Consider the following 42,162-nt stretch of genomic DNA (forward strand, 5'->3'; position numbering starts at 1 on the left):
AGAGGACACCACCACATTCAGTATAGAGCCATTTAATATAATACCTATAGCATCAGCACTTTATCTCAAATACTAAAGCTATAGGCATCTGTTATATGAATCTACATTTTTTTAATTATTTTCATGACACCATTTACATCCTTAGCTGCTAATACTTCATCAATAACATGACGATCATCGACAAATCGAATTAAACTTTTATACATGGGTTCAAGTCCTTCCTTATTTTCGTCTGCAACGTGCAACAGACAAACAAATTGAACCGGGTACCCTTGCCAATCGATTGGCTCAGTTAGAGTTGCTAAAGTCCAAAACGTACGATCAGATTTTGCTTCTAAGGGATGTGGAATAGCAACCAAGTTACCATAACTGGTTGAAGCTGCTTTCTCCCTAGCCATAACTGATTCGGTAATTCCCGCTTTGGCATAACCCTTATTAATTAATTCTTGGCCTAAAAATTCAATCACTTGTTGTGGTGTTTTTAAATCGAGATTGAGATAAACAAGGTCTTGATCTAAATAACGCTCAATGATGGAGTGTGTATTAGAATCAAACATATCCTCAATTTTGGCCAATTCGCTATCTCCAAGCAGTGTACTAATGACAACATGCGGTATTTGGATGGTGTCAGGTAGTGGAACGGTACTGACAATAAAATCAATCGTATCTTCGTCATATTGCGACAAATTATGCAATTCTGTTGCACCAACAATCGTGAGCTGATTACCAAATTTAGCACGCATTTTATATAATAACAGTTGAGAACTACCTAGACCTGTTGTACAAACAATTAAACAACGTTTTGGTTTGGTTTGTAACTTAGCCCGTTCAATTGCAGCACCAAAGTGTAAAGCAATATAACCAATTTCATTCTCGTCCACTTCTATCTTAAAAACCTCTTCTATCACTTGACTAGCGATCACACCAGCTTCAAAAGCAACAGGATAATTGACTTTTATCGCCTCAAGCATTGGGTTTCGAATATTCATATGATGCTTGTAACGATGAATGGCTGGTTTTAAATGAATCGCAATCGCTGCATAAAGCTCTTGATCATCACTAATACCGAATTGCATTTGTTCCTCCACACGTTGGACCATTTGTTGTGCAGTCAGGAGAATTTCTTTGTCGAAATTATTTCTCATATCTGTTCCATTCTTATTCAAAAATAATTTCGTACCTAATAAGTGCATCGCTACGTATGAGATTTCTACAGTAGGAAATGCGATGTTCAAAGCTGTTTCAATATCTTCGATAATCATTTGAGCAACTTGATATTCTTTCTTATTACGAATATCAGCCTCATCTTGATTAACCAACTCAACATACTGCTCACTTCTAATCCTCCGACAAGCAATTGCGATATGGACAACTAAATTGTTCAAAGCGATATCAGATAAATTTAATTGGACAGCCTTTAAGCGTTTTAATACAATGTCATGAATAACTTCCATTTGTTCAGCAGGTAATAACCAGCCCTGTTGATTTGGTTCATCGGTTGTAACCGTTGTCCGCCTCAATAACAATTCAGAAATCGCATAACGAATTTTCTTTTCTTTTCCAGTTAATTTCAACCCATAATTTGGTCGCTTAGCTAACTGAAGTTGATATTTTTCAAGAATGACTTTCACATCTTTCAAGTCATTTTGTAATGTCGATCGACTGACATACAATTCATCAGCTAATTGCTCAATTTTTAAATATTCGGAACTAAGTAAAAACTTTTTTACAAGATATTGCACACGATCCTCTGGTTCCACGGGTACCGTTTCATCTATCTCCACAACGGTGCGGATAAAATATTTGAACTTGTCCTCATTAAGTACATCAAGTTGATAGCCTTGTCCACGAACAGAGTTAATGGATGCACCTGCATCTTCTGTTGTCAGCAATCGGTCTATTTCTTTCAAATCATTACGTATCGTACGAGAGGTGACTTGAATCATTTTAGCCAATTGATCACCTGTAATCGGTTTTTGTTCACTGATAAGTTCTTTCAATAGATGTTGCTGTCTTGTATTCATTCATCGTCACTCCCCTCTCTCTTAAATATTACTCTAACTGATTAAGCGGTTTCAAGTCATCATTTATTTATTTCTTTTCCTCTATTAGTGGAAAAAGCTTAATAAGCCTACTGTTAAACAAGGGTAAGCGTTGAAATGATTCACTCAAAGGCCTCTTTTGAGCAAACTAACTGTCGATAAAGGAAGAACAATAAGTTTGTTCGCTCTCTATAGATCGATTGTAACATAAGGTCAGATCTATTTACTGAAATTGAAGACGTTCTTGATCCACGCGTTTTACACCATCGAAAAACAAGAAAAGCCAGCCCTATAATAAGACCAGCTTAATTTGCTTCAATCGCTTTTAGCGCTTTTTCTAATACACTTGTACCATTCATTGTACTGTAATCTTTACTTGAAATAACCTTTATTGGCATTGGCATTGATAATGGCGTGCCGTACTTACTTTGCAATTGTGTTTCTACATAAGCAATTTGAGGGCCGATAAGTAATACATCAACTTCCTCAATGAATTTTTCAATATCAGCCATGCCACATGCATGAACAAGAATGTCTTCTTCTTTTTCTGATGCTGCTTTAATCATTCGATTGACTAGAATACTACTTGACATCCCAACAGCACAAACAAGCAAGATATTCTTCATAGATAGCCCTCCAATAAAAGTCATATCCTTCTATATATATTATGTCACTTTTTATTAAGAACTAAACCTTTTATCGCCGATAAGCGTCCGTAAAACACCTGTGTCAAAATAGAGCGTAGAGCAAATCTATGGGGACGGGGATAAGGGTCCTGATTCCCTCAGCTATCAATCAGTGGGCAAAAGACAAAACGGCCACTGATGGAAGGGTCTTTATATTAATCAATGATCACATCTAAATCCTGATGCTCCTCATTAAGTTCAGTTATGATTGCATTTGGCAATGGTGCATTAACGATTAAATAATCAGCCATGTTAAGTTCAGACAGTACCGAAAAGGCTTGTACCCCTACCTTACTATCATCTAGCAACATAAATGTTTGTTCACTCGTTTCTAACATTTTCTGTTTCACTAGAGCTTGTTGTTCGTTTGACTCAGTAAAACCACGTTCTAAGTGCATGCCTTTACATGAAATAAAAGCTTTGTTAACATAATATTTTTCCAATGCCTTGATCGCTAGCGGGCCTACAAAGGATGCTGATCGGGAAAGTAACGTCCCGCCTGTACAAATAACATCAATATTTTTTTTCTTACTTAATTCAGCTACTACTTTAAGTGAATTTGTTATCACCGTCAAAGGTACATCTGGAATGATTTGAGCCATATACCAGGCTGTCGAGCTTGCATCTAAAATAATTGTATCCGCTGGCTTAACATAGCGTAGAGCTATTCGTGCCAACCTTTTTTTGGCGTCTATATTCGTAATTTCCCGTTGTTCGAAAGGAATGTCATCTTGCTCTTTTTTTTCATTCAAGACGGCTCCACCATGACTTCTCGTTAAATATCCCTGTTTTTCTAATTTCTCAAGATCACGTCGGATCGTCTCTTCTGTTACAGAGAAAAGCTGGCTTAATTCGGCTACTTTAACGATTCGCTTATCCACTATTTGCTCAATAATCTTTTGATGGCGCTCAGCCACTAGCATTAACATCAACCTCTTTTCTTTTCAAACCGATCTCTTTTTCCATTGTATAGCTTTCTTCATAGCATCGCAATCTCTATTGCTGATCGATCATGTAATGAACGGCTCAATGACAAAAACACCAGTAAAATTAACCTTGAAATTTATAACAGATAACCGGCTGCACAACCACAACACCTAAATAGAGAGCAATGCTCATCTATTTAAACAGGAGATAACACGTGCAAATATCCTGATTCACGCAACGATAAGGCAGTGTGATCGGGTAAGATCGCCACGTCCTGTGGCAACGTCTGCATGACCTACATCCTGTAGCCTTCGTCAATTGGTTGAAGGTTCGTTCATAAAGGCGTTATGGGATATCCCATAACGCCTTATGACCTAAATATAGTTAGGATTTGGTGTGACATGAAATGCTTCTGCTAAATCAATCAACTCTTGGTCTGTAATCGTTTGCTTGATTCCACCTTGATGTGAAGCAACTAACATATAAACTTGAGCCGCTTTTTCAGCTGTTTCAATTAAACCAAACGCATCATCAATTGACTCCCCAGCACCAAAAATACCATGATGTGGCCAAACGACAAGTCGATGTGTTTCCATGGATTGTGCTGTTTCCATTCCAATTTTGTCTGTACCTGGAACCATCCACGGTAATAAAGCAACGCCTTCAGGAAAGACAACGACACATTCGGTACACATTTGCCATAACGTTTTTGTAAAGGCTTTAGCTGATAAATCGTGTACGAATGTCATCGCAATGACATTTGTTGTGTGCGTATGAATAATGACACGATGATTATCATCAGCTTCAAGGCGTGCGATATGACTCATAAAGTGGGAAGGTAATTCACTGGTCGGGTTGCCGCCATTTGAAAGCCCCCACAACAAATCGACCGATTGTCCATCCGAAGCCACTTTTACTATCGCTAATGTATCTTCTGGGTCTTTCGCTACATTTTTAAAATATTTACCTGACCCAGTTACAATAAAATAACGATTAGCCAATGTCTTGACTGGAAAAGCTAGTGGAATTGAGCGTTTGACATGATTCAAATCTAAATAGTTTTGGAGTTGTTGTTCTTCTATTAGATAACTAACATTACCACCATTGCGCTCATCCCATCCATTACGCCACATATTTTGTGTCACTTCAATCATGTCTTGCACAAATGGTGCCTGAATAATTTGTTTTGTTTGTTTCCCCATAGTGTTTAAACCTCATTTCTTTTTATATGTGTTTATTTTAACCTAAAAAAACAACATTTACAACACAAACAAAAACAAAACAAGCTTATAAACTTGTTTTGTTTTTGTTTGTTTAGCTGTTTAATCTGACATTGGATGGTTACACTATAAAATATGTTTAAACATTTCGATTACTTCTTGTTTCGTCGGTGTAAAAGGGTTTCCTGGTGCACAAGCATCTTTCATTGCATTCTCTGCTAACTTATCCAAATCAACTTCATCTACCCCTAATTCAGACAGCTTAGTTGGGATGCCAACTTGAATAGATAATTGTGTAATCGCATCAATGACCGCATCCGCACATTGTTTTTCTGATTTATCCTCTATATCTAAACCAATCGCTCGAGCAATGGCAGGGAACTTTTTCGGGTCACGTAATGCATTTTCACGTTCAACAATCGGCAATAACATTGCATTACAGACACCATGTGGTAAGTCGTAAACACCACCCAATTGATGAGCCATTGCATGGACATAGCCTAACCCTGCATTATTAAAAGCTACACCTGCCAAGAACATCACATAGGCCATTTGTTCGCGTGCTTCAATATCATAACCATTTTCAACCGCTCGAGGTAAATATGCAAAAATAGTCTCTACTGCTGCCAAAGCAGTTGCATCAGTAATCTTGTAAGCGCCCGGTGTCACAATCGCTTCAATCGCATGTGTTAAAGCATCCATCCCCGTTGCAGCTGTTAACGCCTTAGGCTTATCAACCATTAACTCTGGATCATTAACAGATATCTCAACTAAACTATTCTTGTCGACCATTACCATCTTCACTTCACGTTCTTCATCAGTAATCACATAGTTAATCGTATATTCAGCTGATGTACCCGCCGTTGTATTAATGGCAACAGTTGGGATCGCCTTTTTCACTGTTTTATTGACACCTTCAAACGCTCGGACATCTCCACCATTCGTGACTACTAAACCAATACCTTTGGCTGCGTCTTGGGGCGATCCGCCACCAACCGAGACAATAAAATCACAATCTTCACTTTTAAATACATTTACTCCATTGTGCACATTAGTTGTCGTTGGATTTGGTTTAACTTGATCATAAATAACAAAATCCGCATTAGCTTTTTCCAATTGTTCCGTTACCTTTGCAACAATTCCAGTTTGATTCAGAAATTGATCGGTTACAACAAGTGCTTTGTTAAAACCTAAATCCTTAATAAACGGGGCAAGCTCTTGCAAACAGCCTCTTCCTACTAAATTCGTGCTCGGCACATACAATACAGCCATGTATAATTCCTCCTTAATATTGTTCATTTATTCACATACTTTTTTAAAAATATATCTGTACGTGATGACAGATATATAGTTATTCAATTACTAACGGTTTAATAATTCTTGTTTCTCATATTCGCGAACGTTTTCCATCCAATCCATTTCAACTGGAACACCCATCAGTTGACAATAATAGTCCCAAATCGCTCCAAACGGATAAGTTTTAAACGATTCTAAAACAGCTAGACGATCAGTAAAATTACCTTCTTCTTGATAAGCTTTCAATTGTTCATTAGGCATTAATAAACCATACAGCAATGCTTTCAACATATTACGCGTACCAATTGTCCATGCAGCAATTCGATTAATACTAGCATCAAAGAAATCAAGACCTATCATAACTTGGTCGATTGCATCATTTCGAACAATTTCAAGTCCAATTTCTTTTAGTTCATCGTCAAATGTCACGACATGGTCACTATCCCAACGAACAGGTCTGGATACATGAAGCGCAACCTTATCACTAAATAATAAGAAAGATGAAATCTTATTAGACACCATTTCTGTCGGATGGTAGTGGCCAGTATCAAGTAAGCATAATTTATTATTTTTTAAAGCATAGCCAAGATAAAATTCATGAGAGCCTACAACATAAGCTTCTGACCCGATTCCAAATAACTTGCTTTCCACCGCATCAATATTGTAACGCTCATCTATCTCTTCACTAAAAATGTGATCAAGTGAATCTTTCAATCGTTTTCTAGGTGTCAAACGATCAGCAGGCATATCTTTATAACCATCTGGTATCCAAATATTCGTTAACGTTTGCGATTCAAGTTCTTTACCGATATGCTCAGCAATTCTCCGACTCGCTTGGCAATGACGAATCCAAAAATCACGTATCTCCTTATTTGGATGTGATAAAGTTAAACCGTCACCCGCTTTTGGATGTGAAAACAATGTTGGGTTAAAATCAAGTCCTAACTGATGTTCTTTTGCCCAATCAATCCAATTTTGAAAATGTTTCGGTTCTAGCTGATCACGTTCAACTTTCTCCCCGTTTGTCTCTGCATAGATCGCATGTAAATTAATGCGATGTTTTCCAGGAATAAGTTGTAATGCTTGTTCAATATCTTTGCGCAACTGCTCTGGTGTGGTTGCTTTACCAGGATAATTACCAGTCACATCAATCCCACCAGACAGTTCTTGCTGGTCAATTTCAAAACCACTGACATCATCACCTTGCCAACAATGAATTGAAATCGGTATTTGCTTTAATGTGTTTAGTGCAGCTTCTACATCTATTCCCCACTTTTGATAGCGTTGTTTTGCTAAATGATAATTTTGTTCAATTGACATTGCTCAAGTCCCCCTTGGTTGAAATGTTTTGATAGGAAAAGATTGTTTAATTAATTGACGTGCTTCTGTTAATGAACGAAGTTGTTTTACTTCAAGGAGTTGAACAACTATATTTCCTATTGCTGTTGCTTCAATTGGACCAGCATAGACTGTTTTTTCACTAAAATCGGCTAATAGCTGATTTAATAATTCATTCTGAGAGCCGCCACCAATGATATTGATATGATCATATGAGCGTGTTGTCAATGTTTCGATTTCTTCAATCGTTTGTTGATAGCTTTGAGCTAAACTAATAAAAATGGTTCGTGCTATTTCACCAGCTGTAGTAGGCTCCGGTTGTCCTGTGTCGCGACAATAACTATTAATCGCTTCGATCATATCTTCTGGACTTAAAAAGCGCTGATCATTGACATCAACGATACTATTAAATGACGAAGCCTGTTCTGCTAACCTTACAAAATCGCTAAAACTATAATGGTCATCATATAAACGCTTAACTTCTTGAATCATCCACAATCCCATAATATTTTTCAGAAATCGATAACGATAATCAACGCCACCTTCATTGGTAAAGTTATAAAATAACGCATCAGCTGTTGTAATCGGTTCTGATGTTTCAATTCCCATTAATGACCATGTTCCAGAGCTAAGATAAATCGTTTCTTGTTGCTCAGGAACTGCAATGACAGCAGAACCGGTATCATGTGTGGCAGATAAAACCACTTTGAAATCAACATCCAATTCTTCAGCAAGACTGTGTGTTATTGAGCCTAATGATGTTTTTGGCAACTTAATCGGCTGAAACATCTGCTTCGGTAAGCCTAATTTATCGATTATGGCATAATCCCAATCCTTTGTGTCGAGATTGACCAACTGTGTTGATGTTGCATTGGTATATTCATTGACCTTTTTCCCTGTTAACAGATAGTTCAAATAATCAGGAATCATTAAAAATGTCTGTGCACGCGCTAAAAGATCAGGTTGGCTATTTTGCAATGCTTTTAATTGATAAATGGTATTAAACGATTGGAATTGAATTCCTGTACGTTGATAAATATCGGATTGGGCAATTTGTTGGAAAACTTGTTCCATTACGTCATCGGTGCGATGATCACGATAAGCAATCGCATCGGTCAGTAATACACCATCTTGATCAAGCAAAACAAAATCGACTGCCCATGTATCAATCGCCAAGCTAACCGGTTTAAACTGTTTCCGAACAGCTTCTTTAACTCCAGTCTTAATCGACTGATATAAATGATCAATATCCCAACATAGATGGCCGTCTTTTGAGATCATCTGATTCTCAAAACGATAAACTTCTTCAAGCTGCAATTTTTCTTGATGAATAAAGCCTGCCATTATTCGCCCACTTGAGGCTCCAATGTCGACAGCTAAGTGACATTTTTGCATCTACAATCCCCCTATCATTGAAACCGTTATCTATATATAAATATATTGGAATAAACCAAAAAAGATAATGACGTGATTTGTGATAAAACTGTCCTTATTTGCCAACATCAAGTATGCTCTTGGATCAGTTGCCATGATTATAAAGCTAATTAAAAATGGGCAGACCAAAAACCGAATAACATCTTAAAGTTATCCGGCTTCGCTTATTCCTTATGCAAGTACGTGCAAATCATTTTCACTTCATCAATTGATTTGTTTTAGAGCACTTTCTAACTCGTCTAGCTTAACATCAGATATAAATTGACAAATAATCGGCTGGTCAAGCAATTCACAAATTGGTGTTTCAAGGTTGCGTTCACGAGCGATTTCATTATTCGCAATCTGTGGTAAGACTTGATAAAAGATCTCTCTAGCTTGTTTTGTCGTTAACAGTTCACGTATCGTGCTATCGCGGTTAAACCGCCGCTTTAACGAACGTGTGACTGGATAGACAATAGTATAGTGCCCTGCATATAAAGTGAGTTGAACTTTGTCAGCAAGTTCTACTACGGTACTGTCACTTTCATTGATTGATGTTTGATTGATCGTCATATGCTGTAAATCAACATTAGGCAAGATAACGTCAGCCTCACTATCAAACGGAATAGTCAAATCAAACGATAACGTCATGCCGTCATCTAGGATTTCCCAACCGCTTTCAATCATTCCTTTCGGTGACTGAAAACGAGCCTTTGCATAGTCTAGTCGTATATCTGGCATTGGCTCTATTCTGAACTTCTGGTAGCCTGCTCCATCAGCCACTGGGTTTATACCACACATATAGCGATACATCCAATCGACAATCGAACCATAAGCATAGTGATTGAGTGAATTCATGCCCGTTCCGCTTATTGTACCATCTGCTTTTAATGAATTCCATCGTTCCCAAATCGTCGTCGCCCCTAAATTTACTGCAAACAACCAACTCGGATAATTTTCATTTAATAATAGTGTATAGGCCAGTTCATTATAGCCGTGTTCTGAGAGAACTGCACACAAGTATGGCGTACCGACAAATCCGGTTGTTAAATGGACATCTTCCTTTAAAATCCGCTCCTTTAAGTCGTTAGCAACTCTAGCTTTTTTGTTCTCAGGTATTAAATTCATATACAATGCTACCACATAAGCAGTCTGCGTTGGAATCGTTGAGCGTCCTTCCACTGAGAAATACTCTCGATAAATCGCTTGTTTGATTTGATCAGTTAGTTGTTGATAATGATCAGCTAGTTCTTTTTTATCCAAGGCTCTAGCAGCAAAAACTAATAATTGAGCTGAATAGCAATAATAGGCTGATGCAATATAATAAGGGTCTGTTCCTCCCATCATCCCCATTGGGTCAGTACCATCTAACGCAAGCCAATCACCAAAATGAAAACCTTCACGCCATAAGCGATCACCACCGTTTTGATCATCTATTTCAGTGATATAATCAACCCATCCTTGCATAATTGGAAAATGCTCAGCTAAAAGGGTTCGATCTCCATAATGTAAATACAAGGTCCAAGGTATGATGGTAGCCGCATCTCCCCACGCTGAAGAGCCATGTCCTGTCACAAATCCAGGGTCATTAGGTGGCTTAATCGTTGGCACAATAAATGGGACAGAGCCATTTAGACTTTTCTGCTCTTCATGTAAATCTGTTAAAAATTTATGATAAAAAGCAGGTGAATACATGTTAAAACAAGCTGTTGAGGCAAAGATTTGGGCATCACCTGTCCATCCCATCCGTTCATCACGTTGCGGACAATCAGTTGGTACATCTAAGAAATTTCCTTTTTGACCCCAAAGTGCGTTACTAAACAACTGATTGACTTTTGAATCGGACGTTTCAATATAACCGGTTTGATTCATTTCACTATATAGTACACAAGCTGTGAAATCATTTGGATCAATTGCTTTATCGATTCCCTCAACTTTAACGTAACGAAAACCATAAAAAGTAAAATGAGGTTGGATAACGCGCTTGTCCCCAGCTGAAATATAGTGATACTCAGCTTTTGCAGTTCTTAAATTCCCCTGATAAAAGTTTCCATTTTGTAGGACTTCACCATGTTTTAACTGGAGTTTCGTTCCTGCTGGAAGATCAACATCAACTTGTACCCAACCTGTCATATTTTGTCCGAAATCAAGTACTATTTCACCTTTTGGTGTATCAATGACCTCAATAGGTTTCAACATTTTCATCACTTTAACAGGCAAACTTAATCTGGCTTGTAATTTACTCATATCTGCTTTGATTTCTTTCATTTCAAACCAATTTGTGTCATCAAACGAGGGCTTTGACCAGTTTGAGATTTCCTTTCTCGCATCATAAACTTCTCCGTCATAAATACCACTAAAGCTAATCGGTGACGTATGACATGTCCACGACTGATCTGATTTAATGATTATCTCCTCACCGTTTGCCAATGTGACAATAAGCTCTGCAATTAGCATTAATTGATCACCATACAAATCATGATAGCCACCATCAAAACCGAACCGTCCCTTGTACCATCCATCACCTAACATAACACCAATACCATTTTCACCAGAACTTAATAGATCGGTCACATCATACGTTTGATACTGTATCCAATGATCATAAGCGTGAAAACCTGGTGCTAAATATTCAGAATGATCAATCACACCATTTATCTCAAATTGATAAACACCTAAGCCCGTTATATACAGTCGCGCACTAGAAATATCAGCATCTGAAGGTAATGTAAAGGACTTTCTAATATAGGGCTGAATATTTTTATCAAGGGAAGGGGTTATCCAGCTAGCTTGCCATGGTTCACACATTTTTGCTGTCTCAAACCATGCTGTGTCACTCATTAGATATTCATTCGTATCTGTCCAGACATGAACACGCCAATAATAGCGCGTCCTTGGCTCTAATTCTAAGTTAACTTGATGGCCTACACTTGAAATATTTTGATCACGCCCACTATCATAAACAATCGATTGAAAAGTTGTGTCAACAGCGATCTCAATTTGAGCTGACTCTTGTTTGCGAGCGTAATCAGCTCGATCACGATCGATCACCCACGATAACCTGACCGTCTCTAATTGAAAACCTAATGGATTTTCAAGATGATTCGTTCTCAATTTTGTTATCTTCACGATTATCCCCCTTTTATTTGAGCTAAGTATCCTCAAGTCATTTAGCGATTTGATGCTAACTCTTTGACAATTTGCTCGTGTTCTTTATCTAATTTATAAAATAATAATAAAAGAACTGCAATGATTCCCGCTACAATCGGCACGAATATAAAAACAGATTTAATGGACTGAAGTGCTGCCTCTGCTTGGATCGCTTGACCCCCAACATAGCCCCCAATTCCCATCATCACACCTAACAGCATACCACCTAAACCAGTTCCTACTTTTTCACCAAACGTAGCTGCACTAAATGTTAATCCTTCACTTCTAACACCTGTTTTCCATTCACCATAATCTACTGTATCCCCAAGCATGGCAAATGTTGCCGCTAACATCGGTGCACTTCCAACCCCACGCAAAACTAAACCAATCATAACAATCGTTAAAGAATCTGGATTAATTAGTACGATAAAAGAAGCAACAATCAAGGTAATCGCACCAGTAATACAGAGTGCTTTGTTAGTAAACCTTTTCATTAATGGTCCCATTATTAACATCATAATAATGACTGGCAAAAATTGCGCCATCCCCATTGCCCCAACTAAATTCGGATTACCAAGGATATATTCGGCATAGTAAACATTGACACCACTTAAGCCAGAATTAATAAAGGTAACGAGCATCACAGAAATAACAATTAGCCAATATTTGTTCTTGACCAGTGCTTTAATTCCCTGTTTTATTGGTGTTTTCTTTAGCTTTTCGTCATCTTTTGTTAAGATAACTCTTTCTTTTGTATTTTTAAAATTTAGTATTAATAGAATACTAGCAAAAACTCCATATGTTAGCGCCATCAAAAACCAGCCTAATTGTCCACCACCATAGGCACTAACAACAGGTAATGTAACCAAATTAACGAGTAACGCACCACCAAAACCAAACGCCGTTCTTGATACAGATAGTTGTCCACGCTCCACTTGATCATTGGTTAGCGTTCCAATCATGGCATTATAAGGTACAGTTGCAGCCGTATAAATAAAGCTAAGCGCTAACATATACGTAATAAAAGCATAAACGATTGTTCCAGTCGGCCCAAAATTTGGAGCAGAAAAAAGTAAAATAATCGCTAAGCCATACGGTATTGCCATCCAAAGTAACCATGGACGTGCCTTACCATGTTTAGACGTAGTTTTATCTACCACTATTCCCATTCCTAGGTCGGTAAGTCCATCAAAAATACGCGCTAGTAACAACATAGTTCCCACTGTTGCCACCGCAATGCCTGCAATTTCAGTATAAAAATAAACAATAAACGTATTCGCAGTTGTAATAAGTAAATTAGCTGCAAGATTTCCAAATCCATAAGAGAATTTTTCTCTTACTTTTAACTTGTTAATGCTTTCATTATTGACATCATCTATAGCTTTCATTAATAAAACTCCCTTCTCCATATATTTTTATAGTAAACGTTTTCTTAATTGCATTATAATCTTTAAATAACGTCTTTTTTTGTATTCAAATAATCTTTTTTGTAATAAACACGCCTTTTATTTTGTTTTTTTATTGATATTGTTTAATTTTATTGTTTTAATATAAATAAATCTTTATTTTGAGGTGGCATTGATGTTAACGCCTGATAACATTAAGTATTTAATTGAGCTTTTTTACAAGTCTAGTCAAATCCCAATACAATTTATCACCTTAAACAACAACGGTGATCACATTCTTCAACCATTTAATTCTATTGAATCACAGCCGCCCCTTATACAAGAGCTGCTTTCAATATATACGGACTCCGATCAGCCGGCTTTCTATCAAAATAAAAATGAATATTTTTTCACGATTAATTATATTAACAACCAAAAAACAATTGGTTTTTTCATGGTTGGACCCGTGTTATTTGGTGATTCGCTTTCCATCGATAAACAAGACCGATTAGTTAAGCAAGCATATCTTATTCCGGTTACAACCAAACAAACATTTATCAATCATGCACGTCTATTACATTTTTCAATTTATCAAGTACAGCTCGATATGGATAATATTCAGATCAACCCACTCGAACAAAGGGGGCATTTATTAGAAGCTCATTCTATTTTAGAAATCGCTAATCGTCGTCAAAACCTTAGCATGCACCATGATTATCATTTCGAACAAAAAATATTACACTTTATTAAAATGGGGGATAAAGAAAAAGTGATATCTCACTGGCGAAATTTAAGTGAAAGTGGAGAATTAGGGGTCTTATCAACAAAAAGTGAAATTAGGGATAAAAAGAATTTAGCGATCACAACGGTTACCCTAGCCACGCGTATGGCTATTGAAGGAGGTGTTCAAGCTGAAACAGCTTATACATTAAGTGATTATTTCATTCAAAATGTTGAGGAATTAAGAACACTTTCAGCGATTGAAGATTACATAGAAGACATCATGATTTCATTTGCCGATCTTGTTAAAAAGAACCAAAAAAGAATATTTTCGCAACCGATCAATCAAGTGATCGACTTTATTTTCAAGCACTTATACGATCCTTTTTCATTAAATGATCTTGCCCAATACATCAAGCTTCATCCCCATTATCTATCAAAACTATTCAAAAAGGAGGTAGGGATGACAATAAAAAAATATCGTCTGTTAGCAAAAATTGAAGAAGCTAAATCCCTCCTCACTTACAGTAACCTTAGTCTGTTGGAAATATCAACATTACTTAACTTCAATGATCAAAGTCACTTCACTCACGCATTTAAAAAAGAAGTTAATATCACACCGTTAAAATACAGACAACATAAAGGGCGCTTAAATGATAATCATTAAGTGCCCTTTTTAGTCCAGAAAGACAACAAATTAACCCGTATAATCACTAGTTACCAAACTTTTTTCGATAACCACATTTTCTACAGAGCTCTTCAACAGCGACCCTTCGTGAAAATCCTTCAACTAATGCGACAGCTCGTTCACTCACAATAATCTCTGAGAAGTTTTGCTCGTTAATATTACCGAGATTGATTACGCCTTCGCCATCCAAACAACATGGGACCACCGTTCCATCCGATAATATCGCTGCTTGATTGCGAAGACCATAACAAAACCCTTTACCATCATCCTCTACTTCAGCTAGCGATGGCCAATTAAACAGATAATCTTGATTGATATAAATACGATCCGCTATCTTTATCCCGCTTCCAGGCTTGCTTTTTTCTTCAATTTTATAGGTTAAACCAAATTCGGATTCAATCATTTCCAATATATCACGATTCTTAGCTACTTCTAAATTTAGCATATTTGCTTGGGAAAGGTTCCATAATCTTAATGATATAATCAAATCTGACTGACAAGTTGCCTCTTTAATAAAAGCGAAAACATTTTTTAGATAGTGCTCGTTATTTAGGGGTTCTGCTTGCCCTTGGTAACTATGCAAAGAAAAATTAATTTGCCTTAATGCAGGTTTGTTCAATAACTGTTGTTTCTTTTTCGCAATTAACGTTCCATTTGTTGTTATATTCACGTAAAATCCCTTTTCAGCACTAATATCCAATAACTGACCAAGCTTTGGATGAAGAAGCGGCTCACCCTTAACGTGTAAATTAATATAGTCTGTATGGGGCTTGATTTGGTCAAGCCGCTTAGCAAAATCTTCAAGAGAAATAAACTGTTTATCCCGAAGCGTGGGAGGACAAAAACTACAAGCAAGATTGCAAACACTCGTTATTTCCAAATAAAACTTTTTAAATTTTTTCATCGTGTCTCCTCATTTCCAAACTAACTCTATAGCCATTAGAGCACAAAAAGAAAAAAAATAAAATAGAGTCTTTTCATTTATTGCAGATAACCTCCCTCGAAATAGAGCTTAGTGCCCATCCAGTTAGATGGACGCAGGCATCGGTAACATACAGAACTTTGCTTTTTAAACTACCTTTCTTTTTAGAAATCTAGTAAAATAGAGAAGAATCGCATAAAAAGGAGTTAAACATCAATGTCTTATAAAATGATTGTTTTAGATTTAGATGATACGTTACTAAGAGATGACCATACCATTTCACCTCGCACCAAACAAGCCTTACTAACCGCTCAAGAAAAAGGAATAAAAGTAGTCTTAGCTTCTGGCCGACCTACGTATGCCATGAAGGCCATTGCCGACGAACTGCGTTTATCCCAATATGGTAGCTTTATCCTCTCATTCAATGGTGGGAAAATTATCGATTACAAATCCGGTAAAGACATATTTAGTAGTACCCTATCTCTAGCTGAAGTAGAAAGCCTTTACCAGCTTAGCCAGCGTGAAAATGTTTACATCCATACTTACGTAGGGGATGAAATTGTAACTGAGCAGACTAATCCTTATACCGATATTGAATCGGAAATTACTGGACTGCCAATTAAGTTAGTCGACCATTTCACAAAACACGTGACGGTTCCCCCTGTAAAAGTACTTATGGTTGAGCAACCTGATCATTTAAAAGTTGTCGAAGCAAAGCTTCAAGCTGAACTAGCTGAGCAATTTAGTGTGATGCGTTCAAAACCTTACTTCCTTGAATTTACTGAAAAAGGGGTGACCAAAGGAACCAGTTTAAATCATTTAATTCAAGTTTGTCAGATAGCTCGTGAAGAAGTGATTGCAATTGGTGATAGTTATAATGACCAAGAGATGATTGAATTTGCTGGTCTCGGTGTGGCTATGGGAAATGCCCCTGATGATATTAAACAAGGCGCCGATCTCGTTACAGATAGCAATATGAATGATGGCGTGGCAAAAATAGTAGAAGAGTATTTGTTGAATACGACTACTGTTAAGCGTTAAATACGGTTGGTGCAATGATTTTCATCTGACACTTATTGGTTTTTGTTGTTAAGTAAATAATCAAATAGAGGGTTGAGCGATGCTACTACCTATGCTCAACCCTCTATTTGATTTTGGATTATTAATCTCTTGGCACAGCTCTCACTTTCGTTTTATACCCCCAAAAGTAAGTCAGTACAAAAGCTACAATAAACCCTATTGGCATTTGGCCTACATAACCCCAAAATCCCGTATCGATACCAGCTGGATTGATCGCACCTGGTATAGCAAAAAATCCTGAAGCAGTAAATGCGTATACTCTCGCTTGCAAGAGACCACCAAATACACCTCCAATACTTCCGGCAATTATAGCCATAATTAAGGGCTTTTTCCGTGGTAATAATATACCATATAGTGCTGGTTCGCTTATACCTAATAAACAGGTTAATCCAGTAGAATAGGCTAAGCTCTTTTCCTTCTTGGAAGTCATTCTTACACCTATCGCAAAAGCTGCAGCTGCCATCGCAAACTGATTTGCTGCTAATAACCCTATGACATCATCATACCCACCAGTTACCATATTGTTAATAAATAACGGGATGAATGCCCAATGGAGACCGAACATAACCATAACAATCCATGGCCCACCTAAGATTAAACCAGCAATTGCCGGACTAAAATTATATATTGTAAATGTAAGGTCAGCTAACATACTACTTAATGTTTGGATAACTGGTCCAACTATGAATAATGTAGTCGGTATAACAACCATAAATAACACAAATGGCAACAAGAAATACTTAAAAGCTTGTGGAATGAGTTTCTGTAATTGCCTCTCAATGAGTGAAGCAAGCCACACTGCGACTATAATCGGAAACACAGTCTGGGTATAATTCATTAAATTCATTGGAATTCCTAAAAAAGCAAACGATTCTCCTGCTTCTGCTGCGCTTACTATATCCGGATAAATAATAACAGTTGCTATTAAAACACCATAAAAGTGATTCATTCCAAAATATTTAGCGGCTGACGAGCCTAGAAAGATAGGGAAAAAGTAAAACAAAGCATCACCAAGAGCATTAAGGACAATATAAGTATCTGAACCTTCAGTTAAAAGATTAGTAACACTCAAGATAGCCACAAGTCCTTTCATTAAACCTGAGGCGACTAAAATACCTAACATAGGTGTAAATACACCCGAAATCATCGTTGAAAATCGATCAAACAATTTCTGATTTTTGTTTTCTTCATTATCTGACTTAACCGTTTGATCGCCTACTAATCTCTCTACTTCCTTAAAAACAGGTTCAACCTCATTCCCAATAACAACTTGGTATTGACCACCTTGTTCAATAACAGATATAACACCTTCAATAGCCTCAACTTTTGCTTTCTCTGGTTTGGTATTGTCTTTTAATTTAAAGCGCAGCCGTGTAATACAATGAAAAACACTATTAACATTTGCTTGGCCACCAATTGTCTCTACAATTTCTTTGGCAACTTTTTTATGATCCATCTAAATCACTCCTACTAAATTTATTTAAAATAAAGCGCTTTATTTTTTACCGATGGACAAACTGCTTAAAAGCAGTTTGAAACTTATTTTGTTACTATAGTTATCTTCCCTGTAATGCCTGTCCCTTCAAGCAATAAATACTGAGATAGAAAATCTTTTTGCTGATTAACTAATGTATTGGTTACTTCAATGACTAACTTATTCCTTCCGGTTTTCAAGGCATTAGTAGTATCAAATTGGTACGGTGGAGCAATTGCAACACCTAAATTGTTATCATTAAGCCATACTTGGCCTACTTCATATAATTCTTCAATTATTAATTGTGTCGCACCATTCATCTCTCTATCATAATTAAATGTCGTTTCATATCGTATCGTTCCAGAGAAATTAGGCATTTGATCCGGTTGAGCAAAGTCTATTAATTCCGAGACATTCCTTGCATCCGTGAAACGCGGATATGTTTCAGCTGTAGCAAATGAAACCGTCCACTCTCCATTAATTTCAAACGTATTGAAACGACTATATTCATGTTTTGTTTTTACTTCTCCTAAATAGTTGTCAGTAAAAACGTAGATCATCGATTGATAAGGTGATAGTGTTAAATTAATTATTTGTTGATTATTTTCTAGTTGTTTAGTTAAACCATAAATTGTATTCTTATACGCATTGTACATATAAGGTTGCTCTAACTGATTAAGGACTACTTTTGTCTCAATTGTTTTAGTAGGATCTTCATTAAAGAACATATAAATATCAGAACCTTTATGTTGATAATGATAGTAACGTAGATAAGGTTGTCTTTCGCTAACCCGAATATCATAAATAGTGTGTTCAAATAAATCGGTAACAAGTTGATTTAGCTTAACACATACGGTTAAAGTTGACTTCACTAATAGATCAATCAAACCCCTAACATCTTCGCCCTCGCTTGAACGTATAGGGAAACCATCAATAAAATATATTCGAAATCCACCCTTAACAGCATTTGCTAATTTTTCTAATAGAGCTTTTGGCAAGGCCTCAGAATAAGGAACAACAAGTGCCTTAAAAGTTTCTCCATTAATACTTAGATTACCCCGGTCCAATTGACTGTCAATAATAAAATCACTTGACACGATATCAAAATCGATTTGACCCTGCATCAGCTCTCGCGCCACTTTCTGAAATAGCATGTATTGCCCTGACCATTCAGCTTCACCGTGATAAAGAATTGCTACTGGAGCTATGTGCTGACCGCCAGTTAATAAATGACTCATCTTATTCATATATTGAATTAAATAACTCATATAACGGTATTGTGGATTATGACCACGTCCATAGAAATGTGGTGGACAGTCATCATCAGGAAATGCCTTTGGCGAGAACGCATGGGGAACAAAGTGATTAACTCCTCTAACAAACATATGGTCTGTAAGCCACTTCATTAACTTTAATCCTTCTCCCCAGCCATATGCCCCATACATTTCACACATTGTTCGCCCTTGTTTTTTAGGGTCAAGGTGACCTAGCGAAGCCCCTAACTTAGCTAAACCATAATGAAAAAATTCACCATCCCAACCTGTTGAAGTAAATGATTTGTTATAACCTTTGTCCATACCGGGTAATATTTGATGCAAAACGACATCTATACCGGCCATATCTTGGCCAGCCATACTCCTGAAAAAATGACCTGGTCCATAACCTAGTCGTGCATGAGCATTATTATCTTCAATAATATGACCAATATATTTCACACCATGATCATTGCACCATTTCCCAATTCGACCTGAGAAGTTTTCATTATATAATTTCGTTATCATATTCATATATTGATAACGAACCTCATGAGCACGAGTTCCCCCATTAACCCATAATAAAGGTAATTCTTGAATGTTAATGTTTGCTTCTGTTTCAAGTGAATTTAACATACCATCCTTCCATGGCAATACCATTTCTACGCGTCCTATTGAAGCTTCCGGACCTTTTATATTACCGAAGCGAGGTTCATCTGAAAAAAAGCCTTCAATTGTTTTACCAAATTCAGTTTTATATCGTTCGAAATGTGCTTGATAAACTTTGTTAATAAGAATATCTGTTGCTTCTGATATCATTGGATTCAAGTAACCTTCAGTTGCTTTCTCACCGCCATTAATGGATTGAACAATGGTGAAGATTCTCCATTCACCCTCTGGAAAATCCCAATACACAACACCATCAGTTAATCGATCAGTGATATCAATTAAAGAATCTGGATCAATTGTTTTAAAGTCTATTTTTTTTGCAGCAACAACTGCGATGACTCGATCTAAATTGGCGCTACTGGAAGCTCGCTGATTTGTTGTTCTATCTACCCCCACTTGCATCACGTCTTCTCTACTCTGCCCGGATATAGCCCATGAAATCATAACGCGACCATTATTTTTCGGTCCCACAAAATCTTGTTGATGTACTTTTATAAATTTTTTTCTAAAGTGCGGGTAATGCTTTTCAATTTCACCAACTGCATATCCTGTTGGAAAGTGCGAATCGTCTAATATCCAAATTTTCATATTAACTTTTTTTGCTTCGTTAATAATAATATCGAGATCACGCCACCAACTCTCTCCAATAAAATCCGGATGTGGTCTTGACTCAATACAGATCGCTTTAATTCCAGTTTGATAAATTTTCCGTACGTAATCACGAAGAATACCTTCTTCTTCTCCATGTTGCCAAAAAAACGGAAGAACGTAGTTGGCTTCTTCATTATTTAGCACTTCAATAATTCTACTCATAAACTCACCCCAATAACAAAATATCATTCAAAAAAACAAATATAAAACAATCGAAATTTAAATAATATTATTGTTTACTATGTTTTTTGTTGTTTTATACTATAAATAACGCTTACAATTTAATATTAACGTGATTTAACGTTTATCGAAATATCAAAACTATTGATTATCACTAACAAAATATTAGATGGAGAGGATTATATGAACCCTAATCAGTTAGAAGATTATATAAGACCACTAAATGAAAAAGAGATCTATTACAAACAAAATCCAACTCTGTCAAAAAAATATCAGGAACTTGATCAGATTGATCATAATGGAGAGATGGTCTATCTATTTAATACTGAACTAATGCCGGATAAGAATATATTAATCTTCAAGCAGAATCGCTTTGCTCCTGTTCCCACGCATATACATAGTTACCTTGAATTAATCTATGTTTATTCTGGGAAATGTGATCAGATCATTAACGGGAGAAACGTTAGGTTGAAAAAAGGACAAATATGTATTATTGATACCGAGGTTCCACACTCTATTCAATTTACAGATGAGAATGATACCCTAATAAATTTTCTAATCAGACAAGATTTCTTTACCAGCTCTTTTTTAAGTAAATTGAACAACAAAGGTATCATTACTAACTTTCTAATTAATGCCATTTCAAATTCAAAAGACCATGATCAATATATAATTTTCCATTCTGAACAGAATGAAAATATTCAGTTGTTAACTCGACAAGTCATGTGTGAGTTCTTTGATCAATCAATTTGTTCAGATGAAATGATTGATGCTTACATGCTGTTAATTTTCTCTGAATTAATCCGTGTTTTCCATTACGATAGCAATCAAACAAGCACACCGTTAAAGGATCAAATAAACATTATTGATATTCTTCAGTTTATTGAAGAAAATTATCAATATTGCACACTAAATGATGTTGCCAAAAGGTTCAATTACAACCCTAATTACTTGAGTACACTTATAAAAAAGCAGACCGGAAAGTCTTTCAAAGAATTAATTCAACTTCAACGACTAAGCTATTCTTCCTTTCTATTAATCAATACAGAGAAACCAATCTATCAAATTGCTGAGGAAACAGGACATAGTAATCTAAGTTATTTTTACAGTAAATTTAAAAATTTTTTTGGCATGACACCGCAACAATATCGTGACAATCGATAAAAAATGTCGTGAATTTTTGTAAAATATAACAATTACTCAAATACCTCATGAAGCTGACCTCGATATAGATGCCAATATGAATGAAGATAAGCGAAGATTTTTTAAAAAATAGAGATAGATTAGTATAATATAAACAAAAGAGACGCATCTAATAAAAGACCGTCTCTTAAAAATAGTTTTGAAAAATAAATTGTATGTTTGATAATTAATAAAAGATTTTATTTGCATTATGTTGCTCCACAACCCTTTAATTTAATATTACAAGCTATCAACCTAACCTTTTGAAAACTTTTGTTTAGCCAAGAGTATTCCTGAATATATACCAATAATTACAATAAATATTTCCAACCTCCCTAATATCATTCCAATAATTAATATTATTAAACCCATAACACTTAGTGATGGGTCAGTAATTCCTATTGATAATCCAACTGTTCCAAGTGCTGATGCAAATTCAAATAAAGCATCTGATAAACTACTCCCTTCTGCCCATGCCAATGAAAATGAACCTACAAAAAACACAAATAAGTATATTGATATAAAACCTATAATATCTGTTATTATATTATTTCCAATGGTCATTTTACCTTCTGGTCTATAATAATTTAAAGAAGATATTTTACGAGATGAACTCATTCGCTTCCTTAAATTTTCAATTGTTACACGATACAATAAATAGATTCGGTTAAGCTTAATCCCTCCCGCTGTCGAACCTAACCCACCTCCAATAATCATAAGTAATATAAGTAAACCTATAAGATGGGAGGGCCAATTTACGTATGACACCGTAGAATAACCTGTTGTCGATACTGCTGACAAAATATTAAATAGAGCAATTCTGAAGCTCTCCCCCACTTTAAAGTATAATTCATTGATTAAAGCTAATGAGGTCAAAATTGTTGATACAATAATTAAGATTGACATTAATTTCAATTCACCAATACGACTTACGAGTTTGAACTTTCGCTTACACAATAACATGAGAATAGCAAAATTCGTCGTTCCTAGCACCATTAAAGCTAATGTTATAATTTCAATCCCAAGATTGTTATAGTAACCAATACTTTCTGTTTGAGTCGAGAATCCTCCAGTAGAAAGTGCCGACATAGCGTGCATCAAACTGTCAAATAACGGCATTCCCACCAACGCATATAATGTCGTACCTATAATTAATAGTGACAAATACATAATTAAGATTGCTCTTGCTGATTTTTTCAAATTAGGCATCAACATGTCTTGATGTCCTTCGGTAGTATATAGATTCATCGATTGTTTACCATACACGAAAATGGTCATTACCATTACAAAACCTAACCCACCACAAAACTGCATGAAACTACGATGAAACAAAAAAATTTTTGGAGAAACTTCAACATCTATTAATGAGAGACCGGTAGTTGTCCAGCCACTCACAGATTCAAAAAAGGCATGGGAAAAACTTAATTGATTAGCAAGCACAAAAGGTACTGCCCCCACTACAAAAGCATAAACCCAAGCTAAAAAAACCGTTAAGTAACCATGTTGCATCGTCATTTTCCAATGATTATCTCTATCATTATCTCTTTTTAACCCAAAGCATAAGGAAGCTCCTAATATTATACTGAAAAGTGAAGAAAGTAAAAACGCTAAAGCATATTCTAATTCTTCCGGAAAAAAAACAAGTACTGATAGGGGCATTAATATTAATACCCCCACAAGAATAATCAATTTACCTAAACTGTTACTTTTTAATAAAAAATTTTTAAATTTCATCTATTACCTGTCAACTCCCTAATCGCAGTTAGTTCTTGCTTATTTGAAGAAATCAAAATAAGTATGTCGCCAGCTTGTATTAACGTATCACCTTGTGGAACAATGCTTTTTTCCCCTCGAAGAATGCAAGCAATTATAACTTCTTTTGGTAAACTTATCTCCCAAAGTCTCTTATTTATAGCCTTAGACGAGCTAGATATCGGTATTTCAGCAATATTAATCCTTGCCTCAGTCATTGGTAAAAGATTTGCTATGCCATCAAATAATGTTTTTTGTTCGATAATATTGGTAATCGCATTAACTGCGCAAACAACAGAATCGACACCAGCCTTGTAGAAAAAATCTATTTTTTTCGCATCATTTACTAAAGCCACTGTTTTACTTACTTTATATCTCTTTTTACTAAGTTCACATATAACAAGGTTGTCATAGTCATGTTGCGTTAGAGCAATAACAACATCCATTTCCTTTACATTTGCTTCTTCTAGAACATAGGCCTTACTCCCATCTCCCAAAATAACCGTTAACCTTTCAATTTCAGATAGAACTTTACAATTAGTTAAATCTTTATTAATTACTGTAACAGCGTAATCCCTATTAATTAATGATTGTGCCAAAGATCTTGCTTTGTTAAATCCACCTATTAAAAGTATTCTTTTCTTCATAGAATCACTCCTGTTAACCTCTATTTTTAAAATAACGATTTAATTCTTGGATTGATAAATCAACTGGACAAATTGTTTTAATCCCTAGCTCTTCATATACGTAATCTTTCTCGGAGTCATATAACCTGGCAATAATAAATTCTTTATTAAAAATTATTTTTAGCATTTGAGAAATTAAAATATTAATATTATCATTATCTGTTGTCAAAATAACAGTTGAAGCCTTTTTTACATTTGCTTCCTTTAATAAAGCTAAGTCTGTTCCATCTCCAACCAAAGTTAAGCCGCCATATGACTTTGATAACTTTCGAAAAGCTTCTTCATCGCGATCAATAATTAGTACATCTTCATCATTCGCAGAAAGTTCATTCGCTATCCGCGATCCAAGACGTCCACAGCCGATAATAATCGAATATTTGTTTTGTTTTACACGAGATATTAATGTTGTTTTCAAGATTCATCACTCCTCACCATACGTCCAATACCATTAGCATCATACTCAATTTTATACTTAACCTCATCCTCGCAAGATGCGCAATCTCTTTCATCAAAGGCATACCTTCCCTTTGAATAGAAAGTACCAAAATGTTGTAAATTATGTTTTACCGGTTTATAGGTAGGATCTAATGCCCAAGACGCCCGAAAATGTTTCATCGCTTTCGAATGATCATTTTGCAATTCAAGAAAGATACCCATAAAATTATGCGGTTCAGGTGAGTGTGGCCACTTCTTCATCAAATCACAAATTTTTTCTTCTGCTCTTTTGAAATCTCTTTGCTCAATCAAATGACGAATTCCATCACAAATTATTTTATATTGTATTGATGAAGACTCTTTATCATGACTCATAAGTGCTCCCCCTTCAATTGACCTTTATGTTAGTCTAGCAAACAATTGGTGAGAGTAGTGTTAGAATTCATGAGTCCGTGTTAAGATATTGTGAGCTTTTATTTTTTAAAAAAATAACAATTAATTAAAGGTGTAGATTAAAAGGAAAAGCTTGTTCTCGTAGGTTTTAGAGGTGATTTTAAGTTATCAATGCGTAGTTTTATTTTCTTATTTAGCTTTCTTCTTTTTACACAATACAAAAAATGTAGTGTAAAATCACATCAGGATCCTACACTACTGTCTTAATCACTTGTACACTATTCATCTCTAAGCCTATAACCAATACCTATTTCAGTTATAATATATTGAGGCTTAGCAGCATTTTCTTCAACCTTTCTCCTCAAACCAGCCATAAGTGTTCTTAATGCTTGTGTATCATTACCATAACCAGGTCCCCATATTTGCCGGATTATATTTTGGGTAGTCAGGACTTTCCCAGCATTCTTAAACAATATTTCTAATAATTTAAATTCCATGGGTGTTAAATGTAACCGCTCACCTTCTCGGTAGAAATTATGATTTTCTACATCTAACTTTAAGTTACCTATAGTAAAGATAGGTTTAAGGTTATCCGTACTCAATTTGTTGATATGTCGAATAGCGACTCTTATCCTAGCAAGCAACTCAATAATTGAAAAGGGTTTTGTTAAATAATCATCAGCCCCTTGGTCGAGTGCCTTGACTTTATCTTCATCTTGATCACGCGATGAGATAATAATAACTGGAATATCAGCCCATTCTCTTACTTTTTCCAATACTTCCATCCCATCAAAATCAGGTAAACCTAGATCAAGTAATATTAACTGGATATCTTCTGTAACTAAAATTTCTAAAGCATCTTGAGCATTATCAGCCCCAGAATATATGTAGCCTTCCTTTTCAAGAGCGTATCTAATGAACTTTTTTATTTGCTTGTCATCCTCGACTACAAGAATTTTTTCTTCACCCATCTTCATTCACCTCTAACGGTAATTTAAATACAAAAAGAGCACCTCTACAATCTATTCTGTTACGCGCTTCAATAACGCCTCCGTGCGCCTCCACAATCGTCTGACAGATTGAAAGTCCCAAACCGATCCCCTTGTCATCTATGCCTTTATTGGTATTAACCGTATAAAACATTTGAAAAATATATGGCAAGTCATCTGGAGAGATCCCTTCTCCCTGATCCATAATGATGAATAAAGCATAGGTATCATTAACTTCGACTGAAACCGTAATCTCTTTTTTCACAGATGTATGCTTTATTGCATTCATAAGCAAATTAAAAATAACTTGTTCAATTAACTTAGCATCCATTGGAACAAACAGGATTTGCTCGGGTATATTTACTTTGATTAATCTGTTTTCTTTCATATTAACAACACGATTAATTGCACTTCCAATTACTTCCTCAACAGCTTCTGGCTGTTTTTTTATATTAAGTTTACCCTCTTGGATTTTTGTCAGATGGAGTATATTCTCCACTAATGCATGCAACCAATTAGAACGCTCATAGATATTCTCAAGAAAAGTAAAACGATCATCTTCTTTATCAGTCATTGATTTTAGCATTTCGGCTGTACCTATAATACTTGCTAGTGGCGTCCGCAAATCATGTGAAATGGATCGTAATAGTGTTGAACGATAACGCTCTTGTGTGGCCTCTTCTCGATCTTTAAATCGCTGCTCAAAGTAATTAAAGCGATCCATTGCTAAAGCAGTACTTTCAATCATTGACAACAAAAGTTTTAATTTATTTTGATCTTTGTTTATAGAAATATGTTTAGGTAATCTAATAGCCCCTAGTGTTCTTTCCTGACCACGGATCGGAAAATCAAAAAAATCCTTTCCTTCTATATAAAGTGTTTGTAGATTCTTCAGGCGCTCTGCTAATTTTTCAATATCATCTACTTTTCTTCGAGTTTGATGTTCAACATTAACATATTGAACATAGTTAAGCTCTGTATGATTACTATCGAAATAGAGGATAGCAGCCTGACAATCAAAAAAAACACTAATTGCTTTTATACTTAAACTAGCAATTTGATCCACCCCTTTTGCCTCAGTTACATCATTCGTTAACTCATATAAGGCCCGTGTTTCAGCCTCTTTTTCTTTTGCAGAAAAGGCACTTTGTCTAGCATGAGAAGTAAGCATACTTGTGATTACTGCTATAATTGTCATTATAATAAAAGTTATTATATAGCTTGGGTCGTTGACAGTAAAAGTGTAATAAGGATCAGTAAAAAAAAAGTTAAAGGTGAAAGTAGCTATAAGAGACCCCGTTATTCCATATAGTAACCCATGAAACAACCAAGCAATAATTTGTACTGCTAATAAATATACAATAACTATATTAGTTTCCGGAAAGCCTAAGAATCTGAACAAGTAACCAATCAAAGATGCAAAAAACATAATGATCGCTATTAATAACACATTAATTATTAAATTATCTTTCTTTAAAAACAAATTCTTTATCAAATACTTCTCCTCCTCTACCTTCCTATTTAACCATACCAATAATTATACGCTAATCTTTTACGGAAATGGGTATTAACCTTAGTAGGAATATTTTATAGTATACTACAAAGAATCTTTATCAAAAATTACTTTAATTAAATCTTTATAAAGATCAATGCTTATCCAAAATAATAATAAGTTGTCGTAAACCTTTACTTTTTATAGTGAATTTCTTCCAAGCAAACTAGTTACTACAATAAAAACAATTAAAAATTAAATAGATTTCAATACAATTTTCAATCAAAAACAGAAGTAAATGTAATACAATATTGTGACAATCGTTAAAAAATGTCGTGAATTGTCGTAAAAATATAACAATAGAACTATTTATTTTCACTTTTACCATTTGTATACTAAATGTATGTAATCTATTGGCCAATAGAAGACAAACACCTGGGGCTTTTCATACATCTTGCTTGTTTATGTACTTTACTAAGTTAAATAGCTATAACACTCAGATGATGATGACAAGATTAAGCATTCTATTACCGCAACAAGGCGATCTGACAAAGAAAATCAGGTCGCTTTCTCTATTAATCTATCAAGCTACTCGGGAGGAGTCTGAAATGAAAAAAGGTCAAATGAAAAAGCGTTTTCTTCTATCGATTATTTTCACTTTACTGCTATTACCTTTTACCTCAGCTCATTTTGCTGTAACAGCAACAGAATCAAATGAGAAACAATTAGAAGTACCTGATAAAATAACTGAATCTTTAGAAGATTTTGTAACCGAAGAAACCGAGGACGATTATTACAAGCCGACGGATAAAGTTAGAATTATTGTTGAACTTGAAGAAGAACCGGCGATTTCTTATGCGACTGAACAAGGCGTGCTTTATAAAGAATTAGATGATCAAGTCCAAGAACAACTCCAAGATGAACTATTATCTGCCCAAGACGCGATTATGTCTGATATCTCAAGAATGGGTATCACATTTGATGTCGAACATCAGTTTACGACAGTTGTCAATGGTTTCAGTACAGAAGTTACCTATAAAGAATATGATGTGATTCAAAGTATAGATGGCGTTGAACACGTCTATATCTCAAATGTTTATCATCTTCCAGAAGAACAAGAACCAGATATGAATTACAGCATCGATATCATTCAAGCAGGACAAGTCTGGGAGGATTACGGTCTTGATGGTGAAGGCATGATTATCGGAATTATCGATACAGGTATTGATCCCACCCATCAAGATATGGCGCTCGATAATCCGGAAACAATTGCTTTAAATGAAGAGACCATTAGCCAAATGAAAGATGATCATGAATTAGACGGTATTTATTTCACCGATAAAGTTCCTTATGGTTACAACTATATGGATAAGAACACACAAATTATCGAACAAGGTCCAGGTGTCAGCAACCATGGTATCCATGTCGCTGGTACGGCTGGCGCGAACGGAGAAATTAAAGGTGTCGCACCGAATGCACAATTATTGGCATTGCGTGTCTTTGGTGATGATCCACAATATGGTTCTACTTATGGTGATATTTATGTTAAAGCAATTGATGATGCCATTCTATTAGGTGCAGACGTTATTAACTTAAGCTTAGGCTCAATAGCCGGATTCGTTCGACCGACAGATCCTGAGCAAGAAGCGATTAGTCGTGCCGTTGATAATGGTATTATTGCGTCAATTTCGGCTGGTAACTCCGCCCATTATGCCAATGCCATTACTGCTAATTATCCATTAGCAACAAATCCCGATATTGGTTTAACAGGCTCACCAAGTGTATCTTATGATTCTATTGGTGTTGCTTCTATTGAAAATACATTTATTGAAATGGAAGGGTTTAGCTGGTCTTCAGAACAGCAAGAGGGTACAGCTGCTTTCCTCGCCTCAAACCGCTACCATGAAGATGTTGATCAACCACTAGAATTGATTCACATCGTCCATAACAACAGTTTAGATCAGCTTGTTGATGCACTAGCTGAAAAAGATGTGGAAGGTAAAGTTGTCTTATTGCAACGCGGTTTAAATTTTATTGATAAGGCGATTGCCGTTCAAGAAGCTGGCGGGGCTGGTGTTATGGTTTACAATCATTCTGCTGGTTATACAAGTATGGCAACCAATTCATCAATTGTGATCCCACAACTGTTTATTTCGAAAACAGATGGTGAACACCTTGCTCAACTATTAGACAATGACGAAGCCGTCTCCGTGGTATTTAGTGATGGTGAACCTATTGTGACACCCAACCCTGAAGCAGGACGATTATCTTCCTTTACATCTTGGGGCGTTGCACCTAACCTTGATTTCAAGCCTGAACTGACGGCTCCTGGAGGTAACATTTTATCTACATTACAAGGTAACGAATATGGCTTGAAGAGCGGGACATCAATGGCTGCACCTCACGTTTCAGGCGGATCAGCACTCGTATTGCAACATGTAGATGAACATTTTGATTTATCTGGTTATGATCGCTCAATTGCCGTTAAAAATCTCTTACTCAATACATCTACAATTATTGAAGATAAAAATTTATACAACGATCACTATGCATTAGGTAATCCTTATTCACCACGACGTCAAGGCTCAGGCGTTATGGATTTACATGCCGCATTAGCTACCCCTGTTGTCGTGACCGAAGTAACTACAGGCGAGGCAAAAGTGAGCTTGCAAGAAGTTGGTGATTCCTTCACCTTTACATTGGCTGCAGAAAACTTCTCAAATCAAGATGTGACTTACGAACTTGATGGCAATGTTCAAACCGACCTTGTTGTCTCTGGGCAAAACTTAATTGAAGCTCAAGGTGTGTTTGAAGCCGGAACAATTGCACCTACCTCACCGTGGTTAGGTGAATACCCGATTGCTTTTTCAGACGATACCCTTACCATTCCAGCAGGTGAAACGGTCCAATTTACGGTAACAGTAGACTTGACCAATGCAATCGACTGGTTCTATGAACAACCGTTAGAAAATCAGTTCCCGAACGGTACGTTTATTGAAGGTTTTGTCACATTAACTAATGAAAGTTTTCCAGCATTAGCGATTCCGTATGTAGGTTTCTATGGTAATTGGGATGATGCACCTATTCTCGATGGCAAGCGCTACGCAGAAGATTACTTCCTGCCTCATACTGGCCTCGTTAATGAAAATGGTAGCTATTTAGCCCCAATTGAAGAAATAGACGGCTTTGATGAAGCGAATATTATTGCATTTTCGCCTAACAAAAATGATATTCACAATAGAGTAACACCTGTACTAACCTTTTTAAGAAATGCTGAATCGGTGCAATATAATATCCTTGATCAAACAGGCGAACGTTTAAGAACAATCAAGCGTGAACGGGATATCCGAAAAACACATGATTTGCCTGGTTATTCATATTTAACCGATCGGACATGGGATGGGACAGTGAATCGTAAGCAAGTCGATGATGGTCTCTATTATTACGAAGTTAAAGCTAAGATTGATTTCGATGATGCCAAATGGCAAAGCTTTACCTTCCCAGTCCTCGTCGATACAACAGACCCTGAGCTATCGCTTCGTTACAACACGAAGAAAGATAAAGTTGAATGGCAGGCAACGGATCAAGGATCTGGTCTCCAACAGCTACAAATCATTTTAGCAGATGAAGTTGTTGAAACGATAACGATCTCAGAAGATCATCAAGAACAAACTGGCACGATTGATGCGAGTCAGTGGGAAGATGGCACAGTGGTCGAAGTTGTTGCCTTTGACCGTGCAGGCAATTCGATAAGTGAAACAACTGAAGTTAATCATGATACGGTCGTACCCTACATTTACATCACGACACCAGAAGTGTTAAGCGTCCATGACACCCATGATATTTCAGTAAAAGGATATATTGAAGAGGATAGTGGATTAGCATCCTTTACCATCAATGAGCAAGCAATTGAATTTGAATATAACGAATCAGAAGACCACTACACATTTGATGCTGTTGTCAGTTTTGAATCAGATGGTGCACCCGATTTATTCTTTGATGCAGTAGATTCAAGAGGCAACCAAAGCTCAATTAAACGACAAATCCTTATTGATACGACACCACCAGAATTAACGATTGAAGTGCCTGATCAAATCGATCAAGATGCAACTGAAGTCACACTAAATGTGTCAGTCGCTGATAACTTCAATGCTTTAAAACTATATGTGAACGACAGTCATGAGTATGAACAGCCGCTTAGAGCTCCTTATCAAGAGTCATTTTTCGAAGATGAATTTGAATTAACGGTCAAATTAGATGATGGCGATACAGACTTATACTTCGAACTGGTCGACGTCGCTGGCAATACAACAGAAGAAGAAATCACAATTACTCGGCAAAAAGATGATGAGGCTGAAGATGGTGATAACGACGGAGATAAGCGAGGGAAACGATTATCATTAGGTTCTATTCTTAAAAAATTATTTACTCGGTTACTATCGTTTATACGCATTTAAATTATGTGATAATACGACCGAATTAACAGATCAATCAGTGGGGGGGGATTCTTCTTCCACTGATTGGTCGTTTAGTGAATCAGGAGATTAACTCTCGGTACTCCGTTCTAAGACCGAATATTTACGGGACAGTAATTTATAACAAAAAAACGAGCAGGAAGTGGCATTAAACATGCAACTTCCTGCTTCTTTAAGACTTATACAATGTTTTACGATAAACGCTTGGGGTACAGCCAAACTTCGATTTGAATAAGCGATAGAAGTAACTTAGATTATCATAACCTATTTCAGTAGCAATGTGTTCTATGGACAGATCAGTATAATTTAACAATGACTTAGCCTCTTCTAGCCGTCTTTCTTGTAAGATATCTTTAAACGTCTTTCCTGTCGTCTTTTTTATATACTTACTCAAATTATAGCCATTCATATTAAATCTCTCTGCGATTGTTTCTAACTTAGCTATCTTAAAATGCTGATCAATATAGCGTATCACCGTTAACGCCAATTGATGATCATAAATGCGATTAGATGGTGTATATGCCTTATCTGCATGTTTCATCAATTGAACCATTAACAATCCCATTTGAAATTTAACCGTAACTTCTGACCATACCGTTGGATTCATCATTTCTTCAATCATACTAGCAATAATCGATTGAATCCTTTCAATGGCAGAAACTTGATAATATAAATAGCTACCAGCTTTATTTTGATTAAATAGACCACTGATCAAAAAATTGACAATCGACTGCTCTGCTCCATCAATATCAAGGTTATCAAACATATGCTCAAAAAAATAAGGATCAATAATGAAATTAATCACCAAATCTTCTTCTCCGCAAGGCTCAAGTGCATGTTCAATATGCTGATTCAGAAAAAGTAATTCCCCCTGCTTTAGTTCAATACGCTGACGATCGATCGTTTGGATCAATGATCCGTGATAAACATAGTTAATCTCAATATAGTCATGGCGATGAGCAGGAAATGCTATAAACCGTGGGTGCTTACGTGTGACAATTAGTTTTTTGTCAGAAAGAAATTTGGCCCGCTCAATAATAAAATCACGTTGATTCGTGTAAACATCTTTCTCAATTTTTTTTGACTTTTGCTTTAAGATTATTTCTTCTTCTTCTGTTAACATCAGCAGGTTTTGATAAAGAGATGACTTCAATTAAACGCCCCATTCCCTAATTCTAATGCGCAGTGACCTATTAAGTAGACCATCAAGGTTAATCACGAACTGAACATACTCACACCATTAGTCATTTGACCTTCACCTCTATAATGCGTTTATACATTAGATAAACTTAACAATTGGACATCTTGTACTTTACATTCTTTAGTAAATGATCGACGTTTCCATGGCTAGTCTCTTAAGTTTAGCCGACCTAAACTAAACTGTCTAATTTAGTGTAACCTATCCAGAACAAATAAATTATAAATATTTACAATTTAACTTTTCTCATTGAAATCCCTTTTAGATAAAATTAAACTAGAAAAAAACTGTTCAACTAAATTTTATCAAGATAATTTTGACTCCCATAATCTCTTATAATCAATACGGCACTCACTGTTTAGAATAAAAGTAACAGTCCAACCTTGTAAAGTGAAAAGTAGATATTATGAATGTTTCTGTTTTAAAAACGCAAAAAAGAAGCGAGTTGTTCTCGCCTCTTAGATTTCTTCTCTAAATTAGAAACACTATTTTTTCTTTTTCTCTGCTTTATATAGCCTTGCCACTCTTGTATATAACAAGGATAAAGTAATAACTATTACCACTAATGAAAGTAGTATAAATTTTTCTATTATAGTATCAAACATTGATGATCTCCCTCTCTCTAATTAGCCACAAACCGCCTGATCAGCTTGAATACAACTCCCGCCACCAAATATTACTCCACAAGCTACAGAACACCCGACTGCACCTAGTACGTTAACTGCTCAGCCCTCCTTATGTATATTGCCTTGAAAACAACCATATATTTGGCTGTTTTTGTTAAAATGTTGGTCTAATTAAATCGAATACTTTCGTTGTGTATATTTTCCAATGTCTTATCTACTTAAATTCTAACATAATCAATTTTTTGAAAATACCGCTATTTTTAAAATAGTAATTTTTACCTATAAAATAATTTCCGAGAGAAAAACTGTCCACTCGCGAATTAAGAAATTATAATTAGGTGCGCTGAAAATCGTCTCCTCTTCACTTCCCACCTAAAGCTGTTGTTCTATGAGATTTCCTCGCTGGATCATCATTAAGCGTTGGCCGCTGGAAATGACTTCTTTATCGTGTGTAACTAGGATGATGCTTTTCCCTTCTGCATTCAATTCACTTAAAATACCGATGATGTGATCTCTATTTTGCTCGTCTAAATTACCTGTCGGTTCATCACAAATCAGCAGTTCTGGCTCGTTGATTAACGCTCTAGCAATTGCTACCCTTTGTTTTTCCCCACCTGATAACTGCTGGGGCACATGATGGATCCGATCAGAAAGGTGTACCTTTTCTAGCAGTTCTTTACCCTTTTTATCCAAAGCGCCTTTGTCTTCATACGGAACTAAGGGGAGAATAACATTTGTTAAGGCGTCAAATTGATCAAATAACTTGTAATCTTGATAAATAAAGCCGATCCGCTTCCGACGAAAGGCGAGAACTTCTTCGCTGGAAGCGTGCTGAAGGTCAAGTTCATCTAAACGAATAGAACTTCCTGGATCAGCAGAGGTAATGCCAACAATACATTGTAAAAGAGAGGATTTTCCAGATCCAGATGGACCGATGATGGTTAGCCATTCACCTTGCTCCATCGAAAAATTGACATTTTTAAGTATATTTAATTGCTCAGCTGCTGTTTGATACGTCTTATCCAAATTTTCTATGCTAATCTTCATGACGTCACCTTCCGATCTCGATAGTTTGTAAATTGCTTCATAATATAACTCAAAACAAAGGCAGATACAATAACCACCATCAAAAACAAGATGATCATTATAACCGCAACGGTTAACCATTCAGTCAACATGCTTTCCATTAGGACACGATAAGCGATAACGCTCATACCGGCACCACTGAAAATAGCCACAGTTGACCAAACACAGACTTCGCGAAGATAAAACATGTAGAGTTTGCTTCTTCCCCAACCAACATGATAAAACAACGTCATTTCCTCGCCCCGCTCCCGCCATAACGATACAAGTGCTTCTGCAATCGTAAGAAACGAGAGGAGATAGAGGAAGGCGATTAGTAAATAATAAAATACTTCCATTTGCCCATGAATGTATATCCCCAGATTCGTTTGAACCGTTCGTTGTTCTTCTTGTTGCAGTAAAAAGGTGAGAAAAATCGAGATAAAGGTTAATAGAAATAATTGAATGGCAGCAGCGATAATCCGTTTATGATGATACCACGTATTTTGTAATGTGATCGATCCATGACTTTGCTGCACTTTCTTCGTTTTATTCGTTTGTTTAGAAAATGTAAAAGAGACAAGTACGAGCGTGCAAATCAAGACAAAAACAAGCACCTGTGCAAAGACAATCATCATGGAATCAGCATAGTAGGCGTAACCCACAGCAACAGGAAACGCTACAACTAAAGGATATCCTACAAGCCTTGCCCATTCCATATAACGTAACTTTTTAATATGTTTGTCAGACCAACCAAAAAGCCGCAGCTTCGCTTCACTTTGTCTCCGTTCATTCATTAAATTAATAAAACTAAATAAAATATACACAAAACTGGTGAACGAAAATAACAGTACAAGCACAATCTTCACTAAATCCCAGCTTTCAACGATCGTATCGGCCGCCTCTAATGTTGTCCACGGTTGCATAACCGTCCCGAGACCTTCTACCTCTATATCCAACCATTGATGGGAGGCGCCAGCTACAATATCCACCGTAAAACCTAGTTCTGAAAACTGTCGAGCAATATCTTTTATCTTTGCCGCACTCGCTTCATCATAGCCATCAATGCCGGCAACCTTAACTCGGATAGCATCGATCGGGGCATCCCCTTTCAAACGTTCTGCCCATTCCAATGAAATAATACCATGTGCCGGTGTCGAGATAAAACTCCCGGGGACAGCCGTCGGGTACACTTGTTTTTCTTCATCATTCTTGAGATGGGTTTCTTGTAAACTATAAATACCTAAAGGTGAGGCAGCAAGCGCTTCTCGATCTTCCCACAATTTAAAATCACCTGCATGATGAAAATAAATCCCTTCCCCAGCAATAACTTCTCCGACGTCGTTGCTCATAAAGTGGTCAATTTTTTCTAATGACCGGTAGATCGGAACACCCGTTTGCTCATCTGTCGTTACTTGGTGCACAGTAACGTTGTCTCCCTCGATCTGATACTCGACTGGTGATAAATAGTATGAGGATTCCTGACTGTGATAACTAATTCCACCAAATAAATCAAAGTCAAAATCATCTCTATCTTCATATGTATGGAGGCGATACGCTTCATCGGTAAATAAAAAATTATCATAGAAAGGAGAAATTAATTCAGAAAAGTCCAGCTCATAATGTTCAGACCCCTCGACTTCGATTGTCGCCAATTCCTGCTCGACTTGGGCATGGAGATCAAGATCTCGATATGAGAGACTTCCCAACTGGGCTAAATCGGTCGTATTAAAGGGCGCAAGCAAACGGCGTAACTCTGCTTCATTAATACGCAACTGGTCGATTGAAATGGATGCTGTAAGTGGAATGGTTTGATCGAGCAGACTTAAAATCGGAACTGATGTGAATTCTTCCGGTCCAATACCAGATCCTCCCCCCTCTAATGCTTGGAAATCAATTGCTGTCAATGCCGCTTCTTGAGCAGTATCAACCGCTACCACTTGATGATAAGATGGAGGCAATGGAAAGGACGGAAATTCACCTTGAAACGTATTAACCAAGGAGTCTTCTAAAAAGAGTGCATAACCAGCGAACGTCCCTTCGACTGGAAAAAAACTATAGGCATATTCGTGGTCACTCATGACATACTCATCAACACCATCGGTGGTTGTCACCGTGTTCTCATAACGGAGCGATTCCATCCTTTCAGGTAGCTGATAGGTAATCTCTGATGCGGTAAATAGACCAATCGATGCCACTGGTGCTGCCACTTCGATATCTTCGCGTGCCAACACGGTTTGCCACTCCGCGATTGAAATGCCCCCATCGCCAAGCCCTAAATAATTTTCTTCCACTAACCCGAGGCTCTCCTCGACTTCAGTACGACTGTCTGCAGGACGGAGTAAAATATCATAGCTCCCCCGTGCAAAATCATAGATTTCCTGGGTAATCGTTTCCGATGCGTCTGACAAGGAAACAGCAGAAAGAGGGAGCAATAAAAGTAAACAGAAGAAGATTACCATTAGCTGACGCTTTAACTTTTTTTTCATTAGTGGGTAATAAAACATTTGCTAACCTCCTTTACTTTAAAAATGAAGTATGACTCACATGGTTTTCCCATTAGAGTCATACTTAATAAATGCCTTAAAAATCGGCTATTTCTATTGATTTCAAATTAAAAAGCTCTCACAGTAACTCGTCGTGTTCTCATTGGAGAAATATTAAGTTGGTTTGCAGTCCTGTAGCTTTGGGTATAGGTCCGCACATAGCTATATCCTGAATAACTATAATTAAATGTTCTGTTAACCTCTTGACCTCGACCATCAAGTCTCCGTTCAATGGTACCGTCCCCAGGAGTAAAATAAAATGTGTGTGGGCCATGGCTTGAATTAGTGCCTACAGTCCAGCCATACGACTGTCCTGCATTAACGGTCGTAGGCCCAGTAATCGTTGCAGTCGAAACAGACTGTCATCACTCGTCTCTACCATAGAAGCTTCTGCAACAACACTTGATGAAAAAAGATACATGACAATACTTAGTGACAATGAAACTATTTTTTTCATTCGTTCCCCGCCTTTTTCCATAGATTTGCATTACCATTTAACACTATAATAATATCAAATAAATGTAAATGGAATTTAAGTGAATTTTCAAAAAAAACGAATATTAAGTTTTATTTGACAACAAGTTAAAACATTCGACAAAACAACCTTAAATCAATGGACTTTACGGACGGTTATCTCTTAAAACAAAGGACTGTCTTTTTTATTAAATAGGGGAAGGCCATTCAAATCCATATTCCTTTGACAATTCTCGTATTTTAATGTATATTACGTATTGGTCGAACAATTATTATTAAATTTAACGAAAATATTCGTATTTAGAGGTGTTATAAATGGAAAATGTATTCGATTATGAAGATATTCAGTTAATTCCCGCAAAATGTATCGTTAATAGCCGATCAGAATGTGATACATCGATCACGCTTGGTGATCATACATTCAAGTTACCGGTCGTTCCTGCAAATATGCAAACAATTATTGACGAAAAAATAGCCATCTATTTAGCAGAACACCAATACTTTTATATTATGCACCGCTTCAATCCAGAAACAAGGATCCAGTTTATCAAAGATATGCACCAACGCGGTTTAATCGCTTCAATTAGTGTAGGGGTTAAAGCAGAAGAGTATGACTTTATTTCGGAACTGGCTCAACAAAACTTAGTACCAGAATTTATTACCATTGATATCGCTCATGGGCATTCTAATGCAGTGATTGAAGTGATCCAATATATTAAGAAAAAATTACCGAAAAGCTTTGTTATCGCAGGTAATGTCGGGACACCTGAAGCTGTGCGAGAACTCGAAAATGCCGGAGCAGATGCGACAAAAGTAGGGATTGGCCCAGGAAAAGTCTGTATAACAAAAATCAAAACAGGATTTGGCACGGGAGGTTGGCAGTTGGCTGCCCTAAGGTGGTGTGCTAAAGCCGCTAGTAAACCGATTATTGCTGATGGCGGGATTCGCACCCATGGTGATATTGCTAAATCGATTCGTTTTGGCGCCTCAATGGTGATGATTGGTTCATTATTCGCGGGTCATGAAGAATCACCAGGGGAGACGATTGAGCGAGATGGGCAATTATTCAAAGAATATTTTGGTTCAGCCTCTGAGTTTCAAAAAGGGGAAAAACGAAATGTTGAAGGTAAAAAAATGCATGTCGCTTATCGTGGGAATTTGCAAGACACCTTAACCGAAATGGAACAAGATTTACAGTCTTCGATCTCTTACGCTGGTGGAAATAACCTAATGTCGATTCGCAATGTTGATTATGTAGTCGTTAAAAATTCAATTTTTAACGGTGATAAAGTTTATTAAACGTTAACCCATTAGAGCCTAAAGTTAGATGGTATTATCTAACTTTAGGCTCTATGATTTCATACTAAAATTTATTAGCCATTGCTTCCCCAAAACTTATAGGCGGTTATGAAACAAAATATTTTAATATACACCATTACCCGGGAAATATTTGGTGCGTTTTAATTTCAACAGATGGTCAAAAGATGGCTCGTTCTCGCCGTGCTTAACACGCTTTTTATTGTCTGCATTAGGGAGTGTAAATTATACGATTGCTTCCTTAAGTATAGCTTTATTTCTCTTACTAATATTATTAACTCTTAATCCTACATGTTTATGGCATTTAATAAATGTAGCTTTTGGCAATTAAGTGTATGCAGTATATAATGCATAACCACAGCTTTACACGGAGAGGTGGTCGTGATAGGCTTCTTGTGCCAGGCAAGCCGTACGCTTGCCGCATTGCCTTATTTCATGACCATAGAGGCTTCGTGTCAAGCTCATGATGTATGAATAAAAATACGAACCTATGTATCACCTTAATTGCCATTTCATACAAAAGTTAAATGCCAAATACAAATCCTACAAGTGATTTGTTCCCATCTAAATAGAAATAAACATTATCATTTTGTAAGCAATCGTTAATTTTATTATCCGAAAATATAATACGTACACTTTGGCTTTCTATATACACTTTTAATGTCCCCTTTTCATCTGTATAAATTTCATCATTAATATTTTCTAATATGGGACTTCCTTTAAATTTTCATTCAAAAAAATTTCAACTCAACCAATCCTTGTTCTTGTCAGCTATCCCAAGTATTAAAACGATACTCCATGATGGTACAACCATCATGAGCTCTCGATTCTCAAGCAAATCATTTTATTTTTGTCCCGCTCTTATAAACTCTAAAAACCTTGAAAGGCATATAGCCAGTCAAGGTATGATAACAATAATATTATATTTAGAAGTATCAACTACTTCACCTACTGATTTATCTGAGAGAATATCATAATTGTTTTATATTTCTTTCTACTACAATAAGGATATTTTAAAGTAACTCCACTCCAACTTGTTTATAAAATTTTACTTTTAGCCTCTCTTCTTTACCCACATGCATTACCATAGCTTTGTCATCTTTTTTTGTAATGTTCAACACTCTAACATTAGCCCATACAGGAAATTGACAATTTTGAACCATAATAAACCATTTTTTCCTTTAGAAAATCTAAAGAACTTTCACACCAATATATATAACCAATAGTATCTCCAATAGGTTTAGAATATGTTGGTTCAGAATCTACACGAATTTGTTTCAATGGAAATTCCAATAATTTCAACCACTGTGAGTCGTAATCTTCAAAGTCAATAAGCTCTAAATATGTTAATCGATTTAAAGTTTTTTTAGCATTCATCCATCCTATTTTCTTTAGTATATTTTGTTAGGGAAGTGGAAGAACCGTCCCTTCATAATTAACACTATTCGAACATAACACCAAAACTAACATTTTCAAAATTCAAATATGCGTTGCAAATATCAGAAGTATAATAGGGTTCAAGTTCTTGAATTTTTCTTGAAGTAATAAACAATCCAAATCCTGATATATCGTTACAATTTTTTTCAAATAATTGGATCTCCGTATCTGTATCATCATTAGCTACAATTATTTCTACATTTTGGTTAACTGATTGAATAACCTTTTCATGAATTTTAATCAACTTATCAATTTCTTTATATATATTTTCCTTTAGAAATTCTATGTCAATTATATCAAAATCAGTTTCATAATATTTACGATCATCATATTTATAGCTATTCACTTCTATCTTTTCATCATATTGTTTCTTAAATATGTTGCAGATCACTTCAATATCTTCTTTCTTTAATTCATGTTCTGAGAGATAGGTATTAACTAATCTCACTATTTTACAACTCCTTTCTCAACTAAATATTTGTATTGTGATTCACTTAATTTGAAAGCTGTATTCATAGTTCCATCTGAGTTAATAAAAGTCCATTGTTTAGTAGTTTCATTGTAAATATGCGTTCCTTCAACGTTTCTATATTTACCTTGTTTTTGAACTCCAGTATTAATCAGCTCTGAAACATCGTTTTTGAATAATTCCACACTAGATTTACTACCATCAGGATAATTTCCAAAATCATTACTGTGTTTACTGAAAGCCTTATCTATTGAACTTTGTTTGAATACAACATCATCAGCGTTGTTGACAAATTTACCCGTACCCTTAGTCTTACTTGCTCCCCTTACCGCGTCCTCAACCCTATCAACCTGCTTCGCCACATCTCCTGCTTTGTCCAGTGCTTGGGTGGTATCACCTACTTTGTCCAGGGTTCGTCTTGTTCTTTGCACATCACTTAGCTTACCCGTCTGAAGGACCTTCCCTCCGTATAGGCTCACTAACACATCCGCTGCCACATAGCCACTCACATACATGACGCCCTCTTCTTCCCATG

General features: G+C 36.2%; 29 protein-coding genes. 5 read left to right on the plus strand and 24 right to left on the minus strand.

The genetic code is table 11. The features are described 5' to 3' along the window. Positions 1–101 precede the first annotated feature (101 nt). From B494_RS0100485 to B494_RS0100525, 9 genes are all read right to left on the minus strand, one after another. Complete coding sequence (locus tag B494_RS0100485) at positions 102–2,024, minus strand: BglG family transcription antiterminator (protein ID WP_017470391.1); 1,923 nt, start codon at positions 2,022–2,024, stop codon at positions 102–104. 323 nt (positions 2,025–2,347) lie between these two features. Beyond that, a complete protein-coding gene (locus tag B494_RS0100490; RefSeq protein ID WP_017470392.1) occupies positions 2,348–2,668 on the minus strand; it encodes a PTS sugar transporter subunit IIB in 321 nt (106 codons plus the stop codon). Positions 2,669–2,883: 215 nt separating this feature from the next. Then, entirely contained in the window at positions 2,884–3,651 is a 768-nt protein-coding gene (locus tag B494_RS0100495) for a DeoR/GlpR family DNA-binding transcription regulator (RefSeq protein WP_017470393.1), read from the minus strand. A 378-nt stretch (positions 3,652–4,029) separates the two neighbouring features. Then, positions 4,030–4,857: a rhamnulose-1-phosphate aldolase gene (rhaD, locus tag B494_RS0100500; protein WP_017470394.1), complete on the minus strand. Its 828-nt coding sequence runs from the start codon at positions 4,855–4,857 to the stop codon at positions 4,030–4,032. Between the two features lie 144 nt (positions 4,858–5,001). Further along, the gene (locus B494_RS0100505; protein ID WP_017470395.1) at positions 5,002–6,147 is read right to left on the minus strand and encodes an iron-containing alcohol dehydrogenase; all 1,146 of its coding nucleotides are present in this window, start codon (positions 6,145–6,147) and stop codon (positions 5,002–5,004) included. A gap of 90 nt (positions 6,148–6,237) precedes the next feature. Beyond that, complete coding sequence (gene rhaA, locus B494_RS0100510; protein WP_017470396.1) at positions 6,238–7,491, minus strand: L-rhamnose isomerase; 1,254 nt, start codon at positions 7,489–7,491, stop codon at positions 6,238–6,240. Between the two features lie 3 nt (positions 7,492–7,494). Beyond that, entirely contained in the window at positions 7,495–8,904 is a 1,410-nt protein-coding gene (gene rhaB / locus B494_RS0100515; protein WP_017470397.1) for a rhamnulokinase, read from the minus strand. Between the two features lie 243 nt (positions 8,905–9,147). After that, positions 9,148–12,051: an alpha-L-rhamnosidase gene (locus tag B494_RS0100520; RefSeq protein WP_017470398.1), complete on the minus strand. Its 2,904-nt coding sequence runs from the start codon at positions 12,049–12,051 to the stop codon at positions 9,148–9,150. A gap of 41 nt (positions 12,052–12,092) precedes the next feature. Next, the gene (locus B494_RS0100525) at positions 12,093–13,460 is read right to left on the minus strand and encodes an MFS transporter (RefSeq protein WP_017470399.1); all 1,368 of its coding nucleotides are present in this window, start codon (positions 13,458–13,460) and stop codon (positions 12,093–12,095) included. A gap of 193 nt (positions 13,461–13,653) precedes the next feature. Between B494_RS0100525 and B494_RS0100530 the strand changes: the two genes are divergently transcribed. Beyond that, the gene (locus B494_RS0100530) at positions 13,654–14,844 is read left to right on the plus strand and encodes a helix-turn-helix domain-containing protein (protein ID WP_017470400.1); all 1,191 of its coding nucleotides are present in this window, start codon (positions 13,654–13,656) and stop codon (positions 14,842–14,844) included. Positions 14,845–14,890: 46 nt separating this feature from the next. On the opposite strand, the gene B494_RS0100535 is transcribed toward B494_RS0100530, so the two are convergent. Further along, positions 14,891–15,769 carry a radical SAM/SPASM domain-containing protein gene (locus tag B494_RS0100535; RefSeq protein ID WP_017470401.1) on the minus strand — a complete coding sequence of 293 codons (879 nt, stop codon included), beginning with the start codon at positions 15,767–15,769 and terminating at the stop codon, positions 14,891–14,893. Between the two features lie 234 nt (positions 15,770–16,003). Between B494_RS0100535 and B494_RS0100540 the strand changes: the two genes are divergently transcribed. After that, positions 16,004–16,828 (plus strand): Cof-type HAD-IIB family hydrolase, encoded by an 825-nt coding sequence (locus B494_RS0100540; RefSeq protein ID WP_017470402.1) that lies wholly within the window; start codon positions 16,004–16,006, stop codon positions 16,826–16,828. 121 nt (positions 16,829–16,949) lie between these two features. Here B494_RS0100540 and B494_RS0100545 read toward each other — a convergent pair whose 3' ends face one another. Continuing rightward, positions 16,950–18,323, minus strand: a complete 1,374-nt coding sequence (locus tag B494_RS0100545; RefSeq protein ID WP_017470403.1) for a PTS transporter subunit EIIC — start codon at positions 18,321–18,323, stop codon at positions 16,950–16,952. Positions 18,324–18,406: 83 nt separating this feature from the next. Beyond that, positions 18,407–21,076 (minus strand): glycosyl hydrolase, encoded by a 2,670-nt coding sequence (locus B494_RS0100550; RefSeq protein ID WP_017470404.1) that lies wholly within the window; start codon positions 21,074–21,076, stop codon positions 18,407–18,409. A gap of 201 nt (positions 21,077–21,277) precedes the next feature. On the opposite strand from B494_RS0100550, the gene B494_RS0100555 reads away from it, so the two are divergent. After that, positions 21,278–22,258 carry an AraC family transcriptional regulator gene (locus tag B494_RS0100555; RefSeq protein WP_017470405.1) on the plus strand — a complete coding sequence of 327 codons (981 nt, stop codon included), beginning with the start codon at positions 21,278–21,280 and terminating at the stop codon, positions 22,256–22,258. Positions 22,259–22,531: 273 nt separating this feature from the next. Here the strand turns inward: B494_RS0100555 and B494_RS0100560 are convergent, their stop codons facing one another. From B494_RS0100560 to B494_RS0100585, 6 genes are all read right to left on the minus strand, one after another. Beyond that, a complete protein-coding gene (locus B494_RS0100560; RefSeq protein ID WP_017470406.1) occupies positions 22,532–24,010 on the minus strand; it encodes a TrkH family potassium uptake protein in 1,479 nt (492 codons plus the stop codon). Continuing rightward, complete coding sequence (locus tag B494_RS0100565) at positions 24,007–24,675, minus strand: potassium channel family protein (protein WP_017470407.1); 669 nt, start codon at positions 24,673–24,675, stop codon at positions 24,007–24,009. Before B494_RS0100565 ends, B494_RS0100560 begins: the two co-directional genes overlap by 4 nt. A 13-nt stretch (positions 24,676–24,688) precedes the next feature. Next, positions 24,689–25,129, minus strand: a complete 441-nt coding sequence (locus tag B494_RS0100570; RefSeq protein WP_017470408.1) for a potassium channel family protein — start codon at positions 25,127–25,129, stop codon at positions 24,689–24,691. Further along, on the minus strand, positions 25,126–25,524 hold the full coding sequence (locus tag B494_RS0100575; RefSeq protein ID WP_017470409.1) for a hypothetical protein: 399 nt from the start codon (positions 25,522–25,524) through the stop codon (positions 25,126–25,128). Before B494_RS0100575 ends, B494_RS0100570 begins: the two co-directional genes overlap by 4 nt. A gap of 296 nt (positions 25,525–25,820) precedes the next feature. Then, entirely contained in the window at positions 25,821–26,513 is a 693-nt protein-coding gene (locus B494_RS0100580; RefSeq protein WP_017470410.1) for a response regulator, read from the minus strand. Then, positions 26,506–28,026: a DUF4118 domain-containing protein gene (locus tag B494_RS0100585; protein ID WP_017470411.1), complete on the minus strand. Its 1,521-nt coding sequence runs from the start codon at positions 28,024–28,026 to the stop codon at positions 26,506–26,508. Before B494_RS0100585 ends, B494_RS0100580 begins: the two co-directional genes overlap by 8 nt. A gap of 605 nt (positions 28,027–28,631) precedes the next feature. On the opposite strand from B494_RS0100585, the gene B494_RS18705 reads away from it, so the two are divergent. Then, positions 28,632–32,480, plus strand: a complete 3,849-nt coding sequence (locus tag B494_RS18705) for a S8 family serine peptidase (protein ID WP_017470412.1) — start codon at positions 28,632–28,634, stop codon at positions 32,478–32,480. Positions 32,481–32,670: 190 nt separating this feature from the next. Here the strand turns inward: B494_RS18705 and B494_RS0100595 are convergent, their stop codons facing one another. From B494_RS0100595 to B494_RS0100610, 3 genes are all read right to left on the minus strand, one after another. Then, positions 32,671–33,651, minus strand: a complete 981-nt coding sequence (locus B494_RS0100595; protein WP_017470413.1) for an AraC family transcriptional regulator — start codon at positions 33,649–33,651, stop codon at positions 32,671–32,673. A gap of 1,043 nt (positions 33,652–34,694) precedes the next feature. Further along, positions 34,695–35,369: an ABC transporter ATP-binding protein gene (locus B494_RS0100605; RefSeq protein WP_017470415.1), complete on the minus strand. Its 675-nt coding sequence runs from the start codon at positions 35,367–35,369 to the stop codon at positions 34,695–34,697. Beyond that, entirely contained in the window at positions 35,366–37,891 is a 2,526-nt protein-coding gene (locus B494_RS0100610; RefSeq protein WP_017470416.1) for an ABC transporter permease, read from the minus strand. Before B494_RS0100610 ends, B494_RS0100605 begins: the two co-directional genes overlap by 4 nt. 828 nt (positions 37,892–38,719) lie before the next feature. Between B494_RS0100610 and guaC the strand changes: the two genes are divergently transcribed. Beyond that, on the plus strand, positions 38,720–39,703 hold the full coding sequence (gene guaC, locus B494_RS0100625) for a GMP reductase (RefSeq protein ID WP_017470419.1): 984 nt from the start codon (positions 38,720–38,722) through the stop codon (positions 39,701–39,703). A gap of 1,146 nt (positions 39,704–40,849) precedes the next feature. Here guaC and B494_RS19825 read toward each other — a convergent pair. The 3 genes from B494_RS19825 to B494_RS0100645 form a co-directional block, all read right to left on the minus strand. Next, complete coding sequence (locus B494_RS19825; protein ID WP_051128194.1) at positions 40,850–41,098, minus strand: hypothetical protein; 249 nt, start codon at positions 41,096–41,098, stop codon at positions 40,850–40,852. Positions 41,099–41,162: 64 nt separating this feature from the next. Next, positions 41,163–41,606 (minus strand): hypothetical protein, encoded by a 444-nt coding sequence (locus tag B494_RS0100640; RefSeq protein WP_017470422.1) that lies wholly within the window; start codon positions 41,604–41,606, stop codon positions 41,163–41,165. Then, on the minus strand, positions 41,606–42,162 hold a 557-nt coding region (locus B494_RS0100645), incomplete at its 5' end, for a colicin D domain-containing protein (RefSeq protein ID WP_206536212.1). The genes B494_RS0100645 and B494_RS0100640, both read right to left, overlap by 1 nt.

Source organism: Amphibacillus jilinensis Y1, from assembly GCF_000306965.1.
Taxonomy (GTDB): domain Bacteria; phylum Bacillota; class Bacilli; order Bacillales; family Amphibacillaceae; genus Amphibacillus_C; species Amphibacillus_C jilinensis.

Excerpts from the sequence above, each read along its gene's own strand:
- B494_RS0100485 (WP_017470391.1), bottom strand. The coding sequence starts at position 2,024 with ATGAATACAAGACAGCAACATCTATTGAAAGAACTTATCAGTGAACAA.
- B494_RS0100490 (WP_017470392.1), bottom strand. The coding sequence starts at position 2,668 with ATGAAGAATATCTTGCTTGTTTGTGCTGTTGGGATGTCAAGTAGTATT.
- B494_RS0100495 (WP_017470393.1), bottom strand. The coding sequence starts at position 3,651 with ATGCTAGTGGCTGAGCGCCATCAAAAGATTATTGAGCAAATAGTGGAT.
- rhaD (WP_017470394.1), bottom strand. The coding sequence starts at position 4,857 with ATGGGGAAACAAACAAAACAAATTATTCAGGCACCATTTGTGCAAGAC.
- B494_RS0100505 (WP_017470395.1), bottom strand. The coding sequence starts at position 6,147 with ATGGCTGTATTGTATGTGCCGAGCACGAATTTAGTAGGAAGAGGCTGT.
- rhaA (WP_017470396.1), bottom strand. The coding sequence starts at position 7,491 with ATGTCAATTGAACAAAATTATCATTTAGCAAAACAACGCTATCAAAAG.
- rhaB (WP_017470397.1), bottom strand. The coding sequence starts at position 8,904 with ATGCAAAAATGTCACTTAGCTGTCGACATTGGAGCCTCAAGTGGGCGA.
- B494_RS0100525 (WP_017470399.1), bottom strand. The coding sequence starts at position 13,460 with ATGAAAGCTATAGATGATGTCAATAATGAAAGCATTAACAAGTTAAAA.
- B494_RS0100530 (WP_017470400.1), top strand. The coding sequence starts at position 13,654 with ATGTTAACGCCTGATAACATTAAGTATTTAATTGAGCTTTTTTACAAG.
- B494_RS0100535 (WP_017470401.1), bottom strand. The coding sequence starts at position 15,769 with ATGAAAAAATTTAAAAAGTTTTATTTGGAAATAACGAGTGTTTGCAAT.
- B494_RS0100540 (WP_017470402.1), top strand. The coding sequence starts at position 16,004 with ATGTCTTATAAAATGATTGTTTTAGATTTAGATGATACGTTACTAAGA.
- B494_RS0100545 (WP_017470403.1), bottom strand. The coding sequence starts at position 18,323 with ATGGATCATAAAAAAGTTGCCAAAGAAATTGTAGAGACAATTGGTGGC.
- B494_RS0100550 (WP_017470404.1), bottom strand. The coding sequence starts at position 21,076 with ATGAGTAGAATTATTGAAGTGCTAAATAATGAAGAAGCCAACTACGTT.
- B494_RS0100555 (WP_017470405.1), top strand. The coding sequence starts at position 21,278 with ATGAACCCTAATCAGTTAGAAGATTATATAAGACCACTAAATGAAAAA.
- B494_RS0100560 (WP_017470406.1), bottom strand. The coding sequence starts at position 24,010 with ATGAAATTTAAAAATTTTTTATTAAAAAGTAACAGTTTAGGTAAATTG.
- B494_RS0100565 (WP_017470407.1), bottom strand. The coding sequence starts at position 24,675 with ATGAAGAAAAGAATACTTTTAATAGGTGGATTTAACAAAGCAAGATCT.
- B494_RS0100575 (WP_017470409.1), bottom strand. The coding sequence starts at position 25,524 with ATGAGTCATGATAAAGAGTCTTCATCAATACAATATAAAATAATTTGT.
- B494_RS0100580 (WP_017470410.1), bottom strand. The coding sequence starts at position 26,513 with ATGGGTGAAGAAAAAATTCTTGTAGTCGAGGATGACAAGCAAATAAAA.
- B494_RS18705 (WP_017470412.1), top strand. The coding sequence starts at position 28,632 with ATGAAAAAAGGTCAAATGAAAAAGCGTTTTCTTCTATCGATTATTTTC.
- B494_RS0100605 (WP_017470415.1), bottom strand. The coding sequence starts at position 35,369 with ATGAAGATTAGCATAGAAAATTTGGATAAGACGTATCAAACAGCAGCT.
- B494_RS0100610 (WP_017470416.1), bottom strand. The coding sequence starts at position 37,891 with ATGTTTTATTACCCACTAATGAAAAAAAAGTTAAAGCGTCAGCTAATG.
- guaC (WP_017470419.1), top strand. The coding sequence starts at position 38,720 with ATGGAAAATGTATTCGATTATGAAGATATTCAGTTAATTCCCGCAAAA.
- B494_RS19825 (WP_051128194.1), bottom strand. The coding sequence starts at position 41,098 with ATGAATGCTAAAAAAACTTTAAATCGATTAACATATTTAGAGCTTATT.